Source organism: Vibrio sp. 10N.247.311.47, assembly GCF_041467535.1.
In the GTDB taxonomy this organism is placed as follows: Bacteria; Pseudomonadota; Gammaproteobacteria; order Enterobacterales; family Vibrionaceae; genus Vibrio; species Vibrio crassostreae_C.
Genome location: NZ_JBFSUR010000036.1, coordinates 1 through 48,020, shown reverse-complemented (window position 1 = coordinate 48,020; position 48,020 = coordinate 1). Strand labels below are relative to the sequence as shown.

Below are 48,020 nucleotides of genomic sequence, written 5' to 3'. Positions count from 1 at the left end.
GCTAAGTGTCACACGCTTCTAGGGGGATGTTGTTGCTTTTAACTAAGACGTCACACGCTTCTAGGGGGATGTTGTTGCTTTTCGCTAAGACGTCACACGCTTCTTGGGGGATGTTGTTGCTTTTCGCTAAGTGTCACACGCTTCTAGGGAGGCTCTGTTTCTATATGTTAGTGTATCACTAATATCTATCAAGGAATTACATATGCTCTAGGTTAGGTGGTAATAATTGCAAAAGGCAAGGTTTTCACACCTTGCCTCGATTAAAATCATGCAGCGTACCACCCATCAGCAAGCACTTCAGCTTGTTCTAACACAAGCTTAATTGCTTCTTCAGCAGCATCTGGCGGGTATTTCCATCTACGCAGCAGGCGACGTACAAGATTACGCATGCGAGCACGAACACTATCTCTTTTTTGCCAATCTACCGTGGCTGACTTGCGCAGTTGATGAGTCAATTCAATAGCAAGCTTACGCAAATTATCATCACCAAGCTCTCGAACTGATGACTCGTTGTCGACCAAGGCGCGATAAAAAGCAATTTCGTCGACAGAGAGGTTGAGCTTGTCTAGTAACTCTCCATCTTCTTGCATCTCTTTCGCCCACTGAATCAACTCTTCGATAACTTGAGCTGTTTCAATGCTGCGGTTATGATATTTTTGAAGCGTCGACATAATACGCTCAGAGTATTTCTTCTCCTGTACGACATCATTCTTCATGCGAGATTTAACTTCATCACGAAGTAGCTTTTCTAACAGCTCTACCGCAAGGTTTTTCTCTTTCATGTTCTTTACATCTTCTAAGAACTCTTCAGAGAGAAGCCCGATATTTGGCTTATCAAGCCCAACCATAGTGAAAATGTCATCAACACCATCGGCTACAACTGCATTATTTAGAATTTGCTTCAATGCTGTATTGCGCTCCTCATCAGTGCGTTTCTTGTCTACCGTTGAGTGCTTGATAAAAGCTGTCTTGATCGCAGAATAAAAGGCAATTTCGTTCTTATAACCGTGAGTTTCATCCATGGTGCTACACAGTGAATATGCTTTAGCCAAAGCAGCCATCACATCGAGGAATCGCCTCTTTCCGTCCCTGACTTGTTTTCCGTTAGCGTCAGTATGAGATAAACCTGACAAATGGTTCACTGCTCCCGGTAACAAGCGCAATGCATCCGTTTCAAAGTCTGGACGGTAATTGAATACCTTTGTATCAACGGGTGTTGCGAACATACCTCGAATGATATCAACTTTTTCCATCAATACTGAAAACGCTTCTGCCGTATCGACGGTGGGTTGTCCTTTGCCTTGGCTGTTGGTATAGGTTTTCAATGCATTTTTAAGCTCATTTGCGATACCAATATAATCGACAACCAAACCACCGGGTTTATCTTTGAATACTCGGTTAACACGAGCAATCGCCTGCATCAGGTTATGCCCTTTCATTGGCTTGTCGATATACATGGTATGACAACAAGGCGCATCAAATCCTGTTAACCACATATCTCGAACGATAACGAGTTGAAGCTCATCGTCAGTATCTTTGTAACGCTTCTCGAATAGTTTTTTTGTTTTCTTATCATGGATGTGAGGCTGCATCTTTTCTTTGTCTGATGCAGAGCCAGTCATCACAATCTTGATTGCACCTTTATCGGTATCTGGGTGATGCCACTCTGGTTTAATTGCCACAATAGCATTGTAAAGATCGACACAGATTTCTCGACTCATCGAAACAATCATCGCCTTACCGGGAAAGGTCGACGTTCGAGTTGTGAAATGTTCAACGAGATCTTTTGCGACTTGTTCAATACGAGGCTCTGCGCCTACAAGTTTTTCTAACGTTGCCCATTCTGATTTTACTTTTTCACGATCTGCCGTTTCTTCATCTTCACCGATTTCATCTTCAACTTTATCGTTAAGTTGCTCAATTTCATCTTGGTTAATATCAAGCTTAGCGAGGCGAGATTCGTAGTAGATAGGCACAGTGGCACCATCATCAACGGCATCTTGAATATCATAGATAGAGACATACTCACCAAAAACACCACGCGTGTCTTTGTCATCCATTGCGATAGGTGTCCCTGTAAAGCCTATGAATGAAGCATTAGGCAATGCGTCACGCATATACTTGGAATAACCATAAACGTACTTGTGACCCGTTACAGTGCCGTTTTTGTCCTTCACTTCAACCATCTTTGACTTGTTGCCATACTGGCTGCGGTGCGCTTCATCAGAAACGACAACAATATTACTTCGCTCAGATAGCCTAGGGTGCTCTGTCTCTTCATCTAATAAAGCGAACTTTTGAATCGTCGTGAATATGATGCCGCCAGATTGGCGATTTAAAAGCAGTTCACGTAACGCATCTCGGTCGTCCGCTTGCTGAGGTATTTGCTTTAACGTCTCTTGCGCCATCCCAAAGGTGTTGTAAAGCTGCCCATCGAGATCATTTCGATCAGTCACCACCACGATCGTTGGGTTATTCATGGATGCTTGCTGTAACAGCTTACTTGCGTAGCAAACCATAGATATACTTTTGCCACTGCCTTGTGTATGCCAAACCACGCCAGCTTTACCGCTACCTTGCTTAATCTTTTCTAGGGCAGGTATTGTGCTCTCAAGGAAGTTACCTGATGTATTGGCGGCGCGAACCGTCGCCTCAACAGCCGCTCTCACTGCGTGGAACTGGTGGTAGCCTGCTATTTTCTTGATGATTTTGTCGTTGTCAGTTTCGAATAGTACAAAGTAACGAATATAATCGAGGAGTAGATCTTGCTTGAAGAAGCCACGAACCATGGTTTCTAATTGAAATTCCAATAACGGTCTATCGTCCTCCGTAGCGACTGTTTTCCAAGGTAAGAATCGCTCTTTATTTGCCGTTAATGAACCAACGCGAGCCGTCCAACCATCACTGACAATTAACGCTTCATTGAAAACAAACAGATCTGAAATTTCATCTTTGTAGGTTTGAAGCTGATTGAAGGCATTCCAAATGTCGGCATGCTCATCGGCTGGATTTTTTAACTCGATGACTGAGATTGGTAAGCCGTTAATAAACACCACAACATCAGGGCGGCGGTTTCCTTTGGTACCTGTAATCGTAAACTGATTCACGATAAGGAACTCATTGTTATCAGGCGTCGTAAAATCCATTAACTGAGCGTGAGTATGCTTTGTCTTCGATTCGCCGTCTTCAACTGCCGTGTATTCGACAGGCACCCCTTCAATCACAAACTTGTGGAAGGCGCGGTTGTTTTTAATAAGAATTGGCGTATCGGGGGAAGATACCGTGTTAACCACATCATTCAGTGCCTCTATCGGAAGCTCTGGATTGATGATTGCTAATTGATTTAATAGCCGTTGTTTTAAAACAACTTGATGATAATCATCACGCTCCGGAGAATCTCCATCAGGTGCGATGTCATAGCCATTTTTATAGAGGTAACCTTGGTCGGTGAACCACCTAATACATTCTTGTTCTAACTGGTCTTCTGTGATCAAAATTAGCCCTTACTAGTCAGATGATGCATTTCACGATAAAAGCCACCGAAGGTATCACTCTCAACTAACAACTTCTGTAATGCCTGCATTTCCTTAATGAACATTTCAGTTTGCTGATCCAAGTTTTGAGTCCCCTCAACAAAGCTCGATAGCTTTTTATAGATAACAAGAGGATGCCACGAGTTAAGTTTATTTCCTGACTCCGTTCTGTCGCTTAGTTCCCAATCACTAGGTAACTTTTCTCGAAGCTCTTTCACCATCAAATCATAGTAACCGTTAGATTTAAGCTTTGATTGGAGGGTTTTATTCACGCTCAAGACCATCGCAGCAATAGGACCACTTTTCAACAAGTCATGAACCAAGTGATCATCACCATTGATAATAAATCCACAAAACACACCGGGTATCCAACCGCTTTGATCGTTTATTGTGTTTACTGATGAAAACTCTAAACCGATTCGCCCGAATGCATCGTATCGGCCACGAGCATTTCGGTGTCTTGGAGGATGGTTGAAATTAACGGTTTGATTGCTTTCACATATAGCCCAAGACCTCTGCACAGTTCTGCGAACAATCTCATAAAGCTGTTTATCTATGTTCTGGACTTCATTGTAGTAGGCAATAGCTAACGGATTTAATGGTGTTGAGTTCACTAAGCCATTGCTTTTCAATAATTTTACAAACTCATTACGTAACCAGTTTTCAGTGCTAGTGCCATTGCTAGATACATTTTCTATTAAAGTTGCAATTTCATACCAGCATAATGCCAGATCTGGTGATTGACGATGTTGCCCCGAGTGCCCTGTAACAAGAGCAATCAAAAACGGCTTACTTAAGTGTTCTTCGGCAAATTTTCGATAATTGCTCAACTGTTTGTTATGTAATTCAGACCAAACCTTGTGTTCAAAGATAAGACAAAAGTCATCATCTGTTGAACTCCACAGTAAGTCAGGATACTTACCACCGAAATTGACTTGCGTTTCAACATCAGAAGATAAAGATAACTTGATGATCTCAGTTTTATGCTGAGGTACTTTGCTAGCCAATACCTCAACGTATGCTTTCCTAACTGCTTCATCATGTTTTAGCAGCCACGCAAAAGCTTCAGTAATGAAGTTTTCTGTCGGAGATGTTTGATGGCTGGATGCATACTTGCTTACATTAACGAGTAAACTTTCCATTTTTTATCCTCAAGAAAGCCTCAATACTCAATGAAGTTGTGAGGCTATTTTATATATGCAGTTTTTTAGCCCAGCTCGATTTCGCCGGAAAGCAATTTAGGAAAAGCTTCATTCATCGATGTTTTCCTCAGTGGCAATAATTATCTTGAGCTTCAATGCTTCTGGGTAGTCATCGTCCATGATGATTGAAGTAATGATCTCTTGTAACAACACTTTATCTATCTTATTTTCAGCAACCCACACGACAATATTTTCCATTTCAAAAACAAATTTCTTGAGGCAGTAGTCATAGCCGTTAACCTCTAAAAAGTAAGCCCCTAAAACTAAGCTTGAGCGTTTATTCCCATCATTAAACGCGTGAAACTTATTAATGGAGAAAACCAAATGTGTAAGCTTGTCTTCAAGATTCGGGTAATAAAGATCATTCTGAATATGATCAAGCACACTCTCTAACTGCCCAACATTCTTAGTCCCCGACAGCCCACCACTGTTATCAATGATCCAATCATGAGTGTTTACTGCGTGCTCAACATCAAAATAAAAGAGAGGTAAAGTCATTAGCGATCCTTCAAGCGCTTGAGAACATCTAGTGTTCTCGTATCTTCCAACTGCTCTTCCAAAGAACGACTTTTGTCTCCAAGAAACTTATCAAAATCACTTTGAGGCACTGACTGTACGTAGTGTTCTAAACGTTGATGTAAAGCCGAACGGAACCCTAGATCTCTGCTCGCCATTTTAGTTCTTGCATCTTCGATCTGAGGTTTCAAATAAGGAGTTCTACTCGCTTTTTCGATGATAGAGTCAAGCTCTACAGGTAATAGCTTCCGGCCTTTTTCTTGAGACTCTTGCTCCATTTCCTCCGCAAGACCATGCTCAAAACTTGCGATAACATTAAGCACTTCACTGTACATTGTGTCACGTGTCTTATCCTTATCGGCGAGTTTCAAAACTTGCTTATACTCAGCAGCATTACCCAAAAATACAACTTGATAGATCTTATCGGTATAAATCGCATATTTGTGATTGCCCATTTCTAAATAATCTCGAAGCGCGTTAGTGAATTGCTTTCTGTAGCTTTCTTCTTGAAATGATGACGGCAAGTAATCCTGATCTCTTTGGTTGACATACTTAGTATGACCCCCTGCTTTCTGAGCAATAACATCAATAACAATGTCCAAAACTCGACTTCGTATGGCTTTTGCTCTTTCACTTTCAGTGACTAACATAGTCAAGTTTAGAAATGCTTTAAAATCGAACAACCCTAAACTAGATGCTTTAGGATCAATCATCCGACCGACATCAGTGTCGCCCGCATAGCATAACTTCATGTTTTTAAGGGTTTTTCCCTTAACAATTTGATAGCCATTTGCCTTTAACTCACCATCATCCTTAGCCAAATAGCGTTCAACTGTGCGTTCATCAATCGCTAACAAGCTTGCTACTTGTGCTTTGGTGAAGACAATCACGCCATCTAAAACCAACCCAGATAAATCTAAATGCTCCTCCAACTGAACTAAAGCATACTGATTATTTAAGATATTCTGTCTTGCAACCATCGAGGTTGTTAACTCAAGGTTCATATTAAGGCTCCTGATAAACTACGGTCTTCTTCTAAATTTACCTCTCCGGATAAGAGTTTAGGTAACAGAGTATCCCGCAACGTCGAAAGCTGTTCATTTTGGCGAGCATTAGAAGTTATTGCGTCATAGAGAGGCTTCACTACTTTTCGATAGGCACTTAGCACTTCGCCACTTGGAACTACAACTGAAATAGGCTTGAAGCTCTTCTTACTGATTTCGGCGAATGTACTACCACTAGCGCGTTGCTTAATCTCATCCATACGGTGAACACACCATTGGAGAACAAACTCAGGTGGTAATTGCTTTTCGCACTTCATTGCGATGTAGCCTTGATTAATTGCCATTGGAACTTTAGCTAGAGCTAGATAACCGACCGGAGCACGGGAAGATAACAAAACCGTATCTATAGGAAGTAGCCCTGAACTAATTTTTTTCAAACCAGCTTCTGTAACTTTACTCGCGGTATCGAGTAGTACCTTATCTTGAACACCAGAAAGGTCTTTAGGTGATGTCCAATGAATATCACCATCTACCCAAAAATCATCATTCTTTTTAGATGGAGTTCCACCACCAACAACTGTTACTTCATCACCGATCTCAGACTGTATCCAGCCTTCAGGTAGGCCTGTTTCGCTAACTAGCTTTTCTGGGAATAGCGAGGCAGTGGCAGCATCCATTCCTTCAGGTAGTTCACTATTCATCTTAGCTTTGACTGGATCGAAGTCGACAAACCATGACTTGAAGATGGCTTGCGCCATCTCTTCTAAGGTTTGGTTCGTTTGTGCATTCAAATCAATCTTTTTATCCAATGTAGATAACTGTATCGCAATAGCTTGCTGAATTGGTAGCGGGGGGAGTTTTAATTCCAAGCTACCAAGTGCTGATGTATACAAGTTCTTTTGAACACTCCCAACAGCAAGTGTCTCTATTACCTTTCGGCTGGTTAATAGGACATAGAAGATATATAGGTTGTCGCATACGTCTTGATTAACCTTTATGTTAATAACCGCACGGTTACCACACATGTAATCTTCAAGGATACCAATACGGCCAATAGTCCCTGACTTACTTATAGCTAAAGTTCCCGGTTCAAATAGTAAGGCACTTTTACCCGCACTTTTGAAACCTTCTTCGGATAAGGTTCTTGATGTATCGCGTATTGAACCATTATTTAAATCAACAGCACGTAGCCATTTTACTGGGCCATCAAAGTAATGCTCTTTTTTCTGTGTCGGATTTACATAGCCTTCTTGAAAAGAAGCGCATTCATCCAATCTAATTGTTGCCCAATTAGAAGTCATAACCTAACCCCGCTAGGTTCTTCTTAATCTCAGCTTCTAGCGTTGCCGACTCTGCAAACTGCTCACTTAGCTTTGAAGTCAGCGTCACCATCTTTTCACCGAATGGAATACCATCGTCTTCTTCTTCAGCAGCGCCAACGTAACGGCCCGGAGTCAGAACGAAATCGTGCTTAGTAATTTCTTCTAATGTGGCGGATTTACAGAATCCAGCTTGGTCTTCATAAGCTAAGCCATGGATTTCTTCACCCGTCTTCCAAGCATGGAATAGGTCGGCGACTTTCTTAATGTCATCAAAGCTGAAGTCACGTAATACACGGTCTTTCATGAAACCAAGATTACGAGCATCAATGAATAATACTTCACCTTTACGGCCACGTAGCTTACGACCTGCTTTATCAACACGAGGATTCTTATTCCTAGTTAAGAACCAAATACACGCAGGGATCTGAGTATTAGTGAACAGTTGTCCCGGAAGTGCCACCATACATTCAATCAAGTCGTTCTCGATTAACGCCTGACGAATAGTGCCCTCGTTGTTAGTCGTTGAACTCATCGAGCCATTTGCCAACAGGAGTGCCTGAGAGCCTTCAGGTGCTAGATGGTGAAGCATGTGCTGCATCCATGCGAAGTTCGCATTACCTGATGGTGGTTGACCGTATTTGAAGCGAGGATCGTTATCATCAACACCCGTGTTCCACTCTTTCATGTTGAATGGAGGGTTAGCCATGATGAAATCAGCACGAAGATCTGGGTGCTGTACGTTAGTGTAGGTACTTGCCGGCTCTTTACCAAAGTCATAATCAAGACCACGGATCGCCATGTTCATCGCCGCTAGCTGCCACGTTGTATGGTTATATTCTTGACCGTAGATAGAGATCTTCTGCTTCTGAGTAAGGGCATCAACCTTCTTCTCATTTGCATGACGCTCGATGAACTTCTCTGATTGAACAAAGAAACCACCAGAACCCATTGCAGGGTCATAGACACGACCTTCAAACGGTTCAATCATCTCTACGATCAGCGTTACGATTGATGCTGGCGTATAGAACTGACCACCTTTTTTACCTTCAGCCAGTGCGAACTGACCAAGCATGTATTCGTATACATGACCTAGGATATCTTTACTGTTGAGGTCGGCATGAACAAACGGGATTGTCGCAATCAGGTTAATAAGTTCATTAAGCTTGGCTTGGTCAATCTTCAATGAAGAGTATGATTTGTTAAGCACACCTTTCAGTTTCGGGTTATCGCGTTCGATACCTTCAAGTGCGTTATCAATTAAATGGCCAACAGAAGTGATCTTCTTTGCTTTACCATTAATATCTAGCTCAGCACCACCAATAACCAATGGGCCGTTGTCTTGCAGGAACTGCCAACGCGATTCAGTAGGTAGCCAGAACACGTTTTTCTCTGTGTAGAAATCACGCTGTTCTAGTTCAATCGCAATCTCTTCTGCTAGTTCTTCTTCCGAGAAGTCAGCAGGATCTAGATAGTATTCATGCTCAGGGTTAGCAAGGTCGGCTTTAATCTCATCCTGACGCAGCTTAAACGCATCAGAGACGTACTTAACGAAGATTAGACCTAACACTGCATGTTTGTACTGCGCTGCGTCTAGCGTTGAGCGTAGCTTGTCTGCGGCGTTCCAAAGCTTGCCTTCAAGCTCTTTCAAATACTGTTGTTCTGTTTGATTCATTGGAAGTTTTCTTGTTATAGAAATATTCCGTCAATCATACCACTGGATGCAGCATTATCTTTGATTTCTGCCTTACTTAAAGAGCATTTTTATGAAGTAAGGAGCACATTATGGAAGCTTGGAATAAAGGGAAGCGTGTAGGTCAGAAGAAAGCATTTAAACTAGAGGACATCTGGCGCATCCGTATTCGACTTGAATTGGAAGAACGCTTGTTTGAGTTGGCACTGTTCAATCTAGCCATCGACTGTAAGTTGAGGCCGTGTGATTTACGCAACTTGAAAGTTCAAGATGTCAGCCGCAGCGGCTGCGTTATGTCGAGAACCATAGTGAAACAGCAGAAGACCCAGCAAGAAGTGCACTTCGAGATAACACCTAAGACGCAGCAAACCTTGTCTCAATGGATCATCCAAAACTCGTTGTCACCAACAGACTATCTCTTTCCAAGCCCACGCCGTGAAGGACAACCCATCTCGTACCATTACTACACCACAATGGTTAACCGCTGGGTTACTGATATAGGACTCGATAAAACGCAATACGGCACGCACTCACTGCGCCGAACAAAAGCTTCTTTGATCTACGCTAAAACGAAGAATCTTAGGGCTATTCAATTACTTCTAGGTCATGCTAAGTTAGAAAGCACGATTGAATACCTTGGCGTCGAGATTGAAGATGCGCTAAGGATTTCAGAGAGTTGTGAGACATGAGGAACCATCATGCAATGCCCTGAATGTGAAGACCACTTTGGTTGGGATTGGATTGAAGACGAATGCATTGAGCCAAACGAAGGGTTTGATTGCCCAAGTTGTGGTGTGGCACTGCGTTACATCATTGATGAGGGCACTTACTATGGTGCGCAACATAAAACCGTTGAGGTTGTAGATAACTGACACAAACAACTGGACGTCAAACCCGAACTAAGCAACCCATTTGAAAGAGAATTTAGATGCAAGAACATCATCAAAAAATTTACGCCTTAAGAAAGCGCATAGTTGCAATTAATACGTTTGACCAAGCAGATTGGATCACTATTGGAGATACAACTGATTGCCAACATATAATCGAGAATCACCCACGCTTGTTACGCTCACTGAGTTTTGGAGACCCTGACTATCCTACTGCTGTAGGTGACGTACTTAAAAGTATGTTTACCTACCATAGAAATTCTCTTGATGATATCACGAGCTTCTTAGACCGTAATTATCCTTTAACAGGCAAAGTGTCAGTGTCTACTGCTCCAACAGAGTCAACAAAGTCCATAGTTTTTACTCCAAACATTTTTCAAATACCTAGCTCTGAAGTCGAGAATGACCTAGTGTCAATAATGATGCCATTTGCAGGTTTTGACGATGTTCACCAAGGCATTGTTAGGGCATGTAAACAGGCAGGTTACCGCAGCCAGAGAGCTGATGACATTTGGGAGCATTCAACAATACTTCAAGACATCTTCTCTTTAATCTATCGCTCTAAAATTGTTATTGCTGATTTCTCTGGACGTAACCCTAATGTGATGTACGAGGTCGGAATCGCACATACTTTGGGTAAGATAGTAATACCGATTAGTCAAACGCTAGAACATATCCCGTCAGATCTTCACGGACACAGAATTCAAACCTATTTAAAAAATGGAGAGGGTATTGATACATTACAAAGCGCTTTAACTGCCAAGCTAAGAAGTATCTGAACCAAAAAACCTGAAAGGAAGGCAGCTAAATACCTCTAAGCCGTTTTTCCCTAGTCACGTAAAGTGATATACACGAAACGATACACCTTTGGTTCTATTCATTTCAGATTGTTATCAAGTACAATTCGATAACAATCATTCAAGTAACTTGACACTTATAAAAGGAAAGTAAATTGCAGAATCAACCAATGACCAGCAATGACCAAGGCAAATTGCTAATTTTTGCACTTCTTTTTGCTCCATCAGTAGTTTTTATGGTTGGCATTATCCCAGCTATATTTTTAGCTTTTGGTATCTATATGATGAAGAGGAATCAAAACTTCTCCAGTATAGAGACTGCGGTTAAAAACTTTAAGGGTTATACATTCCTAGTTCTTATCGTATGCACTCTCAGCTCCATCTATTGGGGTAGTAAGTATTTTAGTGAAGAAAATAGCTGGTATTACGATGATGAATTCTTTGTTTCGCTAATATTCTCTGGTATTGCTTTCGCCTACTTGGTTGCTGTACAGGTTTTATTTTACTCCCCTATGAATAGACACAGAGAGTGGGTAGAGAGCAATGGAATCTTTTCAACAACAACTAAACCAAATACGAACGTTCAGTCAGAGGTAGACATCATCAGAGGTGAGAAGTTAAAGCAATATTCTGTAGCGGATGAATTAACAAAATGGGCTAAGCTCAAAGAAGACGGTTACATCTCAGAAGAAGAGTTTAACGAGGCTAGAGCCAAGCTTTTAAAAAGAAACTAAAAATAACACTTAACTGTGCATGGCTCTCGCTCTACATACAGTGATATTGACAGGCTGCATTTGCAGCCTTTGTTTATTTAGTCTTTACAGGAGCACAGCCAACGCATTTAACCTAAATTGCTTTTGTCCCAAACCGATTTTGGTGACATAAGGGGCAGTCCTGTACGAATAGGTTACGGGTCATAACCAAAGGTGTCAGATCGTATATGAGTCAGTACACCTTAGTGGGAATCAGTCTATTTTGATATCACCTTGCTTGACTCGAACACAAAATGAATTCCAGTCGTGAGCATATACATAAACAGGGTGTGGCACCGACTGCCCTCGCATAAATTCATCAAAAAACCGCTCCCATTTGGGTGGCAGTTCAGACGGGTCTACCAGCGGAAACTCCGCCCCAACCATTCGAAATTCCTCTAGATAAGGCAATTCCATAACTCAACTCCTGATAAAATCGATTACTACTGAAACGTTATAGTCGAGTCGAGCCTTTATTGCACGTAGTACCCGCCATTCAGATATGTACCTGCGACATAGTTATCATGTATGTCGTGCCACGTTCCAGACTCTTCACTATCTACCGACCACGCTACGATACCAGCATGCTTTTGTCCCGAAGCAATTTATTCAACGGATAAAAATGCTCTCAAGATGCATAAGCCTAACTATCATCACATCAGCATTATTTGGGGTGGATTCGGGCGTTATCGTGTATTAAATTTACCTAGATCTATGTGACGAATCTAGCTCTAATTGGACTATTTTAACTACTTGAATTACTGTTCATTTAAACAACCTCTCAGGTGATTATTAGTCATAGGAAATATTATGCCGCATGATATAGACGAAACAGTGATAGTCGCTAAGGCCATTGTCAAAATGTTTACCCTCTGGGGGGTACAAGATTCAACTCAACTCAAAATTTTAGGAATGTCAGATAGTGATGACGAGGTACTGAGAGGCATGAGAGATGGGAGCACTGGTTTACCTAACAAAGGCGACATCAGATCTCGCGCCAGACATCTACTGACGATACATAAGTACCTCAGGCTTCTATACCCAAAGAATAATGAACTGCTCTATGGCTGGGTTAAGATGCATAACAAACATCTTGGCGGACTGACACCTCTGGATTTAATGATGACTGGCGATTTTCAGAGGGTGATAACACTGTTGAATAAACAGGTTCAGCATTAACCCTACCCCTTCATACAACTCATCAAACATGAGCGGTATCGCTCGGTTCAGAATTTCAATACCAGACAATACCGTGAGTTTTAGCCAGCAAATTTTAGACAAACTGATTCAGGCTAATTCACCTAAAGTGAACTAATTATGGCAGGCACCTGAATAACGATGTGCAATGCAATCACTAGAATCATAGGCTTCGTGCGTGTTACCAGTTTCACCAGAGGCGCTAATCGTATTGACAGCGTCATCAGCTCCCAATGCATCCAAACATGCTTTTCAACCTACTAATGTAGACTCCCGTAGCAACTCAGCCAGACATACCTTTCTCCTACTTACTTTTGTCGGAGACGTTATTGCCTTTGCGAATGCCTGCTCACTGCCCAGCCAATACATACTTTCAGACGCTCTTGTGTTAGCTGTGTATACCCACGACTTATCTATGAGTCGGTGATCTATGATGGGTGCGATTACTGTTGGGAATTGACTTCCTTGTGCTTTGTGCAATGTGATAGCATACGCGAGTTCCATATGATCCAAGATCTCCATCGTGATCTCAACGATTCGCCCTGTATCAATTTTCGCCCTAGCCAAGACACTTTTATTCTCCTTATCGTGGAGTTCAATAATCTTGCCTAAAGTCCCATTCTGTATGTCAATCTCATAGTTATTTCTTGTAAATATGATTGGGTCACCCAACCTGAGTCCAATATCTTCAACTCGCCCCTCAGGAGATATGATCAAAAGTTTTTTTCCATAAGGGTTCGCTATTGCCTGACAAAGTTGGTTAACCTCGCTGGCAATCTTTCTTGTTGGTGATATGACTTGGACAGCAGTACTGGCTTTCAACTTGAGATATAAATCAACCATGTCGTTGACGATATTAGCCCTACTGGTTTCGGTGAAGAAAACATTCTTATAATTCAGTTCCTTTGGGACTCTCGAATTCCTAATGTCATCTGCATAGTCAGGAATACCCGTTTCATCCTTTTGCCGACGAACAACGTCAAGGTGCGTTCTTGGTAGATCTCCATACTGTATAAACTCCGACAGAACTAGCCCTGCGCCGATAGGTGGTAGCTGCTCATCATCTCCTACGAATATGATTCGTGTACTCTTAGGTAGCTTCATAACTAACTTATAGAGGCTAGGCACATCAATCATAGAAGCCTCATCAATCACGAGTAGCGTTGACTCATCGCTATTGATATCTGCATCATTCAGCATCAAGAATCTATGTATAGTTTGAGTTTCAATTAGGATGGACTCATGCAATCGCTTTGCTGCTCTACCACTTAGTGCAACTCCGTACACTTTGAAGTCAAGAGCCATATAGCTATCGACAATTGCCTTCATTACAGTTGTTTTACCCGTACCTGCTCCACCTGTTAGGATAAATACGTGATGCTCAAGACTCCGAATTATTGCTTCATTTTGCTTCTCAGTTAATGGGAACTTGAATTGAGCCACTGCATTTTTGTAGGCCTCATCAGCCCTAGAGCGCCACCCACTCCCTAAGTTCGCCAAATAGTTTATACGCTTGGCGATCACGCTCTCCATGATGTACAGGCCAGTATGGTGAACCTGCTGAGTCTTATCGTTGTAATAGATAGCGAGCGAGCTGTGAGCATTTACAAGGCACTCCTCAGCCAAACTTTCATCATCCTCACAGATCTCCATAACCAAGTGCCAAAGCTCGTCAATTTGAGCGACTGTGTGTCCTTCTTTACAGTGCTGATGCATTGCCTTTTCAACTATTGCATTCATCCTTCGTGGGTCATACAGATCTACTTTGAAAGCTTCAGTTGCTAATGTATCTGTATCTTTAAATGAGACACCAAAGTACTGTAACAAATAAGGATTTTGTTTTATCTGTTGTACAGCCTCAGACTTGTGGTACTTAAAAAGTCTTTGCTGAACTGATGGCGGAATGCCCATTTTTGCAAAATAGAGAGCATCGTTTAGGTTTTCGTATTTTCGATACCCTTCTGCGAGCTTACTTGCCAGTTGAGGTGTGAATAGGTCACTTATCTCCTTCGTTTCTCCTGTTTCAAGTAACTCAAATAACTTTACCCCAAATGCCTCGAAGACTCTTCGCGCTTTTATCTCTCCAATACCCTCGAAATCTGGTTCCCTAGAAACAAACTGAATAAACTCTTCTACTGTTTCTGGTAGCACCATAACAGCGTCCGGTTGGGTAAAAGAATATTGTGTAAGCTCATAACCACTATGGTTTACAGCCTTCTCGTCCACGTCTCCTAACAACTCCCATACCTGACCTGCTCTTGGTTCAGCATTGAGCTTCTTTTCGTTTAATTCTACCGAAGCATAGGATTTAGCTGGTACACGATTTACATAGTCGTCGATCCGCACGAACATACCATTGAATCTGTACATGCCATTTCTCAAGCCGTACACAGTTGTGATTCTGATGTAATACCGAGATGACACATTCATAAAATATTACCCATAGTATTGATGACCTCTTCCAGCTCGGAATAACGAGACAGTTTGGCTTTAAGCTCCAATATCTCAGACCTCAACTTGTTATTTTCAGCCTCTAGAAGCCTAACTTTAATAGCACTATTGTCTCGCTCTTTACTGGAGGATGCTCTAGTGGCGGTTGATTTTCCAACCGAACTAGGAAGAATTCCTATACTACGCAGGTATTTCTCTAGATCTTCTAGGGCTTTAGCAAGGGCAGGGTTTTGTCTAAATGCTGACTTGCCTATATCAGCTTGCTTTGATATTTCACCTCGGTTGAGCTTGCCTCGATGAATCATGCTCTTATAATCTGAATCAGACTTAGTGGCCTTCCATACCTCAAACTTGTACAAGTTTTCTTGAGCCAACTGTTGACCGTTTGCCATTCCTATTCCTTATGTGTTTTTAGCACCTAGCACGCGATACACTGTTTGTCGAGATACACCACACTCTTTGCTAATCTGTGACTTGGGAATACCTGCACTCGCTTTTTGACGGATTGCCTGAACTACATCTTGAGATAAAGAAGGGCGACCAATATTTTTTCCCTTTGCTTTTGCTGCTTGCATTCCTTCACGCTGCCTAATATTAATCAGCTTTCGCTCAAACTCTGCGAATGCACCGAGCATTTGCATCGTCAATTTGGCAAAAGGATCTTCTTTAGTTGAAAACTCTAATTTTTCACTTAGAAAGATAACCGAAGCGCCTTTATTGTTTATCATTTCGATAATGCCTTGAAGGTCGAGGAGGTTCCTAGCTAGCCTGTCAATAGAGTGAACATACAGCTCGTCGCCTAAACGAAGGTACTCAATGCACTCTGTGAGTACTGGTCTGTTTCGTACAGTCTTAGCAGACATTCTCTCTACAAATAGTTTGTCTACATCAATACCGACTAATTGCCTGTCAATGTTCTGATCTGCACTGGACACTCGTATGTATCCAACTTTTTGAATTGTCATAAGTAAACTCACCTAGGTATCGTAACAAAAACACTACGCATTAAGTTACAACATGTCAACAAATATGAATAGACCTTATGTTACACACAAAAACAGCACCTCGGCAGGTGCTGTTTTTGTGTAACTAAAGTGTACCTTTATGGACAGTGTTTCAAGAAATCCAGTATACGGAATGATTATTTGTCCTTGAAATAGTCAGGTAGGTTTTCCATATTGAAAAGCTCACTATCCGTCAGCAAGTCAATGACTTTACCATTCTTAACCACGAAAGAACCTTCCATGTTTTGCGCTGTTCGAAGTTCAGGTTTTAGTAAATTTTCGATAACTTCAAGAGCCTTACTAAGCTGCGCTTTATCACTCTCATGCAATTGCTTGATCGTAGCTAATTCAGATTGTGTATATGTTGTGGCCTTGGGGGGGGCAATAGAGGCGATGACACTGTTTCGTTTGTCCTGCGCTTCAACTAACAGCAACCGAATTTCATTCTCTTTTCCATCGACTTCATGCTCCAGTTCATCCACGCGTGTGGTCAATCTCTCTATATCCAAGTTTTGCTTCCTGACCTTTAATTCGAGCTTGACCTTAGCGTCAGGTTTTTCCTCTTTCTTACCGACAAAGTTATCGATCAGAACCTTATATCGACTACCTGCTCTCCTTAATGTAGAACTATCGACAGGCATCCCATACTCTGTCATTTTTTGTGCTACATACTCCGAAAGTTTACGCGAAGATGCAAACGTCGAATTTGATGCAGTTAGCTCAATGAGAATTTTCTCAACAAATTCAACTCGTTTCTTCGCAAGAGATTGTTTCCTCTCAATTAAAGTTGCCATAACGCTATCTCTGGTTTCCGGTACTCATCAGAGCCAATATCTCATTATTGGTTAATCCTCGAAGATCAGCCTTCGTTTTTGCCACTGCCACTAAATACTCTATATCAGACAGGTCTTCAGTAGACTGACCCACTCGATCTTTAGCCCTAACCTCTATTTTTCTTCTGAGCCTAGAGGCTTGCATTTTTAGTCTATCACTATGTAAATACGGAATTCCCTCAGTTTCCTTTAACCTTAACATGAGCATTTCTTGCTCACTTGCACCGTGAACTTTCATTGAATTCAATAGTTGCAAGCCCTCGTCAGACACATAATAGATACCGTTAACATTGGCGTTAGCATCTTCAATCACGTTCTTGCGCACTTCCCAATATGATGCTTTGATAACACACTCCATTTTCTCGTTCTCGAGTTCTTTTATTTCTGTCTCAAGCATTTCAAAGTTATCCAACTTTGTATTTATTGTTTTAATGTCATCACACAAAAGACGAATTGTTGAAGTGATCGCAGGGAGGTTGTTGTTTGTGCACACAGTTAATGGACATGCATGGCAGTTTTTCTCACCAATGCTGTTAATAATTTCCTTAGGACATTCTCCACCAGTAGGGCAAATGTGGGTACGGAAGTAAGCAATATTGTTGGTGTTAACTCTCCCCAACTCGGTAAGTCCGTTGAGTTGAATTACAGTTTCGCCCATATCGAAATTTACCGATTGAGCGTTATACTTATCTATTGTCTTACTTGGTGAATCATTCAATTCCTTCTCAAAAGCCTGCTGGTTAATTTCCAGATCACGCACAGATAGTATGGTATTCTGATCGTTTATCTTAGCATCATCTATGATCATAACTATCTGATTAATCAATTCCTTTGAGGCGCTATCTGGTAGACTTTTTGTATAGTAGTCGACTGTCGCTTCAGATTGACCAGTCAAGTATTTCCCAACCACATTCGACCCTAAAATTGGTGCAAAAACACTAACCGTCATAGTTCGCAACGAGTGCGGTGTTATTCGAGTTTTTCTAATGACAGGTGTAAATGCAACGGCCTTGTGACAATCATGATATGAAACTGAAATATCGCATAGCTTTGTATCAAACTCGCCTAAACTCGTAAGGTGGAGGAACTCACTCACTGAATAGTTAAGTGTAGGGGTAAAAAGTGTTGTAGGCTCAAAGCTAACACCATTGCGGGTTAGGAACGCTTCATATTCATTGATCATTTCACTAAATAAGTGAGGACACGCGGCGTCGTTGTGAAACTTTTTTATTCTAAATAATGGTGAGATATTTCCCCATTTAGAGTCCTCATAACCACCATATGGAATGTCACCACAAATACTCGGGTTGGACTCCATTGCCCTTTTTTTGATCTTATATACCTTGCGTAAAATCTCCATCGTCTCTTTAGATACCGTGACCGGATACGGCTCATTTTTTGCCTTATCGTTTGTCACTATCAACTGTTGGTACGCGCCACCATTGGGAGAATATAAATTGAAGCACTCTCGATCATCCAGCCAAATAGCATTTGACCTTCTCAGCCCAGAGTGAAGACCTAAATTCATTAGAGACCATGCGATGTGATTATGGATATACACGTTCTCATCTTTAGTGCCATATATCTTCCTGACCGTATCATTCTTGACCAGCTTTATTTGAGGCATTTGGCTTAGGTTTACTCTACCTATTTTCATAGGAACGCTACCGTCAATATTGACATTTCGATTTACTACAACATAGTTCCGACAGTTCACACCTGTTTCTATCGCTCTCTCTGACTCATCTAGAATCTGATTAGTGACCTCTTTACAAAAACTACGCAAACCAAGCCAATACTCTAACCCAAAGACATACTTGGTATTTTTCACATACCTGTTACCCTTTTTTTCCTTAGCCTTTCCAACAAGAGGGTTTCTAAAGCTCTGCACCAACCCCGAATCTAAAGTAGTAAGATAATCAAAGAAATTGCTGATTATTAGCAAAGCATCCCTACCACTGTTGTTACTTTTAGTATCATCTCGGTGGACAGCAGAGGTCATATCATAAACAAACTGTTGAAGCGTTACTGGGTATTGAAAGCCCTCTGTAAATTTTTCTCGATTTTCAATTTCAAATACATTGCTCCGCTGAACGTAAATACTATGCAGCAAATCTTCAGGTCGCTCTGGATAGGAAAACTTTCCGGAAAAGTCAGTACTGAAATAAGCGGGCAGATATGAGAATAGGTACTTATTAAAAATACTGAGTCGCATCTTTTTTTGCTTGACTGTTCCAGCTTCATTTGAGGTCGCTCGAATATAGTCATGTTGCGCAGCCACCCAGATGTTATCCTCATTCAGTTGTTCAGGGTAAAATGCTGAATCACTTCCTCCTTTACCAGACCAGTAGCCATAATCTATAAGGTTTTTTCTATCTCTGATAGGAACTATGATCTCTTTGATTCCCTGAACATTTTTACCGACTAGCTTCCATAGTTTGCTCGATTTTTCACTGTATACTGCTGTGTTCGATGCTGACTTTGCGCTCGTTTGTATTGTTACTCTCCTTTTGGTGAACTCTTTGTAGATATCGTTTTCACTCATAAGTTCAGCGCGAACCAGTAAGTCAATCGCAGGGCTGATATTGTAACTTGCGGGGCTGTTATCATGATGCTGCATTAAATTATCATGATAGCTGAGTAAAACATCCACGGTAATGTCATTTGCGTCTGTAATTCCATAAGCCACAATGATGTCTGCTAACCTCTTGAAAGACTGATTGAGCTTATCAGTCGACAACTTTTCTAATTGAATATGTTTCACATACCATTTTTTGAATGATGGTACTTGTATGAATGAGATGTTGGTTTCAAATCGCTTCATTGTCGCACCAAGCCATAAATCACTGGCCAGCGGAGGGATAAATTGGCTCATAGCTGTAGTGCTAATACGTGTCGCAGCATTTGTTGATTTAGGGTGGGAACCTACCATTGGGTTCAATGCAACAAGTTTTTTTAAGGCAAGGTAAGATACAAAGAGACGCATATTGTGCATGCGATTAAAGATGTCATTCGGTCTAATCTTATTGGATGATGGAACAAGCTTATCCAACACGGGAAGGTATTTCTCTTTAGTATCGCCACGAACCTCCATTTTCAGCAAAGATTCCATCTCCACCAAAAAACTTTTAATTTCAAAAAGTTGCATTTGGGATATTTTATTCAAGGTAGCAATACAATCATCACTACCATCGTCAGCACCTTTAAATTTTCGTTTGTACGAAGCAGGAAAAGCACTATCGCAACTCTCTTTTAATTTAATGCTAAAGGAATCAACAATAGTTCTGAAACTGTCTATTGTGAGGGTATCGTTGAAGATCATAATTTTTTACTCTGTTTTTCGATCATAGCGAACTTGTTGGTAGGCCTACCCTCGTAAAAGGCGGTTTCATGCTCCATTAGTGCTTTGTTTGTGTCTTCAATCTTTTGCGCCATTTTCACAAAGCTTTCCTTGGAATATTTTTTAGTGCTCTTGAGTTCAGAGTGGCGCATATAGTACTGAATCTCTTGATCTGAATAACCCTGACCGCCTTCAGGACGCGGAGCAAAGTTGCGCATAAAGACCGCATAGAAGTGACGCATCGAGTGAGTTCCAAGCTTGTCGAAAATCTCATCAGTCAAACCCGCTCTTGTAAGATTACGATTCCAAGCCTCACAGATGGTACTCTCACTTGAGTGAAAATATGGAGGGTAAATCATTTCCTCAGTGAGTTTATTTTTGACTCCACGCGACTGTAAAAATAGATATTCAGAACCCGATTCCGGGCGCTCATTCTCCAAATAAAGTGTTAACTCTTCAAAAAATAGAGTCTTAAACGGCTCAATCAAGTGGACTAAGTAATGGTCAATGGATTTACCTGCTACATTAGTATAACTAACTGATTCTAAATAACTGATTGTGCCTTTGTCGTGTAGCTTGACGTGTTCTTTTACTACGTCAACATCTTGAAACCTGATAGAAGCGGCCTCAGAGATACGCAACCCGCCTCCAAAACAAAGTGCATATATGGCTCTATCGCGATGGGTTTTGACATTGATATAGAATTGTCCAACGCATTCAAGGGGAAAGAACTTATCGTGTTCTGCTTTTGGTGTGGATGGAAGTTTAAAAAAGTTCTTAATCATTGTGACCTTTGCACCACCAGATATACAAGATGCCATGTAAGACCTTTCAACTAAGGCAGCGCGTTCTCTGTATGATAAGTGCCTGACTTTTCCAAGCTCTTGACCAACAGCAGTTAGCCCTTGTTCTACATCTATTAGCCCATCCGCATTGCGCTGGCGTTGCAAACTATGCTCAAGGGCATTTGACGCGGACACGAAATCACACAAACTAGATATCATGCGACTGACAGAAGCTCTTTTTAGAGAACTAGAGTCTAAGTTCTCAGCACATATTCTTGCTAAAGGGTTTTTAGAGTGCTTTCCATCAAGTAGAAATGAGGCGTACCCAGCAAAAATTAACGTCAATGTACTTCTGAGTTCATGACTTGCTGCTATGGCGGGATTGTCACTAACTGCATTGTTGTACTCTTCTGAATGCATCACTATCGATGCCTCGATAAAGTAATCATAAAATTTAGCAAGATCAGAAGCCTTAGCTTTAACTGTATTGTATGGTTGGCTACTCAAAATCATTGCATTTATATGCTCTTCAAGCTCAACAATCCTACCTGTCTTATTCGATATGTATGAATAAAACACCACGCCGTCTGCGTCTCTTAACTCTCTCTTGGTTAGATTTTTTGTTTTTCTAGGCATAAGTCCATTGCACCAATAATTAACCTAAGTAACTTTATATAAACTAGCAGTATTTTTATTTTGGTGCAATGACATTGGGAAACAAGGATTCGTTGGCTTTTTAGTTTTTAAATGATGGGAAATTTTCTAGCAGGCATACGAAAAAAGCCAGTATCTAAACTAATAGATACTGGCTCTTCGAAAGTGGCACGCCCTGTAGGATTCGAACCTACGACCACATCCTTCATCACACTATAGCTTTCGCTACCACCTATAGAGGCTTTGTGCGCTGGACTATCCCTTTACCATAGCTTTAAAAGCTTTAGGTAGACGCCGTCTAGTCTCTACACCTTCCCAGTATAACTGGGCTTGGCTCGGGATTGCCAACTCGTAAAAGTAAGGTTTCCCCGAATTTGACGTCTTACACTCTTATCGTTTCCAAAAAGAGGCCCAACCTGAATGCTAGTATAAACTAGCCAATTAGAAGGGACGTGCTCTATCCAGCTGAGCTAAGGGCGCATTATTTAGTTCTTAAACTATAACTAGTTAAAAAACGAAATTCAAATTGTTTCTTCGTTTGGCCTTCATTGCACCAAACGTGGTATCACGACCGCTTTGCAAACTTGCTAATTCATTACACCAGAATTAACCTAATATAAGAACCTTCGACCACCTCCTTAGAAGGGAGGTGCTCTATCCAGCTGAGCTAAGGGCGCGCTACAGGAACGAATTATACGAATTCGAATCAGTAAAGCAACGGCTTTATGTAACATTCTGATCTAAGTGGGTAAAAAAAGGCCAACAAACATATAAGTGTTGGAAAATAGAGCAAAGCAAACGTTTGCTTGATGGTAATCAAAAAGATTTTCTGGAATAATGCGCCAAAAACATCAGCCACTAACTTGAATATCAATACTAAGGAAATTCATGACTGCTCAAAATATTGATGGAAAGCTAATTTCTCAAACGGTTCGCTCCGAAGTTGCTGCACGTGTAAAAGCTCGTACTGAAGCTGGATTACGCGCTCCGGGCCTAGCGGTTGTTTTAGTGGGTGAAGACCCTGCTTCTCAGGTTTACGTTGGAAGTAAGCGTAAAGCGTGTGAAGAAGTTGGCTTCGTATCTAAATCTTACGACTTGCCAGCCACTGCGACAGAAGACGAATTGTTAACACTTGTAGACCAACTGAACGACGATCCAGAGATCGACGGTATTCTTGTTCAACTGCCTCTACCAGCAGGCATTGATAGCACTCACGTTCTTGAGCGTATCACGCCAGAAAAAGACGTTGATGGCTTCCACCCCTACAATGTCGGCCGTTTGGCTCAGCGCATGCCTAAGCTTCGCTCTTGCACGCCAAAAGGCATCATCACGCTGCTTGACCGTTACAACATCGACTTACGTGGTAAGCACGCGGTTGTGGTTGGCGCATCAAACATCGTAGGTCGCCCAATGACGCTAGAGCTTCTTCTAGCAGGTTGTACGACGACAACATGTCACCGCTTCACCAAAGACCTTGAAGGTCACGTGCGTCAAGCAGACGTTGTTGTAGTTGCCGTTGGTAAGCCTAACTTCATTCCTGGCGCTTGGATTAAGAAAGGCGCTGTTGTGGTCGATGTTGGTATCAACCGTTTAGAATCTGGCAAACTAGTGGGCGACGTTGAATACGACGTAGCGAAAGAAAGCGCAAGCTTCATCACACCTGTGCCGGGTGGTGTTGGCCCAATGACGGTTGCGAGCCTAATCGAGAACACCATGATCGCTTGCGAGCAATTTCACTCGAAGTAGTCCGCAGCGCATATAAATAAAATTAGAAAGCCGCAACGTGATGAACGTTGCGGCTTTTTTGATGCTTTGGTACTTAGCTATTCGTTTTTACAACGGGGTGACTCGCTTTTGATGAAGTGCTCGTTGCTACTTATCTGGAGTCTCGACTTTTTCCGTCTGTTCAGAAGGCGGTAATAAACTAATAAGCTCACACTCCGTTGATATGAGTTTTTCCAACTCAGATCCTTGTGTAATTAAACGGAAATCACCGCCATTAATCACCCCAAGAGGAATGGCTTTAGGATACAAAGCGTTAAACTCTTTTAAATCAAATGCCTCGGTCAAACCTGTACTTTTAATTTGGCTACCCTGAGCCATCAACGAGTTAAGCTTAGAATAGGTGATCCCTTCCGAAAACAGACTTCTATTGCCATCGCGGCTCACTTGGTGCCTTTCATGCTTAGTCTCTGACGATTCAAGCTCAAACACCTTATTCTCACCAAACTCGTCTTGATAGTGCATGCTAACTAACGGGTTGGTTTGACGATAAGGCGACACGATCATCGCACGCCCTATTCCATCCAATTCCAGATTATTTTCAGCGTGGCTCGAAGCTGGGTTACCAAAATAAACATTCAAGTTTTCCATGCGCGCTAAGCGAATGCTTTCCCAGTTGGTATCGGCAAGCACACTGTTGATGTTGTGTGTCGCCAACACTTTGGCAAACTGGCGTGAAAACTGAGTCGCACCAAAGAAGATAACGCCTTGTGCCTTCTCTTGAGTCACACCTAGCCTTCTCGCCCACCAACTCGCGGTAAGGCTCTGAATCACAACCGTACCGATGATGACCAAGAACACCATTGGCACCAGTAAATCTGCGCCTTCAATTAATTGCTTCTCTTGAAGTTTGATTGCAAACAGAGAAGAAACCGCGGCTGCAACGATCCCGCGCGGTGCCATCCAACTCAAAAACCATTTATCCGCCGAATTAAGATCCGTACCGATCCCGCTGATCCACACGCTTAACGGGCGAGCCACCAACATAACCACCGCTAGCAACCCAATACCACCCCAACCTATCGAGAGGAAGGTTCCGGAGTCGAGCCTGCTCGCTAACAGAATAAACAACGCAGAAATAAGTAACACGGTCAGGGTTTCTTTGAATTCGATGATGTCTTCGATATCCAAGCCCTTCACGTTGGCAAGCCAGATCCCCATGATGGTCACGGTTAATAAACCCGATTCTTCACTCAGATCATTAGAAAACGAGAACGCCGCCAACATTAGCGTCAGCACAGCCACATTACGTAAATAGTGCGGTACCCAATGCCCTTGCAGCATCTTGGCAATCAAATGGCCACCGATGATCCCTAAGCCTAAACCTATGACTAACGTCAGGCCCAGAGCTGACAGAACGTGTCCGGTAGGATCGGCAGAAGAAACAATGTACTCGTAGACGAGAACCGCAAACAGAGCGCCAATCGGATCAATTACTATCCCTTCCCATCGCAAGATACTGCCTAACGAAGATTTAGGCTGAATACTGCGAAGCATGGGCACGATTACCGTAGGGCCAGTTACCACAACTAATGCACCAAACAGTGCGGCTAACGGCCAACTGAAGTCCACAAAGTAGTATGCCCCCACCACGATACACGCCCATGTAATCAACATGCCGAAACTCACGAGGTGAGTCACCATCCGGCCATGGCCTCTGATTTCTTTGAAATTTAGGGTCAATGCTCCTTCAAACAAGATGATGGCAACCCCTAAGGAGATCATAGGAAACAGCACATCACCGAAAATGGCATCGGGATTTAGAATATTCAGGCCGGGACCTAACAATAGGCCAACGATAAGGAGAGGGAGAATGGCGGGAAGACGTAAACGCCAGCCGAGCTGCTGACAAGCTAAAGACAAGAGTCCAATTAACGCCAAAGAAGAAGTAATCGACAAATCCATTTGTGCCCCTAAAAGGTTTGCACCACACCCTGTGGTACAAACTATTCAATGAAATAAGAAAGCCTACGTTCTTACACTATAGGCTCTCTTTTTCACGCTAACCGAATATTATTGTGATTAATCAGTCACTTTACTATAGGGGGAGTAAAGTCATGAGCAGTTAACTATAGAGAAAGTACAACACCAGCAATAGCAGCACTCATTAGGTTAGCAAACACACCTGCACAAATTGCTTTGAAGCCATATTGTGAGATGAAAGAACGACGCTCTGGAACTAAGCTGCCCAAACCACCGATAAGAATCGCCATAGTAGAGATGTTAGCAAAGCCACATAGAGCGAAAGTTACGATCGCTTGCGAGTGCTCACTTAGTGCCTCTTTAGCATCCATTAGTTGGATGAAAGCCACGAACTCGTTCACGACAATCTTGTTACCGATCAATGAGCCCGCAACCACAGCCTCAGACCACGGTACACCGATCAGCCATGCAACGGGTGCAAACACATAACCTAGGATAAGTTCGAAGCTTAGGTTTACGCCAAACCAGCCGCCAACGATACCTAGCAAGCCATTCAGCATTGCAATCACACTGATAAAGGCAAGAAGTGTTGCACCCACCGCAACGGCAATACGAAGTCCAGACATAGCCCCATCTGCCATCGCCTCAACTACGTTTGTTGCTCGTGGAATTTCAACGTCAGACTCAATATTTTCTTGAGCCTCATCTGCGCTACCTGGTACCAAAATCTTGGCCATCAATAGATCAGCAGGAGCAGACATGAATGCCGCAGCGATCAGGAAGTTTAGGTCAACGCCAAGCGATGCATAACCCACTAGCGTACCACCAGCTACAGACGCCAAACCACACACCATCACAGCAAACAGTTGTGAATCTGTCATGTGTTTTAAGTAAGGCTTAACCACCAATGGCGCTTCAATCATGCCGACAAAGATATTGGCAGTCGCAGACAATGATTCCGCACGACCTGTGCCCAAGAACTTCTGTAGCGCACCACCAATAAGGTTGATCACCTTTGGCATAAAGCCGATGTGGTACAAGCCTGAAATCAGTGCAGAGAAAAAGATAATGATGCCAAGAACATTAATCGCGAAAACAAATCCGTTATTAGTTAGGCCACCAAATAGGAAGTTAATCCCCTCTTGACCGTAGTTGATCAAGCTAGATACCGCACCCGTGGCTGCATTCAACGCTTCTTTACCCATTGGTACATACAGAACCAATAGCGCGAATGAGATTTGTAATAAGAAAGCCAAAGAGACTGTTCTTAGTGGAATATTTTTTCTGTCCGTAGATAGTAACCAAGCGGCAACTAAAATAGTGATAATTCCAAGTAGGGAAGCCATGTGCGTCAACCTAAAAGTTGTAGGTAGGAAAGGCGACGCATTCTATAGAGGAAATCGTTTGCGGCAAGCTGAGGTTGTTAATGTAATGTTGGGTAATCACGATTTAACTATGAGTATAATTAAGTTATTGAATTTTAATAATTAACTTTGATTAAAAAGCGTACTTTTTCCATATGGAAATTATATTTATAGATTAGGAAACAGTTAGCGATGCAGTTCAACGCAAGTTTTGAGGTTTTTGTCCCAATACGTCGGCGACCCGATATGATCTTTAATGAACTCAATCACTGCCGAAAGCTTCTTCGGCATATTCTTTCGGCTCGGGTAAACGGCATAGAATGGCATCAGCTGACTGGCTCTCCACTCTGGCAATACTTGAATGAGCTTGCCCGTTCTAAACTCTTCTTTCACTAAGTAAGTCGCCAAATAAGCAACGCCCCACCCTGATACTGCCGCGTCTCGTACTGCCTCAGCCAAATCGACTGAGTAATCGCCCGCGACTTTGACGCTGAGGTTTTCTTGCCCGTTGTCAAACGCCCACGATGTGTAATCTCGTTCACGGCTGCGATAGATAAGACAGTTATGGTCAATCAAATCGGAAGGTACATGTGGCGTCCCAGCCTTAATCAGATAATCCGGTGACGCAGCCACCACAAACTGACTGTCGGCTAATCGCTGCGCAATGTAACCTTCAGGCAAATCTTCATTGTTGGTGATCCAGAGATCCAAGCGCTCTTCAATCATGTCCACCTTATAGTCGAACAAGTGGACCTCGATTCTCAACTGAGGATAAAGCTGTCTGAGTTGATCAATCGCCGGAATGATATGGAGTGTGCCAAATGACTGCGACAAACCGACGCGTAGTATTCCAGAGATACCATCGCGCTGGCTATCCATATCCATCTGAGCTGCTTTCACCGTGTTAAACAGCTGCTCACAATGTTGATAGAACACGTCTCCCGCTTCAGTCAGCGTGAGGCTTCGTGTGGTTCGTTGTACCAACTTGATGCCGATTGAGTCTTCAAGCAAAGCGACTTGCTTACTGATATGAGACACCGAAACGTTCAAGCTTTTTGCAGCACTGGTAAAGCCTTCGTGCTTGATCAGCGCATGGAATATCACCATCTGTGCAGCTCTATCTGTTAGCACAAGATCACCTTATTAAATCTCTGAAATATAAAATCAAAAAGGACTCCGAAGAGTCCTTTAGTTCGTTCTGCCTATGATAGGCCAAATGCTATTCAAAGCGACTTAGGTCTGTTAATCAAACTTAATTCTGTCGGCTAGGTGGCTTACTGCCAAAGCAAAGTAGTAAGAACGATTCCACTTCATTAACACATTGTAGTTGTTATAAATGAGGTACGAACGTCCGGTTTCATCATCCGGCATGATTAACCAAGCTTTAATGTCTTCATCAAGTGTTGGCAGTGGGCGATCGTCATAGCGTTTAATACCGAGTTCAGACCACTCTTTTAAGTATTTCGCTTTGTCTTCGTCTCGACCTTGTAAATCGATCGACACAGTTGACGGAACATGAACCTGACGACCCCAAGTATATTTGTCATCCCACCCTGATTGGCTGAGATAATTGGCCGCCGAAGCAAATACGTCTTCTTCAGTGCCCCAAATGTCTTTCTTGCCATCACCACTGCCATCAGCGGCGTAAGCTAAGAATGAGCTTGGCATAAACTGAGGTTGACCCATCGCACCAGCCCAAGAGCCTTTCATCTCTTTTGGTGCAATATGGCCTTGATCAAGAATCTTCAATGCCGCCATCGCTTCGCTACGGAAGAAAGCTTCTCGGCGTCCTTCATAAGCCATGGTCGTTAGGGCGTCGATAACGCTGTAATTGCCCGTGAACTTACCAAAATTACTCTCAACGCCCCATAGCGCGACAATGAATCTTGGTTGAACACCATATTCATCACCAATACGCTTTAACGCGGTGTAATGCTCCTTGTAGAGTGACCTTGCTTGCTTCACTTTCCAATCTGGAACCGCTCGTGGAATGTATTCATCCAGAGTCAGTTTTTTCTCAGGTTGGTTTTTGTCGGCTTTTACCGCTCTTGGCTTAAACGTTACACCATCAAAGGCTTCATCAATGATCGCTTCAGAGATGCCTTCTTCACGGCCTTGTTGTTTTAGTTTTTCTACATATTGCTCGAAGCTCAGTTCTTCAGCTTGTACTGAACTTATGGTCAGGCTATTACCCAATAGTAATGCCGACACAGCCAATATGGTTTTCGAAAATTTACTCAACGATCACTCCTCCTTGAATTGAGGTGGCTATCACTCTTCGTCTTGAGATTTCTGTTGAGCTTTACGCTCTTTATGAAGCTCAAGTTCGTTAACTGGTGGTGGCGGAACCTGTAAAAAGAAACCATCGGTATTCAGTGATTCTTTCACTTTTTCGATGTTTACTTGAGCCAGTTTACGGCCATCCATTTTAATTACCATTACAAAACTAGGTTTACCAAACATTTGCATCAATGCGTCAGGAACTTGTGAAAAATCATCCTTCTTAGGGATATAAAGGTATGTTCCTTCTTTCTTTGAGCTTTTATATATAGAACACAGCATGACAAACCTTTTAATTGATTATGACTACAAAACTCTCACTTGCGAGATCAATAGTTTATGTTAGGGAAATATTGGGAACAAAACGTCCATTTGACAACAAGATTACTTGCTGTGCTTGGTTTGGGAATATAACATGATAAACCTAGTTTCAGGCAATGCCCTTTATTTTATTGATAAAGAAATTGTACTAATCCGCTATTGAGGTCCTGTAGTTTTTCGATGTCTAGTAACCCAGATCTAAAAGGTAGCAGCTTTACGCTATCTGTTTTGCACTTATCCGATGATCAAGTCGAAAATGCAGTCTCTTTTCTTCAAGAGAAAGTAGACCAAGCACCTACGTTTTTCGCTGCCGCACCTGTTGTTATCAACATCAGTAAAGTCGCGGGCGATATCGATTTTGTGCAACTTAAAAATGGTATATCTCAAGCGGGCATGATCCCGGTTGGTGTGGCAGGCTGTTCTGATAAGCGAATGCAAAACCTCGCTAAAGAAGCCGGTTTTGCAGTGATGACGGCAAGCAAGTCGCCATCTCAAGCTCCAGCGAAAATGGCACCAATCAAAGTGATTAGAACCCCTATTCGTTCTGGTCAGCAGGTTTATGCGAAAGATGGCGATCTATTGATACTCAGCCATGTGAGTGCAGGCGCGGAAGTGATTGCCGATGGCAGCATCCATATTCATGGCACTTTACGCGGCCGTGCGATTGCAGGTGCAAGTGGTCAAACTGAAGCAAAAATAATTTGTAATGACTTACAAGCCGAGCTGGTTTCCATTGCTGGAAATTACTGGCTCAGCGATCAAATTGAAAGCGAGTACTGGCAGAAGAAAACCATGTTCAGTATGGCAAACGATGTATTACACGTTGATGTCCTCGCAATATAAGAGAAATAAAAGGAAAACAGAATGGCACGCATTATCGTTGTAACGTCAGGTAAAGGCGGGGTAGGCAAAACGACCTCCAGTGCAGCTATTGCCTCGGGTCTGGCTTTAAAAGGAAAGAAAACCGCAGTTATCGACTTTGATATCGGTCTGCGTAACCTAGATTTAATCATGGGTTGTGAGCGTCGTGTTGTGTACGACTTCGTTAATGTTATCAATGGTGAAGCGACGCTGAACCAAGCGATGATCAAAGACAAGCGCACAGAGAACCTGTTCATTCTTCCTGCTTCTCAAACTCGTGATAAAGACGCACTAACAAAAGATGGTGTTCGTCGTGTATTTGATGAACTGGATGAAATGGGCTTTGATTTCATCATCTGTGATTCTCCTGCGGGTATCGAACAAGGCGCTCTTATGGCGTTGTACTTCGCTGATGAAGCGATTGTAACCACCAACCCAGAAGTCTCTTCAGTACGCGATTCAGACCGTATTCTAGGTATTCTTGACTCTAAATCTCGTCGTTCTGAAGACGGCTTAGAGCCAGTGAAAACACACCTTCTATTGACTCGCTACAACCCAGCACGTGTAACTCAAGGTGAGATGCTCAGTGTTGAAGACGTTGAAGAAATCCTGCACATCTCTCTACTGGGTGTAATTCCAGAGAGCCAAGCGGTACTGAACGCATCGAACAAGGGTGTTCCAGTTATCTTTGACGAAGCAACCGACGCAGGTATGGCTTACAATGATACTGTAGAGCGACTACTGGGTAGCCAAGTTGACTTCCGCTTCTTAACGGAACAGAAGAAAGGCATCTTCAAACGACTGTTCGGGGGCTAATGCACAATGTCATTATTAGAGTTTTTTAGACCACAGAAAAAGACAACCGCAAACCTAGCCAAAGAACGTTTGCAGATCATTGTTGCCGAACGACGCAGCCATGACGACCCAGCGCCGTCTTACCTGCCGCAACTAAAAGAAGACATCTTGAAGTGTATTGCCAAGTACGTTGAGGTCGATCCATCAATGGTTGATCTGACTTTTGAACACAAAGATGACGACATCTCAGTGTTAGAGTTGAATGTTAAGCTTCCAGAAGAAGATCGATAATCTTTCTGAACAAGATTGGCAGGTAATACACTTGCTTGTATTGATTGAATAAAAAAGAGAGCCTAGGCTCTCTTTTTTGTATGTGCAGTTTATAACTGTAACTAAGTTAGGCTTTAAAGCAGCAAGCGGTTATTTGATCGCTTTACTCAGCTTTTCGCCAACCACATCTAAACGCCAGCCTTGCATAACATCAGGCAGCTTTTCTGGGTTACGATCGTGCTTCCACACCCAGCTTAACATTTGGTTAAGTTGCTTCTTCGATGCCAAGAATTCCGTCGCCAAACCACTGTGTTGTGATGCTGTTTTCACTTCATCTTTCAGCACTTTGAAGAGTTGCTTGTAGCCAGGGAAGTCCATTAGACGTTCTACTGGTGCTGGGTACTCTTCTTCTGGTGTATGTTCCGCTAACTTTACGATTGAGCTGATCTTCGCACCATGGCGACGCACAGAGCGGTAATCAAAACCCTCTTGCTCCATGTGCTTGGGATCTTTCATCGCAAAACGCGCCACAGCCCATAGGTCTTGTTCTTTGAAGACAAAGTTCAGCGCTAAATCGCGCTTGATTGCTTCTTTTAGACGCCAAGTTGCTAGAGGTCGTAAGATCGCTAATTGCTTAGGTTTAAGCTGCCACGCCCCTTTAATATCAAGGTAGGCTGTATCTGGGTTTACTTTACGAATGCGCTTGGCAACTTGTAAATCAGACTCTTGCTGAGCCGCTTCCCACCAGCCAGCTTCCATCACTTTTTCTAGAAGCTTGTTGTACATTGGCATTAGGTAATGCACGTCTGCTGCTGCGTAGTCCAATTGTTTTTGAGAAAGCGGACGCGCTAGCCAGTCTGTGCGAGATTCACTCTTATCGAGATCGACACCGACAAACTCTGAAACCAGAGCAGCAAAGCCCGTTGATAAACCATGACCTAAGAAAGCCGCCATGATCTGTGTATCAACCATTGGTGTTGGTGTACAGCCAAATGCGTTCTGGAACACTTCCAAATCTTCACCGCACGCGTGCAGCACTTTCAATACTGATGCGTCTTTCAACAAGGTAACGAACGGTGTCATGTCATCAAGAGCAATAGGGTCAATCAGTGACAGCGTTTCACCATCAAATAACTGAATCAAGCCTAATTGAGGGTAATAGGTTCTAGTACGAACGAACTCCGTATCAAGCATAACGACATCGGCTTCACGTGCTTGTTGGCAAACTCGCTCAAGGTCTTTCAATTGGGTAATGATTTGATAATCCACAAAAACTCTCACAGGTTTCTATTTGATCGCCGGATACAAAAATGCCGACATTAACTGTCGGCATTCTAACACCATTTTTCAGCGCTCGCTTAGATTAAGCGCCTCAATGGTTTTGGTGCAGTACTTTCGCGCAAACGGGCTAATTATTCGCTAGCGCGTTTCGCAAGTTCTGCATCGTTTTCTTCACGCAGTACGCGGCGTAAGATCTTACCTACGTTAGTCTTTGGAAGATCATCTCTGAACTCGACTAATTTAGGGATTTTGTAACCCGTTAAGTGCTCACGACAGTGCGCGATAATGTCTTCTTTGGTCAGGCTAGGGTCACGCTTCACAACGTAGATCTTAACCAATTCACCAGACACTTCATGAGGTTGACCGATAGCTGCTACTTCAAGCACTTTACCATGCAGAGCCACAACGTCTTCAATCTCGTTCGGGTAGACGTTGAAGCCTGATACAAGAATCATGTCCTTCTTACGGTCAACGATGTACAACAAGCCTTCGTCATCAAACTTAACGATGTCACCTGTCGATAACCAACCGTCTTGATCGATCACTTCTTTGGTCGCTTCAGGGCGCTGCCAGTAACCTTGCATCACTTGAGGGCCACGAACTTGTAGCTCGCCTACTTGGTCATTAGCAATAACCTTACCTTCATCATCAACAATACGAACTTCTGTCGATGGTACTGGTAGGCCGATAGCACCTGTGTAGTCTTTCAGGTCGTATGGGTTACCCGTTACCAGTGGTGAACACTCAGTTAAGCCATAGCCTTCCAATAGGTGAATGCCTGTCGCTTTCTTCCATTGCTCAGCAACAGCGCGTTGAACCGCCATGCCGCCGCCAACAGATAGGCGTAGGTTACTGAAATCCAACTCGTGGAAATCTTCGTTATTAACTAGCGCATTAAACAAGGTGTTTACGCCGGTAATTGCGGTAAACGGAACCTTTTGCAGCTCTTTAATAAAGCCAGGAATGTCACGAGGGTTAGTAATTAGAAGGTTACGACCACCCATCTCAACAAACAGTAAGCAGTTCACCGTCAGTGCAAATACGTGGTAAAGCGGTAATGCCGTTACCACCAACTCGCGGCCTTCTTGCAGAACAGGACCGTAAGCCCCTTTCGCTTGAAGTACGTTCGCAATCATATTGCGGTGCGTTAGGATTGCGCCCTTCGCTACACCTGTTGTACCACCAGTGTACTGTAGGAACGCGATGTCATCACCCGCCATGAACGGTTTCACATATTGAAGACGACGACCTTTGTGCAGCGCTTTTCTGAATGAGATAGCACCCGGCAGATCATACTTAGGCACCATGCCTTTTACGTATTTCACTACAAAGTCGACAATTGTCCCTTTCGCGCGTGGCAGCATTTGCCCTAGGCTAGTTAGAACAACGTGTTTAACCGGCGTGTTATCAACGACTTTCTCTAGCGTGCTCGCAAAGTTAGATACGATAACAATCGCCTTTGCACCAGAATCGTTCAGTTGATGTTCAAGCTCACGAGGTGTGTACAGTGGGTTGACATTCACTGCAATCATACCTGCACGCAATACACCAAATAGTGCAATTGGGTATTGCAGTAGGTTTGGCATCATTAGCGCGACGCGATCGCCCTTCTTCAGTTTCAAGTCATTCTGTAGGTAAGCGGCAAAAGCACGGCTGCGCTCTTCAAGCTTACGGAATGTCATAATCGAGCCCATGTTCTCGAATGCAGGTTGGTCCGCGTACTTCTGTACCGACTGTTCAAACATTTCTACAAGAGATGGGTACTGATCTGGGTTGATCGTTTCTGGTACGTCACTTGGATAACGTGAAAGCCAAGGTTTATCCACGATGTTACTCCTCGTTTATCAGCTGACGACTGCTTCGCCGCTTTTTATCATTGCGGTATTACAGCACAGCTTTAGTGCATGAGCACTAAAAGGCTCAAACACTTGTTTAAATTTTGTTAACTACACCAAGAATTAGCTCTGAAACTAGCTCTGGGCTCTCTAAATGACAATGATGTCCACCAGGAACAGTCTCTATTTGCAGAGGACTATGCACTGATTTGTAGCGATTATGCTGCAAATGTCGGAATCCATCATTGCCTAGGATTATTAATTGAGGGCATTCAATAGCCGCCATAATCGCTTCAGCGTGCGCTTGTGACATTCGATATAACGAGTCACATTTTAGATTAGGGTCGCATCGCCATTGCCAAGAGTTCTCGAACTCGACAATACCTCGCTCAACAATAGGAGCGATTAATTCAGCATTAATTTGGTTGGCGTGAGCTCTCAGCTTAATAGCATCCTCAAGGCTTGCCAGAGGACGTGAAGGCTTTCTTCGCTGTCGAAGACGACTGAGTACCCCATCTCTCAAGCGAGAAACCGTTTCTTGGGGAGCTTCAGAAAGAGGTCCGTGACCTTCAATTTGAATTAATCCTGACACCTTTTCAGGAAAGGCGGCACTATAGCAACTTGCTATCAATGCACCAAGTGAATGTCCTACCAGTACCAGTCTGTTTGGCGATAATTTAGTCACCAACTGATGCAAGTCATCTATATAATCATGAAATGGGTAGTAACTTCCCGATTTGTGCGACGAGAAGCCGTGTCCGAAGAGATCGATAGCAACAAGGTGAGCATTGGGCGCAAACTTGGCGACTTGCTGCATAACCTGATTAAAGCTGGACGAATTATCCAACCACCCATGAATAAAAACGACCGTCGTTGCGGTCGTTTGTGGGTTGCCAATCTGTTGTGTTGCAAGCGTCCCGCTCGCGAGGGAGTATGACTTTTCAATCATCAAACATGTAGTTCCATCTGTTTGCGTAATCAACATCGGATAAAGTTAATTACTCTACGTCTTGTATCACTCGACCTTGTCTTGGCATCGTTTGAAAACTGCGGCAATGTAAACTTCTGCACGAGTAGTAGGTTGGTGCAAAATCGTTAACAACAACGCGCTCAGTAATGTTCCACAGGCGTTGGTTGTCTACTTTCATTACAGGGAAGGTGTAAGGGTATTCCCCTATTTTTCCATCTTCACTTCCAATTGACTGACCAACCAAAGTAATCAGACGACCTTCTGCAAAGCTTAGAGGCTCAACGTACCCTTCAATATAACCAACAAAACGTCCGCTTGGCTCTGCGTCTAGATCTGGCTTACCGCTACTCGAAATCGGCATATTAGCGACTTCGATTCGAGTCTTATCTTTCAAGTTGGTCACTTTAGAGATAACGCCACCTAATCGAACACTTTGCGCATCCGGTAGTTGGTCGACCCACTGTTGGTAATCGCTAATTACAGGCTCTGATTTTGCTTCAAGCTCGCTAGGAAGTGATGAACACCCGGCAAGTACCAATACACCAAGAGAAAAGGCTATTAAGCGTAATTTAGAGAGATAATTTGACATGGTTCTGGTCCTTAAACAGGCATTAATAAGAAGCTCTAGATGTAGATATCGACACCGATAAGCTTTGCAAGTTCTTCTTTCTTCGCCTGATTCATTACATCCATATACTCTTCCATAGCCTTACGTCCTCGGCCTTCTGGAAGATCATACTGGATTTGAGCCTTGTGTAGCTCAGACTCTTTAACTTGACGAATAGAGTGAGAAACAGCATTAGCGACCTTAGTCGGTTGCCCAACCGCAGTGCTAGCATCAGATTTTTTTGCCTGCTCCTTCTTTTTAATTCGATTCGGCTTAGACGTGCTGCCTATCGAAGAAGGAGGTAAGTTGTTAATTGATACCATGACTAAATATCTGCCCTCTCAAATCTAAATAATACGCATTTAGATCTAATTTGCATCAGAACCTTGTAAAAATTATTCGCGACCTGGCAGTTTCTTCCAAGTCACTTTGTCACGAAGATAAACTGGCTCAGATTCTTCTGCTGCAACCGCTTTACCTTCTGCGTAAGCAAATTGAGCAAGGAACGCCATATCTTGAGCTTCTGGGAATAGCACTTCACACGCTTTGGTGTTGATCGCAAGTGTATCCATATGCTCGGCATAAGCTTCCCAGCCGGTACCGACTTTCGCCCATATTTCAGAATCTGCTTCTAACTGCGCAGCCAGTTCACTTGGTGGCGTTACACATTCGGCATCAACCGCAGTCCAACGACCATCTTGTTCGCGGCTGTAACGAGCCCAGTACACTTCGCTCATACGCGCATCAATCGCTGTTGCTACATGAGTTTCACCAAATTTACGGTAGCTGCCTTGCGCCATCGCTGCCAGTGTAGAGACACCAATCATTGGTAAATCCGCACCAAAAGCCAAGCCCTGAGCAATACCAATACCAATACGCACACCCGTGAAACTGCCTGGGCCTTGGCCAAACGCGATAGCATCGATATCGGTTAAAGCGACATTCGCTTCTTTCAGTACTTCATCCACCATAGGTAGAATTTTCTTCGTATGGTCTCGAGGAGCCTCTTCGCTACGTGCGAACACCTGGTCACCAATTACTAATGCAACTGAACAGTTTTCAGTTGCGGTATCTACTGCAAGAATTTTCGCGCTCATTTGTGTCTCAAATATTCGTTATCTAATCTAAAAATAATGGCTAAACTCAACAATGCCAATTACTCAGCAGCGGTTGAATGGTCTTTAGCTAAGAATTCTTTAATGACCCCTAAGTCACGTGTACGAGGGATAGGCGGTAAACTCGCCAAAAATATGCCACCGTAATCGCGAGTCACCAATCGGTTATCGCAAATAATCAAAGCACCATTATCGCGCTTGTCACGTATCAATCGGCCGACACCTTGTTTCAAGGTAATCACAGCGTCTGGCAACTGTACTTGTGCAAAAGGATCACCCCCTTTTAGCTTACAGTCCTCGATTCGAGCCTTAAGTAAAGGGTCATCAGGGGCTGTAAAGGGCAATTTATCGATGATAACACAGCTTAATGCGTCGCCCCTAACATCTATCCCCTCCCAGAAAGCACCTGTAGCCACCAGCAATGCGTTACCTAATTCCATGAATTCGGCTAAGGTTTTTTGCTTACTTGTCTCACCTTGCAATAGAACGGGAACCGAGAGGGTTTCACGGAATCGCTCCCCCAACTCTTTCATCATGCTGTGTGAAGTACACAAGAAGAAACAGCGGCCTTGGTTTTGCTCAATCACAGGAGTCAGCATTCTTACTAGCTTATCCGCGAGACCGGGGCTATTCGGTTCTGGAAGATAACGAGGCACACACAAGCGCGCTTGATTCGGATAATCAAACGGGCTCGGCAGTGAAAACTGTGCCGACGGTTTTAACCCTAATCGAGAAGTAAAGTGTTCGAAATCATCCGACACCGCCAAGGTTGCTGAGGTAAACACCCATGCGCCCGGCTTCAGCTCAATCTGTTCGTGGAATTTATCGGCGACAGAAAGCGGTGTGATATGCAGAGCAAAGTGGCGCGGTGTGGTGTCATACCAATAGGAATAACCGGTAATCGACACATCACACACACGTTCGATACGCGACTTAATCATGGTTGCACGCTCAAAAGCCGTGTCTAACAACTGGCTTCGACCCAATGCTAATTTCAATACATCCACAGCCAGTTGCAACGCATCTTGTAAACGCACGAGCTCTCTCGCAATCGACTCTGACTTCAATGCTTCACGCCAGTTACCACGAAAGCCGGTGTCGCCGAGCACAATGCGTAAATCGGCGGCTGATTGAATGAGCCTCTCGCCAACCTTTTGCAGCTGCCGCATGTCTTTGGCTTCAGTGCGGTAAGCGATTTCAATGTCTTTGGCTAGTTCTTGGATTTGTCGGCTTGATACTGATTGTCCGAAATACTGACTGGCGATATCGGGAAGTTGATGCGCTTCATCGAAGATAAACACATCGGCTTCAGGTATCAGCTCACCAAACCCGGTTTCTTTGATCGCTAAATCCGCGAGGAATAGATGGTGGTTTACTACGACAACATCCGAATCCATCGCTTTTTTACGCGCCTTAAGCACAAAGCAATCAGTGTAGCTCGGGCATTCTTTGCCTAAGCAGTTGTCGTTAGTCGAGGTAATGGTTGGAATAACTGGGCTATCTTCAGCAATATCATCGCAATCGCCTAAGTCACCAGTTTGAGTCGCCGAAGACCAGCTGCGCACTTTCACCAACTGAGCTAACAGCGTTGGATCGGTATGAGTGCCATGACTTTCGATCATCTGGCGACTGAGCCTGTCCAAACACAAATAGTTTGAACGACCTTTCAGCAGAGCAACCTGACCATAAAAACCAAGCGCATCGACCATTAATGGTAAATCACGATGAAACAACTGCTCTTGAAGGTTTTTCGACCCCGTACTGATAATAGTTTTCTTACCACTCAGCAGTGCCGGTACTAGGTAAGCAAACGTCTTACCGGTACCCGTCCCTGCCTCAACAACCAATTGGCTTTGTTGCTCAATGGCCTGTGAGACCGCCTCAGCCATGTCCAACTGAGCTTGTCGTGGTTGAAACCCAGGGATCGCTTTACCCAGAGCACCATCAGCAGAAAACGTTTTAGATATCATAGAGTACGTGGTTTAGAAAAATAGAAGGCGAATTATGGCAGGTTTAGTGAGCCGGTGCGAATCAGAAATGACTGCACACCGGAGGTGTCTATCGAATAGAACATAGCAGGCTAAGTCTTGTTAACCAACCTAGCCCAAAACAAATGAAGGGGTTGTTTAACTACTTGCGATTCAAGTAACGAGATAACCAAGACGCCCCAGAAAAACCGGAATCACTTGGTTGCATAGCTTTAGCAGCATCAGTCGGAGAAGCTTTGCTTTCCCACATTTCATCAAGAACGTTGCCGTCCACCTGAACATCACCAACTAATGAATTTACACGCTTACAATATAACTTTTTCGCTAGTAACTCTTTATCCATAAATGATCACCTATGCATGGCTGAAAATGTTGGCTCGCTCTAGTGGAACTTGACCGAGAATATCGGTTAAAACCGTCAGAAATCTAACCTCTACCTGAATTTGTTAAGCCTCTCAATTTATTAATCCCCTAAATGAACGGTAGATTTTGTTGAAACCAAATTGATAATAGATTAATTATAACGGTGATATTGCGGCTCAGTTCACCGTTCGACGGCCTGCATTAAATTTGAAGAATCCCGATTTCATATAATAAGTGCAACATTTCATGGAAGTAAGATGCAAATGGAAAGAAAAACTTTACTAACACATTGTACTGATGCCCCCGGCCTCATCTCTAAGATCACCAATATTTGTTATAAGCACCAACTCAATATTATTCACAACAATGAGTTCGTAGATAACACAAGTGGCCACTTCTTTATGCGCACCGAGCTTGAAGGGTATTTCAATGACGAAACCTTACTTGCCGATTTAGATCAAGCCCTGCCACCAAATACGAAACGTAAGCTTGTTGATTCGTCTCGCAAGCGTGTTGTGATACTCGTGACCAAGGAAGCACACTGCCTTGGCGACATTCTAATGAAGAACTTCGATGGCAGCTTAGACGTTGAAATTGCGGCCGTTGTCGGTAACTACGACATTCTACAAAGCCTAACCGAGCGTTTTGACATCCCTTACCACCATGTTTCTCACGAAGGGCTAAACCGTGAAGAACATGAGAAGAAGATGCTAGAAGTGATTGACCAGTACGAGGCGGATTACCTTGTTTTGGCTAAGTACATGCGAGTGCTGACACCAGGTTTTGTTGAAAAATACCACCACAAGATCATCAATATCCACCACAGCTTCTTGCCAGCATTTATTGGCGCGAAGCCATACCAACAAGCGTATGAGCGCGGCGTGAAGATCATTGGCGCAACGGCACACTTTGTGACGAATGATTTGGATGAAGGTCCAATCATCAAGCAAGATGTTATCCCTGTGGATCACAACTTCAGCGCGAAAGACATGGCACAAGCCGGTCGTGACGTAGAGAAGAATGTATTAAGTAAGGCGTTAAACAAGGTGATCAATGATCATGTGTTTGTTTACGGCAACAAGACTGTAATTCTGTAAATCGGATATTCGATTTCCGGTAAGACTTCCAGTTAGAACCCAATAAAAAACGCGCAATAGGGAAAGCCCATCGCGCGTTTTTTGTATCTGATGATCAGACTCGCTTTGAGAGATTCCCGACTACGCTCCTTCGTCGCTATCGGGAATGACGAACTCGGTGATGAACCTTCGAGCTATAGGCTCTAACATACGCTCTCGAACGCTCAGTCTGTCACTATCCAAAGATAGACTCTGGAAAATTTCATCGAACACCCCGTCATTCCGACGAGCCAAGGCGAGATCAGGAATCTCTTTCCTAGCAACTCTCTATTCAAATTAAGCCTGTTCTGATTCCACAATCTTCTTCAAAGAGTGTGGATGCAGCTTGATGCAAATCCCTTGATGTTTAAAAGCCACTGTTGGGTTATTCAAGCGTTCACCCTCGCCTTTCGGGCTAGAGAGTTTGATCTTAACGCCTTGCTCACCCAGCGTTTCAAAGTTAGCAGCGAACTGCGGGTAAGTTTCTTTAAGATCCGCTAGATACTCATCAGCTGTTTGGGCATGAGAAGGAATCACAAACTCTACATGTTCCCAATCTTGGCTTGGGTAAATCTTACCTTCTGCTGGATATGGCAGCTCCAAACATTCAATTTTCCAGCCAAGGCTTTGCAAGGGTTCATCGAAAGCCAACACCACAATTGGACGACCATTAATCATCGCCTCAGAAATCATAGAGCCGTACTCAGACCACGCTTGATGGGCAGATTTCGCTAGCTCAGTGTCATTGATTCGCAGCGCAATATGATCCGCTTGAGCAAAGCTTAAATCCAAACCTAATGTATTTCCTAGGCTCTCGATTTTTGCCATAAAAGTATCAAGGCGGGCGATCATTTGTTGTGGTTCTAGTTCAGCTTGCTTCAGGCTCATCATCATTGTCTGTGTTCTCCAAATAATGGCTGCATGTTATCAGTTTTGCCTTTTGCAACAAGCGTTGCTTTTACAAAAAACACTCAATAACTATGTTCTTTTCGCTCCTTAAACATGCAAACGCGTCTTGCTAAAAGTCGATTGTCAAAAACCACTCAGGAAATGTTAATTTTCTATCAATTCGACCTATAAGAAACCGCACAAAATTGGTATGATTACCGCCATTTCTGTGAACTTAAACAGAGTCTGCTGCTGATTTTGGCATTAAATCGTTAACTAGAAGCATAATTAACCAATTTAATGACCAAGAATTAACGGCCACTCTTATCATCCTTGAATTGAAGGAAACGCGTGTGAATATCCAAGCACTTATTAATGACAAAGTATCTCAGGCTCTAGAAGCCGCTGGCGCACCTGCAGGCTCTCCTGCGGCTGTTCGCCAATCTGCAAAACCACAATTTGGTGACTACCAAGCAAACGGCGTTATGGGCGTTGCTAAGCGACTAGGCACTAATCCTCGAGAGTTTGCTCAAAAAGTATTGGACGTTCTAAACCTAGACGGTATCGCGTCTAAAGTTGAAATCGCAGGTCCGGGTTTCCTAAACATCTTCCTAGATGAAGCTTTCCTAGCCAAACAAGCAGACGCAGCATTGGCTGATTCTCGCCTTGGTGTTGCAGTAGCAGAAACACAAACAATTGTTGCGGATTACTCTGCACCAAACGTTGCGAAAGAGATGCACGTTGGTCACCTACGTTCAACCATCATCGGTGATGCGGTCGTTCGTACTCTTGAGTTCCTAGGCCACAACGTTATCCGTGCTAACCACATCGGTGACTGGGGTACTCAATTTGGTATGCTTATCGCAAACCTTGAGCGCGTTCAGGCTGAGTCTGGCGAAGTTTCAATGGAACTTGCTGACCTTGAAGGCTTCTACCGTGAATCTAAAAAGCTTTACGATGAAGACGAAGAGTTCGCAGTTAAAGCACGTGGCTACGTTGTTAAACTACAAAGCGGCGACGAGTTCTGCGCAGAGATGTGGAAGAAGCTTGTTGACGTAACAATGATTCAAAACCAACGCAACTACGATCGCCTAAACGTGTCTCTAACGCGTGATGACGTAATGGGCGAAAGCATGTACAACCACATGCTTCCAACTATCGTTGCTGACCTAAAAGAGCAAGGTCTTGCAAAAGAAGATGACGGCGCACAGGTTGTATTCCTAGACGAATACAAAAACAAAGATGGCGACCCAATGGGCGTTATCATCCAGAAACGTGACGGCGGCTTCCTTTACACAACCACTGATATCGCTTGTGCAAAATACCGTTTTGAAGAACTAGGCGCAGACCGCGTACTTTACTTCATCGACTCACGTCAGCACCAACACCTAATGCAAGCTTGGACTATCGTTCGTAAAGCAGGTTACATCCCAGAATCTGTTTCTCTTGAGCACCACGCATTCGGCATGATGCTAGGTAAAGACGGTAAACCATTCAAGACTCGTGCAGGCGGTACTGTTCGTCTTGCTGATCTTCTTGATGAAGCCGAAGTTCGTGCAGCGCAGCTAATCGAATCTAAGAACCCAGAACTAGCAGAAGACGAGAAGAAAGCGATCGCGAACACTGTTGCTATGGCAGCGGTTAAGTACGCAGACCTTTCTAAGCACCGCACTACTGACTACGTGTTCGATTGGGACAACATGCTTGCATTCGAAGGCAACACAGCACCATACATGCAGTACGCATACACTCGTGTTGCTTCTGTATTTGCTAAAGCTGGCATTTCTATGGACTCGCTTGAAGGTGAAATCAAAATCAATGAAGAGAAAGAGAAAGCGCTTATCGCGAAACTTCTACAGTTTGAAGAAGCAGTACAGTCTGTTGCTCGTGAAGGTCAACCACACATCATGTGTAGCTACCTATTCGAACTAGCTGGTCAATTTTCTAGCTTCTACGAAGCTTGCCCTATCCTAGTTGCTGAAGACAAAGCTGTTAAGCAGAGCCGTCTGAAGCTTGCTGCACTAACAGCGAAGACGATCAAGCAAGGTCTGTCGCTTTTAGGTATCGACACTCTAGAGCGCATGTAAGCGATTCGAGATTCGAGATTCGAGATTCGAGATTCGAGATTCGAGATTCGAGATTCGAGAAAATTAGAAAGGTTGACGTGAAAGCGTCAACCTTTTTTTTGTCTGGAGGTTTGTTTACTCGATTATTTAAGCGATTAGCTAACCTACACAGCAAGAGATCTCCTATTACGCTCATTCGTCGCTCTAGGAGATGACGAGAATAGGTGTAGTGAATCCAAGACAACATCAATGATGCGCCATCAAACCACACCAAATCGTTATCCCTCTTCTCACCATCATTCCCTACAGTGAGGGACGAACGTGATAGGGAATCTGCTTATTGAGAACGTAAGCCCTAGCCACATTCAAACTCCGACCTTATACTCATGTAAAACAATTAATTGGAAAGATCATGAGCTTCGAACTTCACCCGCAACTTGCGAAAGACACCACACTTATCGGCGAATTTCCACTGAGCTTAGCCCTGCTACACAAAGATAACGCAGTGCCTTGGGTTATCTTGGTACCAAAACGTGCCAACCTAAAAGAGTTGCACCACTTACCAATGAAAGAGCAACAGCAGTTCCTACATGAATCTCAGGCGGTAAGCCAAGCATTAGAAGCAACGTTCCAACCAGACAAATTGAACCTTGGTGCGCTGGGTAATATGGTGCCACAACTGCACATCCACCATATTGCACGCTTCAAAGACGACATTGCTTGGCCCGGCCCAGTATGGGGTAATACAAAAGGCGAACAGCGCAGTGAAGAAGATCAAGCCGCTATCCTGACTCGTATCCAAAACGTTCTGTCACTGAGCTCTATCTTCAAGAAAGCATAATTCTAGTTCATCTCATTGAGCTTTAAAGCAAAACACTTCAGAAAAGACACATAACAAAAAGCCGCTCATCTTAGATAAGCGGCTTTGTCATTTTCTAATCTCGCCTTTTTCAACGAGAGTCTGAAGACCGAACTACATCATCACGTTAAGCGACAAACCATCTTGTTTGCTGATGGTGTAGCGAATACGCGTTGTATGACCATGCTTATTCGTATCGACCAAGCGAGAAACTTTCCCTTTCTTGACCCAAACACTCAGCATCGCATCGACGCCATCTTCACTCATGCCAAACTTTGCAGCGAGCTCTTTACGAGCCGCAACGCCGTGGCTATCAATGTATTGATGAAGTTCAGTTAAAATCATACTACTTGCACCTCTAGTGCTTTCTGCTTACTGCCCACTTTCTTGAAGACGCGATACGTCACCACAAAACCACCAGCAATCGCCACCATCCATACTGCACTTGTCACAGGATGCGCAGCAAAGTTTGCCGCTTGGTAGTAGAAAGTCGCACCAAAGTAACCAAGAGCCATCGTCCAAACCGCGATGAAGCGTGCAAACGTCTGACCAAATTCACGAACATAAGCACCCATCGCGGCCACACAAGGCGTGTAAAGCAGGATAAGAATCAAGTAAGCGAATGCCGCATGACCAGATACAAACTTGTCTTTCAAGTTACCAAAGATAGAGGTATCGACTTCTTGGTCAGCTGCTACAGAATTAGAGTCAGACAAGTCGCCAACTTCAATACCTAATGGATCTGAGTAGCTCAATCCGGCTAGGTTTTCAGGGATCGTCATTACCGCTTCTTGCAGGCTTGCTGCTAAGTCAAACTCAGCTGCTTCTTCATCAGAAGGCGTTGTATATAGGCTATTTAATGTACCAACAACGGCTTCTTTAGCGAAAATACCTGTGATGATACCAACCGTTGCAGGCCAGTTCTCTTCAGTAATACCAATTGGTTGGAATACAGGTGTTACAACTTGAGCTGCTCTAGACAGTACTGAGTTTTCGCTATCTTCGTTACCAAAGCTGCCGTCCATACCTAGAGAGTTTAGGAAGCTAAGAATAGCCACAACCATCACGATTGTTTTACCTGCACCAAGTACGAAACGCTTCAGCTTCTGCCAAGTTTTCAACATTACGTTTTGCACTGTCGGCAATTCGTAATCTGGCATTTCCATCACTAAGCTATCACTGCTACCTGGGTAGATCGTGTTTTTCAGGAACAAACCCGTAAATACAGAAGCAACGATACCCATGATGTACAGAGCGAATACTACGTTTTGTCCTGCACCTGGGAAGAACGCCGCCGCGAACAGTGCGTATACCGGTAAACGAGCACCACATGACATAAACGGCGCCATTGATGCTGCTAGTTTACGTTCGCGCTCTTGGTCAAGAGTACGAGTTGCCATGATTGAAGGCACGTTACAACCAAAGCCCAGTACAAGTGGGACAAATGCTTTACCCGGTAAACCAATCTTCTGCATCACTTTATCAAGTACAAATGCAGCACGAGCCATGTAGCCTGAGCTTTCTAGTACCGCTAAGAATAGGTAAAGCGCTGCGATAACAGGAATAAAGGTCGCAACCGTTTGGATACCGCCGCCAATACCATCAGCAAGTACAGTGACTAACCAAACTGGTAAATGGCCATCTAATAAGTGGTGTCCACCATCAACTAATATTGCTCCAACACCAATATCGAAGAAGTCGATAAACGCACTACCGATATTGATAGAGAACATGAACATTAGGTACATGATAACGAAGAAGAAAGGAATACCGACCCATTTGTTCAAAATGAATTGGTCTGCTTTCTCTGTAAAGTTACGGCTTAGTTTGCCTTCGCTGCGACGAACACGTTTACAAAGGTCATGTAAGAAAGTGTATTTAGCGTCAGCAACAGCAAGGTCAATATCGAAATCGGCACCAAGACGCACGCTATCAATTTGAGTGCGAGTTTGTGGGGCTAAACCATTCAATACCAAGTAATCATTTTCTAAAGCACGAATCGCTAGCGCTCGGTGAGATACGTCAGCATCATCAAATTGTGACTCAACAGAAGGGATAAGAGCTTCTAACGCGGCATCGTAATCAATAGAGATAGGGTCAAGGCTCACACCTTGAACAAGCAGTTTATGCAGACGCTCTTTAAAGCGAACCACTTGACCTTTATCGTTTGCAGACAAGCTTAGAACTGGGCAACCTAGCTCTTTCTCTAGTGCTTTAAGGTTAATCACCTGACGTTCGCGCTTTAATACATCCATTTTGTTCAACACAACGATCATTGGGCGACCCAACTCACGCAGCTGTAATGTCATATATAAGCTTCGTTCTAGACAGTTAGCGTCGACAACATTGATGATCACATCTGCTGGGTGAGTTAAAACAGCGCGAGACGCGATAGACTCATCGATGCTGTTCGCATCATTACCACTGTCTAGTGCGTAGATACCCGGTAAATCCGTTAGTTGAAACTGATCACCAGCGTGCGAGTATAAACCCGTCTTCTTTTCAACAGTGACACCAACCCAGTTACCAACGTGCTGCTTAGCACCAGTCAGTGCGTTGAACAGTGTTGTTTTACCACTATTCGGGTTACCAACGGTAAGAACTTGATAATCCATTTAGATAACCTCGATTTGTTCTGCAATGCTTTCACGAATGGCGATAGAAACACCTCTCACTTCAACTTGAAGCGGATCACCCATAGGTGCACGGCGGATAAGCGTCACCTCGGTTTTTGGCAACATACCCATGACCATAAGTTTCTTCCTTACGTCTGGTGTTAAACCTGTTAGTGCAACAATAGAAGCCGCCTTTCCTTGCTCTAGTTGTGAGAGTTTCATAAGTACCCAATTCGTGACTGATAATGAGAAAGATTGTTATTAACGCCATGATACACATACATGCCCACAATTCTATTGTGTGAAATCAATGTTTTCGAAAATACATACTCGTAAGTTTCGTTAAAAACGTTTACGTCAAAAACGTTACTTTCAACAACTAGCGAGAACTACCTCACTAGTACAAACCCTCCCAAACAAAAACAAATCATTAATTATCAATTACTTGAGACAATGTCGGTTTTATCATAGGTATCTGTCGTTAATTTTATAAGTAAAATAAGTAGCTGGACGTATAGTTACTCCATCGAAGAGAAACTACTTCTCTTTAATTTTATTCCAGAGGTGATATGGCTTTGCTATATCACTCCGGCAGCAAGCGAAGGTGTCGTTGGCACCCGTGGTATAGTCCCCCCGGCTATGCCACGATATTTTTTTCTTCCCTTTGTTTTATCCCAACAACCTTTTTAAACTCCCCATTTATCTCGTATCTCGTATCTCGTATCTCGTATCTCGTATCTCGTATCTCGTATCTC

At 43.4% G+C, this 48,020-nt stretch carries 42 protein-coding genes; 12 read left to right on the top strand and 30 right to left on the bottom strand.

Annotated elements, in window-relative coordinates; all coding sequences use genetic code 11:
* Window positions 1–266: 266 nt before the first annotated feature.
* The 6 genes from AB6E51_RS20190 to AB6E51_RS20165 form a co-directional block, all read right to left on the bottom strand.
* Window positions 267–3,494, bottom strand: coding sequence for a type I restriction endonuclease subunit R (locus AB6E51_RS20190; RefSeq protein WP_371955493.1), 3,228 nt, complete (start codon window positions 3,492–3,494; stop codon window positions 267–269).
* A gap of 2 nt (window positions 3,495–3,496) precedes the next feature.
* The gene (locus tag AB6E51_RS20185) at window positions 3,497–4,675 is read right to left on the bottom strand and encodes a hypothetical protein (protein ID WP_371955492.1); all 1,179 of its coding nucleotides are present in this window, start codon (window positions 4,673–4,675) and stop codon (window positions 3,497–3,499) included.
* 108 nt (window positions 4,676–4,783) lie between these two features.
* Complete coding sequence (locus tag AB6E51_RS20180; RefSeq protein ID WP_371955491.1) at window positions 4,784–5,233, bottom strand: type II toxin-antitoxin system death-on-curing family toxin; 450 nt, start codon at window positions 5,231–5,233, stop codon at window positions 4,784–4,786.
* Window positions 5,233–6,255 carry a DNA-binding protein gene (locus AB6E51_RS20175; RefSeq protein ID WP_371955490.1) on the bottom strand — a complete coding sequence of 341 codons (1,023 nt, stop codon included), beginning with the start codon at window positions 6,253–6,255 and terminating at the stop codon, window positions 5,233–5,235. Before AB6E51_RS20175 ends, AB6E51_RS20180 begins: the two co-directional genes overlap by 1 nt.
* Entirely contained in the window at window positions 6,252–7,556 is a 1,305-nt protein-coding gene (locus AB6E51_RS20170; RefSeq protein WP_371955489.1) for a restriction endonuclease subunit S, read from the bottom strand. The genes AB6E51_RS20175 and AB6E51_RS20170 overlap by 4 nt, the downstream gene beginning before the upstream one ends.
* Window positions 7,546–9,249 (bottom strand): N-6 DNA methylase, encoded by a 1,704-nt coding sequence (locus tag AB6E51_RS20165; protein WP_371955488.1) that lies wholly within the window; start codon window positions 9,247–9,249, stop codon window positions 7,546–7,548. Before AB6E51_RS20165 ends, AB6E51_RS20170 begins: the two co-directional genes overlap by 11 nt.
* A 110-nt stretch (window positions 9,250–9,359) precedes the next feature.
* Here AB6E51_RS20165 and AB6E51_RS20160 point away from each other — a divergent pair, with 110 nt between their 5' ends.
* The 4 genes from AB6E51_RS20160 (at window position 9,360) to AB6E51_RS20145 (ending at window position 11,685) form a co-directional block, all read left to right on the top strand.
* Window positions 9,360–9,956, top strand: a complete 597-nt coding sequence (locus AB6E51_RS20160) for a tyrosine-type recombinase/integrase (protein WP_371955487.1) — start codon at window positions 9,360–9,362, stop codon at window positions 9,954–9,956.
* A 9-nt stretch (window positions 9,957–9,965) separates the two neighbouring features.
* A complete protein-coding gene (locus AB6E51_RS20155; protein ID WP_371955486.1) occupies window positions 9,966–10,139 on the top strand; it encodes a hypothetical protein in 174 nt (57 codons plus the stop codon).
* Between the two features lie 56 nt (window positions 10,140–10,195).
* Window positions 10,196–10,933: a hypothetical protein gene (locus AB6E51_RS20150; protein WP_371955485.1), complete on the top strand. Its 738-nt coding sequence runs from the start codon at window positions 10,196–10,198 to the stop codon at window positions 10,931–10,933.
* A 173-nt stretch (window positions 10,934–11,106) separates the two neighbouring features.
* The gene (locus tag AB6E51_RS20145; RefSeq protein WP_371955484.1) at window positions 11,107–11,685 is read left to right on the top strand and encodes an SHOCT domain-containing protein; all 579 of its coding nucleotides are present in this window, start codon (window positions 11,107–11,109) and stop codon (window positions 11,683–11,685) included.
* 231 nt (window positions 11,686–11,916) lie between these two features.
* Here the strand turns inward: AB6E51_RS20145 and AB6E51_RS20140 are convergent, their stop codons facing one another.
* Window positions 11,917–12,120, bottom strand: a complete 204-nt coding sequence (locus AB6E51_RS20140) for a hypothetical protein (RefSeq protein WP_102278096.1) — start codon at window positions 12,118–12,120, stop codon at window positions 11,917–11,919.
* A 393-nt stretch (window positions 12,121–12,513) separates the two neighbouring features.
* On the opposite strand from AB6E51_RS20140, the gene AB6E51_RS20135 reads away from it, so the two are divergent.
* The gene (locus AB6E51_RS20135; RefSeq protein WP_371955750.1) at window positions 12,514–12,882 is read left to right on the top strand and encodes an MbcA/ParS/Xre antitoxin family protein; all 369 of its coding nucleotides are present in this window, start codon (window positions 12,514–12,516) and stop codon (window positions 12,880–12,882) included.
* 270 nt (window positions 12,883–13,152) lie between these two features.
* Here the strand turns inward: AB6E51_RS20135 and AB6E51_RS20130 are convergent, their stop codons facing one another.
* From AB6E51_RS20130 to AB6E51_RS20105, 6 genes are all read right to left on the bottom strand, one after another.
* Window positions 13,153–15,270, bottom strand: a complete 2,118-nt coding sequence (locus tag AB6E51_RS20130) for an AAA family ATPase (RefSeq protein WP_371955749.1) — start codon at window positions 15,268–15,270, stop codon at window positions 13,153–13,155.
* A gap of 56 nt (window positions 15,271–15,326) precedes the next feature.
* Entirely contained in the window at window positions 15,327–15,743 is a 417-nt protein-coding gene (locus AB6E51_RS20125; protein ID WP_371955748.1) for a VPA1267 family protein, read from the bottom strand.
* A 9-nt stretch (window positions 15,744–15,752) separates the two neighbouring features.
* Window positions 15,753–16,316, bottom strand: a complete 564-nt coding sequence (locus tag AB6E51_RS20120; RefSeq protein WP_372140072.1) for a recombinase family protein — start codon at window positions 16,314–16,316, stop codon at window positions 15,753–15,755.
* 176 nt (window positions 16,317–16,492) lie between these two features.
* On the bottom strand, window positions 16,493–17,149 hold the full coding sequence (locus tag AB6E51_RS20115; RefSeq protein WP_371955746.1) for a hypothetical protein: 657 nt from the start codon (window positions 17,147–17,149) through the stop codon (window positions 16,493–16,495).
* A gap of 4 nt (window positions 17,150–17,153) precedes the next feature.
* Complete coding sequence (locus AB6E51_RS20110; RefSeq protein WP_371955745.1) at window positions 17,154–20,510, bottom strand: hypothetical protein; 3,357 nt, start codon at window positions 20,508–20,510, stop codon at window positions 17,154–17,156.
* Window positions 20,507–21,949, bottom strand: coding sequence for a site-specific integrase (locus AB6E51_RS20105; protein ID WP_371955744.1), 1,443 nt, complete (start codon window positions 21,947–21,949; stop codon window positions 20,507–20,509). The genes AB6E51_RS20110 and AB6E51_RS20105 overlap by 4 nt, the downstream gene beginning before the upstream one ends.
* Window positions 21,950–22,855: 906 nt before the next feature.
* Between AB6E51_RS20105 and folD the strand changes: the two genes are divergently transcribed.
* Window positions 22,856–23,713 carry a bifunctional methylenetetrahydrofolate dehydrogenase/methenyltetrahydrofolate cyclohydrolase FolD gene (gene folD, locus AB6E51_RS20100; protein ID WP_017062367.1) on the top strand — a complete coding sequence of 286 codons (858 nt, stop codon included), beginning with the start codon at window positions 22,856–22,858 and terminating at the stop codon, window positions 23,711–23,713.
* A gap of 126 nt (window positions 23,714–23,839) precedes the next feature.
* Here folD and AB6E51_RS20095 read toward each other — a convergent pair whose 3' ends face one another.
* The 5 genes from AB6E51_RS20095 to AB6E51_RS20075 all read right to left on the bottom strand — a co-directional run bounded on the left by AB6E51_RS20095 (window position 23,840) and on the right by AB6E51_RS20075 (window position 29,598).
* Window positions 23,840–25,654, bottom strand: coding sequence for a cation:proton antiporter (locus AB6E51_RS20095; RefSeq protein ID WP_372058222.1), 1,815 nt, complete (start codon window positions 25,652–25,654; stop codon window positions 23,840–23,842).
* A gap of 164 nt (window positions 25,655–25,818) precedes the next feature.
* Window positions 25,819–27,018, bottom strand: coding sequence for a NupC/NupG family nucleoside CNT transporter (locus AB6E51_RS20090; RefSeq protein WP_372058223.1), 1,200 nt, complete (start codon window positions 27,016–27,018; stop codon window positions 25,819–25,821).
* Between the two features lie 204 nt (window positions 27,019–27,222).
* On the bottom strand, window positions 27,223–28,143 hold the full coding sequence (locus tag AB6E51_RS20085) for a LysR family transcriptional regulator (protein WP_372058229.1): 921 nt from the start codon (window positions 28,141–28,143) through the stop codon (window positions 27,223–27,225).
* Window positions 28,144–28,278: 135 nt separating this feature from the next.
* Window positions 28,279–29,277 carry a lytic transglycosylase domain-containing protein gene (locus tag AB6E51_RS20080; RefSeq protein ID WP_017062371.1) on the bottom strand — a complete coding sequence of 333 codons (999 nt, stop codon included), beginning with the start codon at window positions 29,275–29,277 and terminating at the stop codon, window positions 28,279–28,281.
* Between the two features lie 30 nt (window positions 29,278–29,307).
* On the bottom strand, window positions 29,308–29,598 hold the full coding sequence (locus AB6E51_RS20075; RefSeq protein WP_017062372.1) for a YcgL domain-containing protein: 291 nt from the start codon (window positions 29,596–29,598) through the stop codon (window positions 29,308–29,310).
* Window positions 29,599–29,817: 219 nt separating this feature from the next.
* Here AB6E51_RS20075 and minC point away from each other — a divergent pair, with 219 nt between their 5' ends.
* Genes minC through minE form a run of 3 tightly spaced genes read left to right on the top strand, consistent with a single transcriptional unit; the run spans window position 29,818 to window position 31,584 of the window.
* Window positions 29,818–30,480, top strand: coding sequence for a septum site-determining protein MinC (gene minC / locus AB6E51_RS20070; protein WP_017063419.1), 663 nt, complete (start codon window positions 29,818–29,820; stop codon window positions 30,478–30,480).
* A 21-nt stretch (window positions 30,481–30,501) separates the two neighbouring features.
* Window positions 30,502–31,314 (top strand): septum site-determining protein MinD, encoded by an 813-nt coding sequence (minD, locus tag AB6E51_RS20065; protein WP_009848498.1) that lies wholly within the window; start codon window positions 30,502–30,504, stop codon window positions 31,312–31,314.
* Between the two features lie 6 nt (window positions 31,315–31,320).
* A complete protein-coding gene (gene minE, locus AB6E51_RS20060) occupies window positions 31,321–31,584 on the top strand; it encodes a cell division topological specificity factor MinE (protein ID WP_010436847.1) in 264 nt (87 codons plus the stop codon).
* Between the two features lie 129 nt (window positions 31,585–31,713).
* Here the strand turns inward: minE and rnd are convergent, their stop codons facing one another.
* The 8 genes from rnd to AB6E51_RS20020 all read right to left on the bottom strand — a co-directional run bounded on the left by rnd (window position 31,714) and on the right by AB6E51_RS20020 (window position 39,702).
* A complete protein-coding gene (gene rnd, locus AB6E51_RS20055; protein WP_017062374.1) occupies window positions 31,714–32,832 on the bottom strand; it encodes a ribonuclease D in 1,119 nt (372 codons plus the stop codon).
* 143 nt (window positions 32,833–32,975) lie between these two features.
* On the bottom strand, window positions 32,976–34,670 hold the full coding sequence (gene fadD, locus AB6E51_RS20050) for a long-chain-fatty-acid--CoA ligase FadD (protein ID WP_017062375.1): 1,695 nt from the start codon (window positions 34,668–34,670) through the stop codon (window positions 32,976–32,978).
* 106 nt (window positions 34,671–34,776) lie between these two features.
* Complete coding sequence (locus AB6E51_RS20045) at window positions 34,777–35,628, bottom strand: alpha/beta fold hydrolase (RefSeq protein ID WP_372058224.1); 852 nt, start codon at window positions 35,626–35,628, stop codon at window positions 34,777–34,779.
* A 49-nt stretch (window positions 35,629–35,677) separates the two neighbouring features.
* On the bottom strand, window positions 35,678–36,238 hold the full coding sequence (locus tag AB6E51_RS20040; protein WP_017062377.1) for a Slp family lipoprotein: 561 nt from the start codon (window positions 36,236–36,238) through the stop codon (window positions 35,678–35,680).
* A gap of 35 nt (window positions 36,239–36,273) precedes the next feature.
* Window positions 36,274–36,579, bottom strand: coding sequence for a hypothetical protein (locus AB6E51_RS20035; RefSeq protein ID WP_017062378.1), 306 nt, complete (start codon window positions 36,577–36,579; stop codon window positions 36,274–36,276).
* 72 nt (window positions 36,580–36,651) lie between these two features.
* A complete protein-coding gene (gene tsaB / locus AB6E51_RS20030) occupies window positions 36,652–37,353 on the bottom strand; it encodes a tRNA (adenosine(37)-N6)-threonylcarbamoyltransferase complex dimerization subunit type 1 TsaB (protein WP_017062379.1) in 702 nt (233 codons plus the stop codon).
* A gap of 59 nt (window positions 37,354–37,412) precedes the next feature.
* A complete protein-coding gene (locus AB6E51_RS20025) occupies window positions 37,413–39,341 on the bottom strand; it encodes an ATP-dependent DNA helicase (protein WP_372058225.1) in 1,929 nt (642 codons plus the stop codon).
* A 160-nt stretch (window positions 39,342–39,501) separates the two neighbouring features.
* Window positions 39,502–39,702, bottom strand: a complete 201-nt coding sequence (locus tag AB6E51_RS20020; RefSeq protein ID WP_372058226.1) for a hypothetical protein — start codon at window positions 39,700–39,702, stop codon at window positions 39,502–39,504.
* 283 nt (window positions 39,703–39,985) lie between these two features.
* Between AB6E51_RS20020 and purU the strand changes: the two genes are divergently transcribed.
* Complete coding sequence (gene purU, locus AB6E51_RS20015) at window positions 39,986–40,819, top strand: formyltetrahydrofolate deformylase (protein ID WP_029235131.1); 834 nt, start codon at window positions 39,986–39,988, stop codon at window positions 40,817–40,819.
* Window positions 40,820–41,134: 315 nt separating this feature from the next.
* Here purU and AB6E51_RS20010 read toward each other — a convergent pair whose 3' ends face one another.
* Window positions 41,135–41,731 (bottom strand): VOC family protein, encoded by a 597-nt coding sequence (locus AB6E51_RS20010; RefSeq protein ID WP_017070298.1) that lies wholly within the window; start codon window positions 41,729–41,731, stop codon window positions 41,135–41,137.
* 347 nt (window positions 41,732–42,078) lie between these two features.
* Here AB6E51_RS20010 and argS point away from each other — a divergent pair, with 347 nt between their 5' ends.
* Both argS and AB6E51_RS20000 read left to right on the top strand, forming a co-directional pair.
* Window positions 42,079–43,812 (top strand): arginine--tRNA ligase, encoded by a 1,734-nt coding sequence (gene argS, locus AB6E51_RS20005; protein WP_372058227.1) that lies wholly within the window; start codon window positions 42,079–42,081, stop codon window positions 43,810–43,812.
* A 391-nt stretch (window positions 43,813–44,203) separates the two neighbouring features.
* Window positions 44,204–44,632 carry an HIT domain-containing protein gene (locus AB6E51_RS20000; protein ID WP_017061937.1) on the top strand — a complete coding sequence of 143 codons (429 nt, stop codon included), beginning with the start codon at window positions 44,204–44,206 and terminating at the stop codon, window positions 44,630–44,632.
* A gap of 132 nt (window positions 44,633–44,764) precedes the next feature.
* On the opposite strand, the gene AB6E51_RS19995 is transcribed toward AB6E51_RS20000, so the two are convergent.
* Genes AB6E51_RS19995 through AB6E51_RS19985 form a run of 3 tightly spaced genes read right to left on the bottom strand, consistent with a single transcriptional unit; the run spans window position 44,765 to window position 47,487 of the window.
* Window positions 44,765–44,995: a FeoC-like transcriptional regulator gene (locus tag AB6E51_RS19995; protein ID WP_017061938.1), complete on the bottom strand. Its 231-nt coding sequence runs from the start codon at window positions 44,993–44,995 to the stop codon at window positions 44,765–44,767.
* Window positions 44,992–47,265: a Fe(2+) transporter permease subunit FeoB gene (feoB, locus tag AB6E51_RS19990; protein ID WP_017061939.1), complete on the bottom strand. Its 2,274-nt coding sequence runs from the start codon at window positions 47,263–47,265 to the stop codon at window positions 44,992–44,994. The genes AB6E51_RS19995 and feoB overlap by 4 nt, the downstream gene beginning before the upstream one ends.
* On the bottom strand, window positions 47,266–47,487 hold the full coding sequence (locus tag AB6E51_RS19985) for a FeoA family protein (protein WP_004734203.1): 222 nt from the start codon (window positions 47,485–47,487) through the stop codon (window positions 47,266–47,268). It abuts the gene before it with no gap.
* Window positions 47,488–48,020 lie beyond the last annotated feature (533 nt).

Bases quoted from the DNA above. Each gene is read 5' to 3' on its own strand.
- AB6E51_RS20115 (WP_371955746.1), bottom strand. From the start codon at position 17,149: ATGGCAACTTTAATTGAGAGGAAACAATCTCTTGCGAAGAAACGAGTT.
- AB6E51_RS20140 (WP_102278096.1), bottom strand. From the start codon at position 12,120: ATGGAATTGCCTTATCTAGAGGAATTTCGAATGGTTGGGGCGGAGTTT.
- AB6E51_RS20035 (WP_017062378.1), bottom strand. From the start codon at position 36,579: ATGGTATCAATTAACAACTTACCTCCTTCTTCGATAGGCAGCACGTCT.
- AB6E51_RS20020 (WP_372058226.1), bottom strand. From the start codon at position 39,702: ATGGATAAAGAGTTACTAGCGAAAAAGTTATATTGTAAGCGTGTAAAT.
- AB6E51_RS20085 (WP_372058229.1), bottom strand. From the start codon at position 28,143: ATGGTGATATTCCATGCGCTGATCAAGCACGAAGGCTTTACCAGTGCT.
- AB6E51_RS20095 (WP_372058222.1), bottom strand. From the start codon at position 25,654: ATGGATTTGTCGATTACTTCTTCTTTGGCGTTAATTGGACTCTTGTCT.
- AB6E51_RS20150 (WP_371955485.1), top strand. From the start codon at position 10,196: ATGCAAGAACATCATCAAAAAATTTACGCCTTAAGAAAGCGCATAGTT.
- AB6E51_RS20175 (WP_371955490.1), bottom strand. From the start codon at position 6,255: ATGAACCTTGAGTTAACAACCTCGATGGTTGCAAGACAGAATATCTTA.
- AB6E51_RS20000 (WP_017061937.1), top strand. From the start codon at position 44,204: ATGAGCTTCGAACTTCACCCGCAACTTGCGAAAGACACCACACTTATC.
- AB6E51_RS20165 (WP_371955488.1), bottom strand. From the start codon at position 9,249: ATGAATCAAACAGAACAACAGTATTTGAAAGAGCTTGAAGGCAAGCTT.
- feoB (WP_017061939.1), bottom strand. From the start codon at position 47,265: ATGGATTATCAAGTTCTTACCGTTGGTAACCCGAATAGTGGTAAAACA.
- AB6E51_RS20125 (WP_371955748.1), bottom strand. From the start codon at position 15,743: ATGGCAAACGGTCAACAGTTGGCTCAAGAAAACTTGTACAAGTTTGAG.
- minC (WP_017063419.1), top strand. From the start codon at position 29,818: ATGTCTAGTAACCCAGATCTAAAAGGTAGCAGCTTTACGCTATCTGTT.
- AB6E51_RS20045 (WP_372058224.1), bottom strand. From the start codon at position 35,628: ATGATTGAAAAGTCATACTCCCTCGCGAGCGGGACGCTTGCAACACAA.
- AB6E51_RS20110 (WP_371955745.1), bottom strand. From the start codon at position 20,510: ATGATCTTCAACGATACCCTCACAATAGACAGTTTCAGAACTATTGTT.
- AB6E51_RS20105 (WP_371955744.1), bottom strand. From the start codon at position 21,949: ATGCCTAGAAAAACAAAAAATCTAACCAAGAGAGAGTTAAGAGACGCA.
- AB6E51_RS20160 (WP_371955487.1), top strand. From the start codon at position 9,360: ATGGAAGCTTGGAATAAAGGGAAGCGTGTAGGTCAGAAGAAAGCATTT.
- AB6E51_RS20040 (WP_017062377.1), bottom strand. From the start codon at position 36,238: ATGTCAAATTATCTCTCTAAATTACGCTTAATAGCCTTTTCTCTTGGT.
- AB6E51_RS20120 (WP_372140072.1), bottom strand. From the start codon at position 16,316: ATGACAATTCAAAAAGTTGGATACATACGAGTGTCCAGTGCAGATCAG.
- folD (WP_017062367.1), top strand. From the start codon at position 22,856: ATGACTGCTCAAAATATTGATGGAAAGCTAATTTCTCAAACGGTTCGC.
- AB6E51_RS20090 (WP_372058223.1), bottom strand. From the start codon at position 27,018: ATGGCTTCCCTACTTGGAATTATCACTATTTTAGTTGCCGCTTGGTTA.
- AB6E51_RS20170 (WP_371955489.1), bottom strand. From the start codon at position 7,556: ATGACTTCTAATTGGGCAACAATTAGATTGGATGAATGCGCTTCTTTT.
- AB6E51_RS20185 (WP_371955492.1), bottom strand. From the start codon at position 4,675: ATGGAAAGTTTACTCGTTAATGTAAGCAAGTATGCATCCAGCCATCAA.
- AB6E51_RS20010 (WP_017070298.1), bottom strand. From the start codon at position 41,731: ATGATGATGAGCCTGAAGCAAGCTGAACTAGAACCACAACAAATGATC.
- AB6E51_RS19995 (WP_017061938.1), bottom strand. From the start codon at position 44,995: ATGATTTTAACTGAACTTCATCAATACATTGATAGCCACGGCGTTGCG.
- AB6E51_RS20025 (WP_372058225.1), bottom strand. From the start codon at position 39,341: ATGATATCTAAAACGTTTTCTGCTGATGGTGCTCTGGGTAAAGCGATC.
- minD (WP_009848498.1), top strand. From the start codon at position 30,502: ATGGCACGCATTATCGTTGTAACGTCAGGTAAAGGCGGGGTAGGCAAA.
- tsaB (WP_017062379.1), bottom strand. From the start codon at position 37,353: ATGAGCGCGAAAATTCTTGCAGTAGATACCGCAACTGAAAACTGTTCA.
- minE (WP_010436847.1), top strand. From the start codon at position 31,321: ATGTCATTATTAGAGTTTTTTAGACCACAGAAAAAGACAACCGCAAAC.
- AB6E51_RS20155 (WP_371955486.1), top strand. From the start codon at position 9,966: ATGCAATGCCCTGAATGTGAAGACCACTTTGGTTGGGATTGGATTGAA.
- AB6E51_RS19985 (WP_004734203.1), bottom strand. From the start codon at position 47,487: ATGAAACTCTCACAACTAGAGCAAGGAAAGGCGGCTTCTATTGTTGCA.
- AB6E51_RS20075 (WP_017062372.1), bottom strand. From the start codon at position 29,598: ATGCTGTGTTCTATATATAAAAGCTCAAAGAAAGAAGGAACATACCTT.
- purU (WP_029235131.1), top strand. From the start codon at position 39,986: ATGGAAAGAAAAACTTTACTAACACATTGTACTGATGCCCCCGGCCTC.
- AB6E51_RS20130 (WP_371955749.1), bottom strand. From the start codon at position 15,270: ATGTACAGATTCAATGGTATGTTCGTGCGGATCGACGACTATGTAAAT.
- AB6E51_RS20135 (WP_371955750.1), top strand. From the start codon at position 12,514: ATGCCGCATGATATAGACGAAACAGTGATAGTCGCTAAGGCCATTGTC.
- AB6E51_RS20180 (WP_371955491.1), bottom strand. From the start codon at position 5,233: ATGACTTTACCTCTCTTTTATTTTGATGTTGAGCACGCAGTAAACACT.